General features: G+C 63.1%; 60 protein-coding genes, 1 other RNA gene and 2 pseudogenes (2 of these 63 running past the window's edge). 37 read left to right on the top strand and 26 right to left on the bottom strand.

The window, feature by feature from the left end:
* The 4 genes from AC1D1N_RS01710 to AC1D1N_RS01695 all read left to right on the top strand — a co-directional run.
* A protein-coding gene (locus tag AC1D1N_RS01710; RefSeq protein WP_112559706.1) for a branched-chain amino acid ABC transporter substrate-binding protein crosses the window boundary here: on the top strand, positions 1–305 show its end. Its footprint begins 817 nt before the window's first position; 305 of the gene's 1,122 nt are visible here — the last part of the coding sequence; the start codon falls outside the window, past its left edge; its stop codon occupies positions 303–305.
* A gap of 292 nt (positions 306–597) precedes the next feature.
* Positions 598–4,056, top strand: coding sequence for a pyruvate carboxylase (gene pyc / locus AC1D1N_RS01705; protein WP_477346244.1), 3,459 nt, complete (start codon positions 598–600; stop codon positions 4,054–4,056).
* A 268-nt stretch (positions 4,057–4,324) separates the two neighbouring features.
* Positions 4,325–4,585 (top strand): DUF2312 domain-containing protein, encoded by a 261-nt coding sequence (locus AC1D1N_RS01700; protein WP_023719653.1) that lies wholly within the window; start codon positions 4,325–4,327, stop codon positions 4,583–4,585.
* 52 nt (positions 4,586–4,637) lie between these two features.
* A complete protein-coding gene (locus tag AC1D1N_RS01695; RefSeq protein WP_436261827.1) occupies positions 4,638–5,093 on the top strand; it encodes a hypothetical protein in 456 nt (151 codons plus the stop codon).
* Positions 5,094–5,214: 121 nt separating this feature from the next.
* Here the strand turns inward: AC1D1N_RS01695 and AC1D1N_RS01690 are convergent, their stop codons facing one another.
* A complete protein-coding gene (locus AC1D1N_RS01690; RefSeq protein ID WP_436261826.1) occupies positions 5,215–5,724 on the bottom strand; it encodes an arsenate reductase ArsC in 510 nt (169 codons plus the stop codon).
* Between the two features lie 196 nt (positions 5,725–5,920).
* On the opposite strand from AC1D1N_RS01690, the gene AC1D1N_RS01685 reads away from it, so the two are divergent.
* On the top strand, positions 5,921–6,259 hold the full coding sequence (locus AC1D1N_RS01685) for a hypothetical protein (protein WP_436261825.1): 339 nt from the start codon (positions 5,921–5,923) through the stop codon (positions 6,257–6,259).
* A gap of 69 nt (positions 6,260–6,328) precedes the next feature.
* On the opposite strand, the gene msrB is transcribed toward AC1D1N_RS01685, so the two are convergent.
* The 4 genes from msrB to AC1D1N_RS01665 all read right to left on the bottom strand — a co-directional run bounded on the left by msrB (position 6,329) and on the right by AC1D1N_RS01665 (position 9,402).
* Positions 6,329–6,733 (bottom strand): peptide-methionine (R)-S-oxide reductase MsrB, encoded by a 405-nt coding sequence (msrB, locus tag AC1D1N_RS01680; protein WP_013529102.1) that lies wholly within the window; start codon positions 6,731–6,733, stop codon positions 6,329–6,331.
* 103 nt (positions 6,734–6,836) lie between these two features.
* On the bottom strand, positions 6,837–8,027 hold the full coding sequence (locus AC1D1N_RS01675) for a vWA domain-containing protein (RefSeq protein ID WP_477346243.1): 1,191 nt from the start codon (positions 8,025–8,027) through the stop codon (positions 6,837–6,839).
* A gap of 7 nt (positions 8,028–8,034) precedes the next feature.
* Positions 8,035–8,481, bottom strand: coding sequence for a GNAT family N-acetyltransferase (locus AC1D1N_RS01670; protein ID WP_203280531.1), 447 nt, complete (start codon positions 8,479–8,481; stop codon positions 8,035–8,037).
* A gap of 57 nt (positions 8,482–8,538) precedes the next feature.
* Entirely contained in the window at positions 8,539–9,402 is an 864-nt protein-coding gene (locus AC1D1N_RS01665) for a LysR family transcriptional regulator (RefSeq protein ID WP_477346242.1), read from the bottom strand.
* A gap of 147 nt (positions 9,403–9,549) precedes the next feature.
* Here AC1D1N_RS01665 and AC1D1N_RS01660 point away from each other — a divergent pair, with 147 nt between their 5' ends.
* Positions 9,550–11,094, top strand: a complete 1,545-nt coding sequence (locus tag AC1D1N_RS01660; RefSeq protein ID WP_477346241.1) for an MFS transporter — start codon at positions 9,550–9,552, stop codon at positions 11,092–11,094.
* A gap of 44 nt (positions 11,095–11,138) precedes the next feature.
* Here the strand turns inward: AC1D1N_RS01660 and AC1D1N_RS01655 are convergent, their stop codons facing one another.
* Positions 11,139–11,978, bottom strand: a complete 840-nt coding sequence (locus AC1D1N_RS01655; protein ID WP_192252435.1) for an AAA family ATPase — start codon at positions 11,976–11,978, stop codon at positions 11,139–11,141.
* Positions 11,979–12,128: 150 nt separating this feature from the next.
* Between AC1D1N_RS01655 and ssrS the strand changes: the two genes are divergently transcribed.
* From ssrS to AC1D1N_RS01610, 9 genes are all read left to right on the top strand, one after another.
* Positions 12,129–12,284: non-coding RNA, 6S RNA (gene ssrS / locus AC1D1N_RS01650), on the top strand.
* A gap of 95 nt (positions 12,285–12,379) precedes the next feature.
* Positions 12,380–12,964, top strand: coding sequence for a 5-formyltetrahydrofolate cyclo-ligase (locus AC1D1N_RS01645; RefSeq protein WP_112559697.1), 585 nt, complete (start codon positions 12,380–12,382; stop codon positions 12,962–12,964).
* Positions 12,965–13,044: 80 nt separating this feature from the next.
* Positions 13,045–13,560 (top strand): hypothetical protein, encoded by a 516-nt coding sequence (locus AC1D1N_RS01640; protein ID WP_477346240.1) that lies wholly within the window; start codon positions 13,045–13,047, stop codon positions 13,558–13,560.
* A gap of 82 nt (positions 13,561–13,642) precedes the next feature.
* Positions 13,643–13,921: a BrnT family toxin gene (locus AC1D1N_RS01635; protein ID WP_477346239.1), complete on the top strand. Its 279-nt coding sequence runs from the start codon at positions 13,643–13,645 to the stop codon at positions 13,919–13,921.
* The gene (locus tag AC1D1N_RS01630) at positions 13,887–14,228 is read left to right on the top strand and encodes a helix-turn-helix domain-containing protein (protein WP_477346238.1); all 342 of its coding nucleotides are present in this window, start codon (positions 13,887–13,889) and stop codon (positions 14,226–14,228) included. Before AC1D1N_RS01635 ends, AC1D1N_RS01630 begins: the two co-directional genes overlap by 35 nt.
* Positions 14,225–15,049 (top strand): TIGR00282 family metallophosphoesterase, encoded by an 825-nt coding sequence (locus AC1D1N_RS01625; protein ID WP_352556712.1) that lies wholly within the window; start codon positions 14,225–14,227, stop codon positions 15,047–15,049. The genes AC1D1N_RS01630 and AC1D1N_RS01625 overlap by 4 nt, the downstream gene beginning before the upstream one ends.
* Before the next feature lie 70 nt (positions 15,050–15,119).
* On the top strand, positions 15,120–15,881 hold the full coding sequence (locus AC1D1N_RS01620; RefSeq protein WP_477346237.1) for a TerC family protein: 762 nt from the start codon (positions 15,120–15,122) through the stop codon (positions 15,879–15,881).
* Between the two features lie 200 nt (positions 15,882–16,081).
* Positions 16,082–16,831 (top strand): YebC/PmpR family DNA-binding transcriptional regulator, encoded by a 750-nt coding sequence (locus AC1D1N_RS01615; RefSeq protein WP_112559692.1) that lies wholly within the window; start codon positions 16,082–16,084, stop codon positions 16,829–16,831.
* A 13-nt stretch (positions 16,832–16,844) separates the two neighbouring features.
* Entirely contained in the window at positions 16,845–17,150 is a 306-nt protein-coding gene (locus tag AC1D1N_RS01610) for an Rdx family protein (protein ID WP_352556710.1), read from the top strand.
* A 31-nt stretch (positions 17,151–17,181) separates the two neighbouring features.
* On the opposite strand, the gene AC1D1N_RS01605 is transcribed toward AC1D1N_RS01610, so the two are convergent.
* A complete protein-coding gene (locus tag AC1D1N_RS01605) occupies positions 17,182–17,658 on the bottom strand; it encodes an anthrone oxygenase family protein (protein WP_436261816.1) in 477 nt (158 codons plus the stop codon).
* A 1-nt stretch (position 17,659) separates the two neighbouring features.
* A complete protein-coding gene (locus tag AC1D1N_RS01600; RefSeq protein WP_477346236.1) occupies positions 17,660–18,487 on the bottom strand; it encodes an NAD(P)H-binding protein in 828 nt (275 codons plus the stop codon).
* Positions 18,488–18,604: 117 nt separating this feature from the next.
* On the opposite strand from AC1D1N_RS01600, the gene AC1D1N_RS01595 reads away from it, so the two are divergent.
* The gene (locus AC1D1N_RS01595) at positions 18,605–19,246 is read left to right on the top strand and encodes a TetR/AcrR family transcriptional regulator (RefSeq protein ID WP_477346235.1); all 642 of its coding nucleotides are present in this window, start codon (positions 18,605–18,607) and stop codon (positions 19,244–19,246) included.
* A gap of 341 nt (positions 19,247–19,587) precedes the next feature.
* Here the strand turns inward: AC1D1N_RS01595 and rpmE are convergent, their stop codons facing one another.
* Entirely contained in the window at positions 19,588–19,809 is a 222-nt protein-coding gene (gene rpmE, locus AC1D1N_RS01590; RefSeq protein ID WP_112559687.1) for a 50S ribosomal protein L31, read from the bottom strand.
* Positions 19,810–20,015: 206 nt separating this feature from the next.
* Between rpmE and AC1D1N_RS01585 the strand changes: the two genes are divergently transcribed.
* Complete coding sequence (locus tag AC1D1N_RS01585) at positions 20,016–21,818, top strand: ABC transporter transmembrane domain-containing protein (RefSeq protein ID WP_477346234.1); 1,803 nt, start codon at positions 20,016–20,018, stop codon at positions 21,816–21,818.
* 21 nt (positions 21,819–21,839) lie between these two features.
* Here AC1D1N_RS01585 and AC1D1N_RS01580 read toward each other — a convergent pair whose 3' ends face one another.
* Positions 21,840–22,082, bottom strand: a complete 243-nt coding sequence (locus AC1D1N_RS01580) for a hypothetical protein (protein ID WP_477346233.1) — start codon at positions 22,080–22,082, stop codon at positions 21,840–21,842.
* A complete protein-coding gene (locus AC1D1N_RS01575; protein ID WP_477346232.1) occupies positions 22,036–23,520 on the bottom strand; it encodes a carboxypeptidase M32 in 1,485 nt (494 codons plus the stop codon). Before AC1D1N_RS01575 ends, AC1D1N_RS01580 begins: the two co-directional genes overlap by 47 nt.
* A 164-nt stretch (positions 23,521–23,684) precedes the next feature.
* Here AC1D1N_RS01575 and AC1D1N_RS01570 point away from each other — a divergent pair, with 164 nt between their 5' ends.
* A complete protein-coding gene (locus AC1D1N_RS01570) occupies positions 23,685–24,038 on the top strand; it encodes a DUF1304 domain-containing protein (protein WP_436261811.1) in 354 nt (117 codons plus the stop codon).
* An 84-nt stretch (positions 24,039–24,122) separates the two neighbouring features.
* Here AC1D1N_RS01570 and AC1D1N_RS01565 read toward each other — a convergent pair whose 3' ends face one another.
* From AC1D1N_RS01565 to AC1D1N_RS01525, 9 genes are all read right to left on the bottom strand, one after another.
* On the bottom strand, positions 24,123–24,551 hold the full coding sequence (locus tag AC1D1N_RS01565) for a hypothetical protein (protein ID WP_477341011.1): 429 nt from the start codon (positions 24,549–24,551) through the stop codon (positions 24,123–24,125).
* Between the two features lie 240 nt (positions 24,552–24,791).
* A complete protein-coding gene (locus tag AC1D1N_RS01560; protein WP_112559682.1) occupies positions 24,792–25,823 on the bottom strand; it encodes a peptidoglycan -binding protein in 1,032 nt (343 codons plus the stop codon).
* A 1-nt stretch (position 25,824) separates the two neighbouring features.
* Positions 25,825–26,850 (bottom strand): MotA/TolQ/ExbB proton channel family protein, encoded by a 1,026-nt coding sequence (locus AC1D1N_RS01555; protein WP_112559681.1) that lies wholly within the window; start codon positions 26,848–26,850, stop codon positions 25,825–25,827.
* A gap of 182 nt (positions 26,851–27,032) precedes the next feature.
* Positions 27,033–27,728, bottom strand: a complete 696-nt coding sequence (gene trhA, locus AC1D1N_RS01550) for a PAQR family membrane homeostasis protein TrhA (protein ID WP_477346231.1) — start codon at positions 27,726–27,728, stop codon at positions 27,033–27,035.
* Between the two features lie 83 nt (positions 27,729–27,811).
* The gene (locus tag AC1D1N_RS01545) at positions 27,812–28,612 is read right to left on the bottom strand and encodes an inositol monophosphatase family protein (protein ID WP_436261809.1); all 801 of its coding nucleotides are present in this window, start codon (positions 28,610–28,612) and stop codon (positions 27,812–27,814) included.
* 30 nt (positions 28,613–28,642) lie between these two features.
* On the bottom strand, positions 28,643–29,209 hold the full coding sequence (gene efp, locus AC1D1N_RS01540) for an elongation factor P (RefSeq protein WP_112559678.1): 567 nt from the start codon (positions 29,207–29,209) through the stop codon (positions 28,643–28,645).
* 105 nt (positions 29,210–29,314) lie between these two features.
* Entirely contained in the window at positions 29,315–30,379 is a 1,065-nt protein-coding gene (locus AC1D1N_RS01535) for a tetratricopeptide repeat protein (protein WP_477346230.1), read from the bottom strand.
* A 61-nt stretch (positions 30,380–30,440) separates the two neighbouring features.
* The gene (locus tag AC1D1N_RS01530) at positions 30,441–31,088 is read right to left on the bottom strand and encodes a thiamine phosphate synthase (RefSeq protein ID WP_192258719.1); all 648 of its coding nucleotides are present in this window, start codon (positions 31,086–31,088) and stop codon (positions 30,441–30,443) included.
* A gap of 142 nt (positions 31,089–31,230) precedes the next feature.
* Positions 31,231–32,142, bottom strand: coding sequence for a DMT family transporter (locus tag AC1D1N_RS01525; RefSeq protein ID WP_477346229.1), 912 nt, complete (start codon positions 32,140–32,142; stop codon positions 31,231–31,233).
* Between the two features lie 134 nt (positions 32,143–32,276).
* Here AC1D1N_RS01525 and AC1D1N_RS01520 point away from each other — a divergent pair, with 134 nt between their 5' ends.
* Complete coding sequence (locus AC1D1N_RS01520; RefSeq protein WP_112559821.1) at positions 32,277–32,720, top strand: Lrp/AsnC family transcriptional regulator; 444 nt, start codon at positions 32,277–32,279, stop codon at positions 32,718–32,720.
* Here AC1D1N_RS01520 and AC1D1N_RS01515 read toward each other — a convergent pair.
* Complete coding sequence (locus tag AC1D1N_RS01515) at positions 32,717–33,175, bottom strand: GNAT family N-acetyltransferase (protein WP_112559674.1); 459 nt, start codon at positions 33,173–33,175, stop codon at positions 32,717–32,719. The genes AC1D1N_RS01520 and AC1D1N_RS01515 overlap by 4 nt on opposite strands.
* A gap of 172 nt (positions 33,176–33,347) precedes the next feature.
* On the opposite strand from AC1D1N_RS01515, the gene AC1D1N_RS01510 reads away from it, so the two are divergent.
* Positions 33,348–34,118, top strand: a complete 771-nt coding sequence (locus AC1D1N_RS01510) for a sulfite exporter TauE/SafE family protein (RefSeq protein ID WP_477346228.1) — start codon at positions 33,348–33,350, stop codon at positions 34,116–34,118.
* Between the two features lie 43 nt (positions 34,119–34,161).
* Here AC1D1N_RS01510 and AC1D1N_RS01505 read toward each other — a convergent pair whose 3' ends face one another.
* Complete coding sequence (locus AC1D1N_RS01505) at positions 34,162–34,713, bottom strand: DUF2269 family protein (RefSeq protein ID WP_477346227.1); 552 nt, start codon at positions 34,711–34,713, stop codon at positions 34,162–34,164.
* A gap of 303 nt (positions 34,714–35,016) precedes the next feature.
* Here AC1D1N_RS01505 and AC1D1N_RS01500 point away from each other — a divergent pair, with 303 nt between their 5' ends.
* The 6 genes from AC1D1N_RS01500 to AC1D1N_RS01475 all read left to right on the top strand — a co-directional run bounded on the left by AC1D1N_RS01500 (position 35,017) and on the right by AC1D1N_RS01475 (position 39,656).
* The gene (locus AC1D1N_RS01500) at positions 35,017–35,406 is read left to right on the top strand and encodes a hypothetical protein (RefSeq protein WP_477346226.1); all 390 of its coding nucleotides are present in this window, start codon (positions 35,017–35,019) and stop codon (positions 35,404–35,406) included.
* Positions 35,407–35,784: 378 nt separating this feature from the next.
* Positions 35,785–36,315 carry a protease adaptor protein RcdA gene (gene rcdA / locus AC1D1N_RS01495; protein ID WP_181062223.1) on the top strand — a complete coding sequence of 177 codons (531 nt, stop codon included), beginning with the start codon at positions 35,785–35,787 and terminating at the stop codon, positions 36,313–36,315.
* 68 nt (positions 36,316–36,383) lie between these two features.
* The gene (ruvC, locus tag AC1D1N_RS01490) at positions 36,384–36,896 is read left to right on the top strand and encodes a crossover junction endodeoxyribonuclease RuvC (RefSeq protein WP_112559670.1); all 513 of its coding nucleotides are present in this window, start codon (positions 36,384–36,386) and stop codon (positions 36,894–36,896) included.
* Between the two features lie 13 nt (positions 36,897–36,909).
* Entirely contained in the window at positions 36,910–37,530 is a 621-nt protein-coding gene (gene ruvA, locus AC1D1N_RS01485) for a Holliday junction branch migration protein RuvA (protein ID WP_112559669.1), read from the top strand.
* Between the two features lie 43 nt (positions 37,531–37,573).
* The gene (gene ruvB, locus AC1D1N_RS01480) at positions 37,574–38,611 is read left to right on the top strand and encodes a Holliday junction branch migration DNA helicase RuvB (RefSeq protein ID WP_436261804.1); all 1,038 of its coding nucleotides are present in this window, start codon (positions 37,574–37,576) and stop codon (positions 38,609–38,611) included.
* Positions 38,612–38,747: 136 nt separating this feature from the next.
* Entirely contained in the window at positions 38,748–39,656 is a 909-nt protein-coding gene (locus AC1D1N_RS01475; RefSeq protein WP_436261803.1) for a metallophosphoesterase, read from the top strand.
* Positions 39,657–39,665: 9 nt separating this feature from the next.
* Here the strand turns inward: AC1D1N_RS01475 and AC1D1N_RS01470 are convergent, their stop codons facing one another.
* A complete protein-coding gene (locus AC1D1N_RS01470) occupies positions 39,666–40,916 on the bottom strand; it encodes a glycoside hydrolase family 5 protein (protein WP_477346225.1) in 1,251 nt (416 codons plus the stop codon).
* Between the two features lie 65 nt (positions 40,917–40,981).
* On the opposite strand from AC1D1N_RS01470, the gene ybgC reads away from it, so the two are divergent.
* From ybgC to ftsH, 9 genes are all read left to right on the top strand, one after another.
* The gene (gene ybgC / locus AC1D1N_RS01465; protein WP_436261801.1) at positions 40,982–41,452 is read left to right on the top strand and encodes a tol-pal system-associated acyl-CoA thioesterase; all 471 of its coding nucleotides are present in this window, start codon (positions 40,982–40,984) and stop codon (positions 41,450–41,452) included.
* Between the two features lie 311 nt (positions 41,453–41,763).
* A complete protein-coding gene (tolQ, locus tag AC1D1N_RS01460) occupies positions 41,764–42,474 on the top strand; it encodes a protein TolQ (RefSeq protein ID WP_112559665.1) in 711 nt (236 codons plus the stop codon).
* Between the two features lie 11 nt (positions 42,475–42,485).
* Positions 42,486–42,938 (top strand): protein TolR, encoded by a 453-nt coding sequence (gene tolR, locus AC1D1N_RS01455; protein WP_477346224.1) that lies wholly within the window; start codon positions 42,486–42,488, stop codon positions 42,936–42,938.
* Positions 42,939–42,945: 7 nt separating this feature from the next.
* Positions 42,946–44,103: an energy transducer TonB family protein gene (locus AC1D1N_RS01450; RefSeq protein ID WP_477346223.1), complete on the top strand. Its 1,158-nt coding sequence runs from the start codon at positions 42,946–42,948 to the stop codon at positions 44,101–44,103.
* 40 nt (positions 44,104–44,143) lie between these two features.
* The gene (gene tolB / locus AC1D1N_RS01445; RefSeq protein ID WP_112559662.1) at positions 44,144–45,448 is read left to right on the top strand and encodes a Tol-Pal system beta propeller repeat protein TolB; all 1,305 of its coding nucleotides are present in this window, start codon (positions 44,144–44,146) and stop codon (positions 45,446–45,448) included.
* Positions 45,449–45,711: 263 nt separating this feature from the next.
* Entirely contained in the window at positions 45,712–46,218 is a 507-nt protein-coding gene (pal, locus tag AC1D1N_RS01440) for a peptidoglycan-associated lipoprotein Pal (RefSeq protein WP_112559660.1), read from the top strand.
* A gap of 214 nt (positions 46,219–46,432) precedes the next feature.
* The gene (gene ybgF / locus AC1D1N_RS01435; protein ID WP_477346222.1) at positions 46,433–47,515 is read left to right on the top strand and encodes a tol-pal system protein YbgF; all 1,083 of its coding nucleotides are present in this window, start codon (positions 46,433–46,435) and stop codon (positions 47,513–47,515) included.
* A 49-nt stretch (positions 47,516–47,564) separates the two neighbouring features.
* The gene (gene tilS, locus AC1D1N_RS01430) at positions 47,565–48,947 is read left to right on the top strand and encodes a tRNA lysidine(34) synthetase TilS (protein ID WP_477346221.1); all 1,383 of its coding nucleotides are present in this window, start codon (positions 47,565–47,567) and stop codon (positions 48,945–48,947) included.
* Between the two features lie 121 nt (positions 48,948–49,068).
* Entirely contained in the window at positions 49,069–50,994 is a 1,926-nt protein-coding gene (gene ftsH, locus AC1D1N_RS01425; RefSeq protein ID WP_112559657.1) for an ATP-dependent zinc metalloprotease FtsH, read from the top strand.
* Positions 50,995–51,061: 67 nt separating this feature from the next.
* Here ftsH and AC1D1N_RS01420 read toward each other — a convergent pair whose 3' ends face one another.
* Positions 51,062–51,430 carry a winged helix-turn-helix transcriptional regulator gene (locus tag AC1D1N_RS01420; RefSeq protein ID WP_477346220.1) on the bottom strand — a complete coding sequence of 123 codons (369 nt, stop codon included), beginning with the start codon at positions 51,428–51,430 and terminating at the stop codon, positions 51,062–51,064.
* A gap of 186 nt (positions 51,431–51,616) precedes the next feature.
* On the opposite strand from AC1D1N_RS01420, the pseudogene AC1D1N_RS01415 reads away from it, so the two are divergent.
* Both AC1D1N_RS01415 and AC1D1N_RS01410 read left to right on the top strand, forming a co-directional pair.
* Positions 51,617–52,382, top strand: a pseudogene (locus AC1D1N_RS01415) (SDR family oxidoreductase).
* Positions 52,383–52,403: 21 nt separating this feature from the next.
* Positions 52,404–53,285 (top strand): annotated as a pseudogene (locus AC1D1N_RS01410) (NAD(P)-dependent oxidoreductase); the annotation flags it as partial.
* A gap of 76 nt (positions 53,286–53,361) precedes the next feature.
* Here AC1D1N_RS01410 and AC1D1N_RS01405 read toward each other — a convergent pair.
* Both AC1D1N_RS01405 and AC1D1N_RS01400 read right to left on the bottom strand, forming a co-directional pair.
* Entirely contained in the window at positions 53,362–53,814 is a 453-nt protein-coding gene (locus tag AC1D1N_RS01405; RefSeq protein ID WP_477346219.1) for a hypothetical protein, read from the bottom strand.
* A 243-nt stretch (positions 53,815–54,057) separates the two neighbouring features.
* Positions 54,058–54,075, bottom strand: the end of a protein-coding gene (locus tag AC1D1N_RS01400; RefSeq protein ID WP_477347346.1) for a hypothetical protein. It continues 639 nt past the right edge of the window; 18 of the gene's 657 nt are visible here — the last part of the coding sequence; its start codon lies off the right edge, out of view; it ends in the stop codon at positions 54,058–54,060.

The following is a 54,075-nucleotide window of genomic DNA, read 5'->3' as shown; positions in this document are numbered from 1 at the left end:
CGGATCCGCGCCTGATCCCCGAGAACAAGGCACTGGTCGAGAAGTTCCGCGCCCAGGGCTTTGAGCCGGAAGCCTACACGCTCTACTCCTACGCTGCCATGCAGGTCATTGCTGCGGCCGCTGCCGTGGCCAAGTCGAACGACCCGGTGGAAGTGGCGAAGGCGATGCATGAGAAGGGTCCGTTCAAGACCGTTCTGGGCGACCTCGCCTATGACGAGAAGGGCGATCCGAAGCTCCCGGGCTACATCATGTACGAGTGGAAGAAGGGTCCGGACGGCAAGATCACCTGGCTGCCGAAGACCTGATCGGATAACGCAATCCCTACGAAATGCCCGGCGCTTGCGCCGGGCATTTTTCTTTTAACCTGCCGGAGCGCGTAGCGACGGCATTGGCTAAAAAAGAACCATTGGCCGGGAGCGGATTGTGCGCGGGATGACAATTCGCGTCACTTGGCGACGCCATTCGCACGCAGTCTTTCGCTTTGCAGTGCTAGAATCCATTTAAATCGGTTTAATCGCCTCCCGATTTTGGTTGCACTGCAGCATTTTCGCGTTAATCATTGCTGAGCCCATCCCTCCCTGTCCGGAGCCTTCTTCCTTGGCCATCACGAAGATCCTCGTCGCCAACCGGTCCGAAATTGCCATCCGCGTCTTTCGCGCGGCCAACGAGCTCGGCCTCAAAACCGTGGCGATCTGGGCCGAGGAGGACAAATATTCGCTGCATCGGTTCAAGGCCGATGAAAGCTACCAGGTCGGGCGCGGGCCGCATCTGGCCAAGGACATGGGGCCGATCGAAAGCTATCTGTCGATCGAGGAAGTGATCCGCGTCGCCAAGTTGTCCGGCGCCGACGCCATCCATCCGGGCTATGGCCTTTTGTCGGAAAGCCCTGAATTCGCAGATGCCTGCGCCGAGGCCGGCATCACCTTTATCGGCCCGAAGCCAGACACGATGCGCCGGCTCGGCAACAAGGTCGCCGCGCGCAATCTCGCCATCGAGGTCGGCGTGCCGGTGATCCCGGCAACCGACCCGCTGCCGGACGACATGGACGCGGTCAAGAAATTGGCCAAGGAAATCGGCTATCCGGTGATGCTCAAGGCATCGTGGGGCGGTGGCGGGCGCGGCATGCGCGCCATCCGCGCCGAGGCCGATCTGGTCCGCGAAGTCACCGAAGGCAAACGTGAGGCCAAGGCCGCGTTCGGCAAGGACGAGGTCTATCTCGAAAAGCTGATCGAGCGCGCCCGCCATGTCGAGGTCCAGGTGCTTGGCGACACGCACGGCAATGCCGTGCATCTGTTCGAGCGCGACTGTTCGATCCAGCGCCGCAACCAGAAGGTCGTCGAGCGGGCGCCGGCGCCCTACCTCAGCGAGGCATTGCGCCAGGAGCTTTGCGGCTATGCGCTCAAGATCGCACGCGAGACCAGCTATATCGGCGCCGGCACGGTGGAATTCCTGCAGGACGCCGACACCGGCAAATTCTACTTCATCGAGGTCAATCCGCGCATCCAGGTCGAGCACACCGTCACCGAGCAGGTGACCGGCATCGACATCGTCAAGGCGCAGATCCACATATTGGACGGCTTTGCCATCGGCACGAAGGAGTCGGGCGTGCCGGCGCAGGCCGACATCAGGCTGAACGGCCACGCGCTGCAGTGCCGCATCACCACCGAGGATCCGGAGCATAGTTTCATTCCGGATTACGGCCGCATCACCGCCTATCGCGAAGCCGCCGGTTTCGGTATCCGCCTCGACGGCGGCACCGCCTATTCGGGCGCGGTCATCACCCGCTTCTACGATCCGCTGCTGGAGAAGGTGACGGCCTGGGCGCCGACACCGGCAGAGGCGATCGCCCGCATGAACCGGGCCTTGCGCGAGTTCCGCATCCGCGGCGTGGCGACCAACCTCACCTTCCTCGAGGCGATCATCAATCACCCGCGCTTCGCTGACAATTCCTACACGACCAGGTTCATCGACACGACGCCGGAGCTATTCGCGCAGGTCAAGCGCCAGGACCGCGCCACCAAGCTGCTCAACTATCTGGCCGACGTCAGCGTCAACGGCCATCCCGAAACCCGCGGCCGTCCGATGCCGAAGGCCGATGCGGCAGCGCCCGTCGTGCCCTATCTCAACGGCAATGTGCCGGGCGGCAGCAAGCAGAAACTCGACGCGCTGGGGCCGGAGAAATTTGCTGCCTGGATGCGTGAGCAAAAAGAGGTGCTGGTCACCGACACGACGATGCGCGACGGCCACCAGTCGCTGCTCGCCACCCGCATGCGCACGCATGACATTGCCGGGATTGCCGGCACCTATGCGCGGGCACTGCCGCGGCTGCTGTCGCTGGAATGCTGGGGCGGCGCCACTTTCGACGTCGCCATGCGCTTCCTCACCGAGGATCCGTGGGAGCGGCTGAGCAAAGTGCGCGAGGCCGCTCCCAACCTTTTGCTGCAGATGCTTCTACGCGGCGCCAACGGCGTCGGCTACACCAACTATCCCGACAATGTCGTGCAGCATTTCGTCAAACAGGCAGCGGTTGGCGGCGTCGACCTGTTCCGCGTCTTCGACTGCCTGAACTGGGTCGAGAATATGCGCGTCGCCATGGACGCGGTGGGCGCCGAGGGCAAGCTGGTCGAAGCGGCGATCTGCTACACCGGCGACATCCTCGATCCGGCGCGCGCCAAATACGACCTCAAATACTATGTCGGGCTGGCGAAGGAATTGCAGGCCGCGGGCGCCCACATCATCGCCGTCAAGGACATGGCGGGGCTGTTGAAGCCGGCCGCCGCACGCGTGCTGTTCAAGGCGCTGCGAGAGGCGACCGATTTGCCGATCCACTTCCACACCCACGACACGTCAGGCCTGTCGGCGGCGACGGTGCTGGCGGGCGTGGAAAGCGGCGTCGACGCCATCGATGCGGCGATGGATTCCTTCTCCGGCAACACCTCGCAGCCTTGCCTCGGCTCGATTGTCGAGGCGCTGAAGGGAACCGAGCGCGATCCCGGCCTCGACCCGCAATGGATCCGCAACATCTCGTTCTACTGGGAAGCGGTGCGCAACCAGTACGCCGCCTTTGAAAGCGACCTCAAGGGGCCGGCCTCGGAGGTCTATTTGCACGAGATGCCGGGCGGCCAGTTCACCAACCTCAAGGAACAGGCGCGCTCGCTCGGGCTGGAGACGCGCTGGCACGAGGTGGCCCAAGCCTATCACGACGTCAATCTGATGTTCGGGGACATCGTCAAGGTGACGCCGTCATCCAAGGTGGTCGGCGACATGGCGCTGATGATGGTGAGCCAGGACCTCACCGTCGCCGACGTCGAAAACCCGGCCAAGGACATCGCCTTCCCGGACTCGGTCATCTCGATGCTGCGCGGCGATCTCGGCCAGTCGCCCGGCGGCTGGCCTGCGAAGCTGCAGAAGAAGGCGCTGAAGGACAACAAGCCGATCACCGTGCGGCCGGGCTCGCTGCTCAAGCCGGCCGACCTCAAGGCCAGCCGCAAGGAAATCGAGGAGAAGCTGGAGCGCAAGCTCTCGGAGTACGAATTCGCGTCCTGGCTGATGTATCCGAAGGTGTTCACCGACTTTGCCGCCGCGCAGGAGACCTACGGGCCGGTCAGCGTGTTGCCGACGCCGACCTATTTCTACGGCATGAAATCCGAGGACGAGATCTTCCTGGACATCGAGAAAGGCAAGACGCTTGTGGTGCGCTGCCTTGCCATCGGCGATGTCGATGAGAAGGGCATGGTCACCGTGTTTTTCGAGCTCAACGGCCAGCCACGCCGCGTCCGGGTGCCGGACAGGGCGCACGGCGCCTCGGCGGCCAAGGCACGGCGCAAGGCCGAGCCCGGCAACGAGGCGCATGTCGGCGCGCCGATGCCGGGCGTGGTCTCCGCGCTTGCGGTTGCCGCCGGCCAGGCGGTCAAGGCTGGTGACGTGCTGCTCTCCATCGAAGCCATGAAGATGGAGACGGCGCTGCATGCCGAGCGCGACGGCACGATCGCCGAAGTGCTGGTCAAGGCCGGCGATCAGATCGACGCGAAGGATCTGCTGATCGCCTTTGGCTAAGGCGTACTGATATTCAGGTGAGGCCGGGCCTGCAAACGGCGGCGTCCTGCGCTTCCGGTGCTCACGTACTTTGAGTACGCTCCGCTCCGGTTCTCGGAAGCCACCATTTTCGGCTCGGCCTGACCTGAATCTCAACACGCCTTAAGGCGTGCGGAACTCTTCATGCCGCATCGATAATGGCTTGACCCGCCGCGCCCGCTCGGGCATCGAACCCGCTCCAATTTTGCCGCGCCAGAATCGCGGCGCCTAAAAAGAAGCGGAGAAAAACATGGCCGACGACATCACCGAGACCAGCCAGACTGTTGCCGCCGGCCAGTTGCGCGCCTTCATCGAGCGCATCGAGCGGCTCGAGGAAGAAAAGAAGACCATCGCCGACGACATCAAGGAGGTGTTCGCCGAAGCCAAGGGCACCGGCTTCGACACCAAGGCGATGCGCTCGATCATCCGGCTGCGCAAGAAGGACCAGGCCGAGCGCCAAGAGGAAGAATCCATCCTCGATCTGTACAAGGCCGCGCTCGGCATGGTGTAAGGCCGGGGCAGCCTCCGGGCGTCGATAGCGGCGCCTTTCGACGGGTTGAACCATGAGCGAATTCGACTTTGGCGCCCGCCGCGCCTCTGAATTCCGCCAACGCAACTTCTGGGCGCTGTTCGCCGAACGGCATCCGGAGGAACGCGCATCCATGGCGCGGCGCGGTCCCTGGTTCTGGCAGCGCGGGCTGCCGGACTTCGCCCTGGTCCTGTCCATGTATGTCGCGCCGGCGCAAAACCATGTCGGCGTCTTCTTCGGCCGTAACGAGAAGTTCGGCGCCACTGAAGCCTGGTCGCGGCTGAAGCCTTTCCAGCCGGCGATCGAAGGCAGGCTGAAGCTCAGGCCGGAGCAGAGCTGCGAGGGTCTCGGCATCAATTCGATGTGGCGGGTGAACTGCTTTGCCGAGGACAACTGGCCGGCCATGGCCGACTGGCTGGTGACGGAATGCTCGCGCTTCGAGCGGGCGGTCACCGACGTTCTGGGGCAAGCCGAGGCCACCTGGCGCTAGAGCGTTTCACCGTTTAACGGAAACGGCGAGACGCTCTATCTCTTTGTTTTGACGCAATTCCCAAGGGAAAGCGCTACGCGCTTTTCCCGGGAAAACCGCTCACACTTTTCCTGGAATTGCTCTAATTCGGCTTCGGCGCGTCGCGGCCGATCTCATCCAGATGCTGCTGCAACGCCATGTGGTCCAGCGCGTCCATCGGCAGGTTGGTGAACAGCGATATGCGGTTGTTGAGCATGCGATAGGCATCGGCGAAGGCCAGATGCATTTCGGCGTCGGTGCCTTGTGCCTTGGCCGGATCCGGTATCGCCCACAGTGCGGTCATCGGGTGACCGGGCCAGACCGGGCAGGTCTCGTTGGCGGTGCTATCGCAGACGGTGAAGACGAAATCCATTTCCGGCGCGTCGGGTTTTGCGAACTCGTCCCAGCCTTTTGAGCGGGCGAAGCCGGTGTCGTAGTTGAGGCTCTCAAGCAGCTGCAGCGCGTAGGGATTGACGGTGCCCTTCGGCTGCGACCCGGCGGAGAAGGCCTTGAATTTCTCGGCGCCAACCCGGTTGAGGATGGCTTCGCCCATGATCGAGCGCGCCGCATTGGCGTTGCACAAGAACAGCACATTGTAGCTTTTGTCGCTCATCAAAGACCTCCCTCGCAGGCGACCGGGATGAAGGAACGGCACGTTGTGCAAGGTAGCTTCGCGGCGGATGCCGGCAAGGGGCCATCCGGAAAGATTTCGCGATTGTTTGACGGCGATCGCCAGGCCATATGCTTCTACGCGATCATCATGCGCGCCTGCCGCGCCCGGGATCGTTCCGAATGAAAGAGTTGAGCTGATGCCAGGACCCGCGGAAAGCGAAGACGGCAAGATGGGCGGAACGGCCGGCTTCTTCCGCTCCCGCTGGCACGGTGCCGTGTCGCTCGATCGTCTGTTCTGGCGCGACCTGGTCGTTGTCGGCACCGCGATCAACGTCGCGTCGTCGGTGGTCGCGCTCGTCCTGCTCGGGCTGAAGCTGCCGCTGGCCGTGGTGCTGGCCGTGCATTTCGCGCCGGTGCCCTACAACATATTCCTGACCCTGGCCGTCTGGCGAGTCGCGGAAAAGGCCGGCGGCGCCAAGGCCTCGCTGATGATGCTCGGTTCCGCGCTATGGTTGATCCTGGTGGTCGTTGTTTGAGACGCCGGCAGGGCACGAAAAAGGGCGGCCGGAGCCGCCCTTTCCAAGAGATGATGACCGCGCTGCGGTTTAAGCCGCCGGCTCGAATTTCAGCGCCACGCCGTTGATGCAATAGCGCAGGCCGGTCGGCGGCGGGCCGTCCTCGAAGACATGGCCGAGATGGCTGCCGCAGCGGGCGCAGTGGCATTCGGTGCGGACCATGCCGTAGCTGCGGTCGACGGTGTTTTCGACCGAACCCGGCACCGGGTCGTTGAAGCTCGGCCAGCCGGTGCCGCTCTCGAACTTCAGCTTGGATTCGAACAGCGGCTGGTCGCAGCCGACGCAGGAAAAGGTGCCGGCGCGCTTTTCGTAGAGCAGGGCGCAGCTTCCGGGCCGTTCGGTGCCGTGGCCGCGCATGACGGCATACTGCTCCGGCGTCAGCCGGGCACGCCATTCGGCGTCAGTGCGGGTAACGGGGTAGGTGTGGGTATCCATCCAATCTCCTCAGCCTTGGCGGCTTGTTGTTGGTTGCAGCCAGTATTCGCACCAACATATGCATTTGTTACACGCCTGCCCAGCGCAGAGGCGTGTTTGGGGCTCAATGCTTGCGTGAGAGCTGCTTGGTCGCGGCTTCGAGCCCGGCCAGCGTCAGCGGGAACATGCGGCCGCCGAAGATATCGCGGATCATCGCGATCGAGTGGGTGAAGCCCCAGTTCTTCTGGTTTTCGGGGTTCAGCCAGACCGCGTTCGGCCATTGTTGCAGCAGGCGGCCGAGCCAGACGGCGCCGGCTTCCGGGTTCCAGTGCTCGACCGAACCGCCGGGGTGCGCAATCTCGTAAGGGCTCATCGAGGCGTCGCCGACGACGATCACCTTGTAGTCCGGACCGTATTTGTGAAGCAGGTCGAAGGTCGAAATCACCTCGGCATGGCGGCGGCGGTTGTCCTTCCACACGCCCTCATAGAGGCAGTTGTGGAAGTAAAAATATTCGAGCTGGCGGAACTCGGCGCGGGCGGCCGAAAACAGCTCCTCGACGCTTTTGATGTGGTCGTCCATTGAGCCGCCGACATCGAAGAACATCAGAAGCTTCACAGCATTGCGCCGTTCGGGGCGCGTCTGCACGTCGAGATAGCCGTGCTCGGCGGTGGCATGGATGGTGCCGGGCAGGTCGAACTCTTCCTCCGCGCCCTCGCGCACCCACCGGCGCAGCCGCTTCAGCGCCACCTTGATGTTGCGGGTGCCGAGCTCTACGGCGTCGTCGAAATTCCTGAACTCGCGCATGTCCCACACCTTCACCGCACGGCGGTTGCGGCTTTCGTGCTGGCCGATGCGCACGCCTTCGGGATTGTAGCCATAGGCGCCGAAAGGCGAAGTGCCGCCGGTGCCGATCCATTTCGATCCGCCCTGGTGCCGGCCTCTTTGTTCCTCGAGCCGCTGCTTCAGCGTCTCCATCAACTTGTCGAAACCACCGAGCGCCTCGACCAGTTTTTTCTCTTCCTCTGTCAGGTGCTTTTCGGCGAGACGGCGCAGCCACTCCTCGGGGATGTTGGCGACATCGACCGCATCCGGTCCGCCCAGCGCCTCGATGCCCTTGAAGACATGCGCAAACACCTGATCGAAGCGGTCGATATGACGCTCGTCCTTCACCAAAGCGGCGCGGGCGAGGTAATAAAAACCCTCGACGTCATAATCGACCAGACCGGCTTCCAGCCCCTCCAGCAGCGACAGATATTCCCTGAGCGAAACGGGTACCCGCGCGGCCTTCAGTTCGAGGAAGAAAGGGATGAACATGGGCTATCTACAGCAGATCGTACTCGATGAAGCCAGTCCGCCGGGCAACGCGGTCGTAGAGCTTGCGCGCGGTGGTGTTGGTTTCGTGGGTCATCCAGTAGACGTTCTTGACGCCGATCTTGCCGGCCTCCTGCTTTACCGCTTCGATCAGCGCCGCACCCACGCCCTTGCCGCGCACATCAGGGTCGGCGAACAGGTCCTGCAGGTAGCAGTTGTTTTTTTCGGACCAGCCGGAGCGATGGTAGAGATAGTGGGTCAGGCCGACCGCCTTGCCGTCGAGCGTGGCGATAAAACCCTTCGGCTCGAATTCTCCGTCAGTGAACAGCCGTTTCCAGGTGATGTCATACACCTCGTCCGGCAGCTTGGTTTCGTAGAAGGTGAGGTAGGCGGTCCACAGACGCCGCCAGTCGGCATGGTCGGCCTGCGCCAGCGGGCGGACGGTGATCTCGGTCATTTAGGTTCCTCCAAAGCATGACCCGTTCCGGCGGAATCAGATCAGGTACAGCTTCGCCTATACCACCGGCGAATTGTACTCGCGAAATGCGGTCGCCAGCACATGCAGGGCCTCGCGCGCTCGTGGTGCCAGTGCGTGCGAATGCAGCACCACTTCGGACGGGTCAAGCGGCGGCAGGCCAAGCTTGCGGCCAACCTCGACCAGGCCGGGAGGAACGACCCGGTGGGCCAGCGCCGAAATGGCAAAGCCCGCCGATACAGCAATGTTGACGGCCGCCCCGCCGCCGCCGACGAAGGCCTCTTCCCAGGCTATGCCTGCCTTGTCCAGCGTCTCGACCGCTCGCACACGGTCCGGGCAGCTGCATATCGTGCTTAGAAGCGCCAGGCGTAACGGCGTTCCGCGCTGCCATTCGAAGGAAGGGGTCGCGAACCAGCCATAGTGGTTGCGCGACAAGGTCCGGCCCGGACGGCTGTCGCCTTCGCGGTGTACGATGATCGCATCCAGTTCGCCGCGATCGAACGATTCCTTCAGAATGGTGCTGGTGTCGATCCTCAAACTGAGCGTGAGCGAGGGATCGTGCGCATGGAGCTGGGCAATCAGGACGGAAAGCTCGGGGCCGGCGACATGATCGACAAAGCCGAGCGCGAGCCGGCAAGGTGCTTCGGCAAACTCGGCCATGGCGCGCTCATGCGCGGCCAGGAAATCGCGTGCGGAGGGCAGGAAAACAGCGCCCTTGGCCGACAGGCTGACGCGGCGCGGCGTGCGTTCGATCAGCCGCGCTCCGAGCTTTTCCTCGAGACGGCGCAGCTTGACGCTGATCGTGGCCTGCGTGCTGCCGAGCGCTGCAGCGGCGCGGGTGAAGCTCTGCAGGTCGGCCACCATCACGAAGGTGCGGACGGCATCGACATCAAGGCTGGTCATTTACAACCTTCCATTGGGCAGCATGCCAATTTGTCATTTCTGATATAGCCGACCATAGCCTTTTTTCATGGTCAAGTCTCCTCTATTTCAGCCTGATCGCGGTTTGAAGAGCTTCGCCGCCCCATGTTCCGATGGAGAGAGATCGATATGCCGTTGCCCATTCAACGAAACACCATTGCGCTTACCGGCGTGTGCTTGGCCTCGCTGCTGTTCGGGCTCGAAATCTCCAGCGTGCCGGTCATCCTGCCGAAACTGGAAAGCGTGCTCGCCGCCGACTTCAAGGATTTGCAGTGGATCATGAATGCCTACACCATTGCCTGCACCACGGTGCTGATGGCGACGGGGACGTTGGCCGACCGTTTCGGCCGCAAGAGCGTGATGGTGATCACCACCGTCGCCTTCGGCCTCGCTTCGCTGCTGTGCGGCCTCGCCCCCAGCGCCCCGCTGCTGATCGCCGCCCGCTTCCTGCAAGGTCTTGCCGGCGGCGCGATGCTGACCTGCAGCGTGGCGGTGCTGTCGCACCAGTTCCAGGACGGAAAGGCGCGCGGCAAGGCTTTTGTCGCCTGGAGCGTCGTCGCGGGCATCGGGCTTGGGTTCGGTCCAGCCATCGGCGGTCTGATCGTGGCGCTGTCGAACTGGCAGTGGGTCTTCCTCATCCACGTGCCGCTGGCGATCCTGGCGCTCGCCTTCATCGGCGCCGGCGTCACGCAATCGCGCGATCACAACGCCCAGAAGCTCGACTGGGCCGGCATGCTGACGCTGTCAGCGGCTGTGTTCGGCTTCTCCTATCTGATCACGCAAGGTGCGGATCTCGGAGCTAGCGCTCGTATCGGCGTGATTGCGGCGTCGATGGCGGCTTTCATCGCTTTCCTCGTCGCCGAGAGGGTCAATGCCTATCCGATGTTCGATTTTTCGGTGTTCCGCGTCCGCCAGTTTTCCGGCGCGATCATGGGCGCCATCGGCATGAATTTCAGCTACTGGCCGTTCATCATCTATCTACCGATCTACTATTCGGGCGTACTCGGCTATGACAGCACGACGACCGGCCTTTTGCTGCTCGTCTACACGCTGCCCTTCATGGTGATGCCGCCGATCGCCGAGCGCATTCGCGCGCGCTATCAGGCGCGGATCGCCATCCCGCTCGGCCTTTTGACATTGGGGATCGGCTTCATCGCCATGTGGATCGGCTCCCGGATCGAGGGGGCGACATGGCTGACCATGCTGCCCGGCACGCTGATCGCCGGCATCGGCATCGGCCTCACCAATTCGCCGACCACCAACACCACGACCGGCGCGGTGTCGCCGGATCGCGCCGGCATGGCGTCCGGCATCGATATCAGCGCACGCCTGATCACGCTCGCCATCAACATTGCGGTGCTCGGCCTGTTGCTGACGCAGGGTATCGTCTCTTATCTCAGCAGCGCACTTGGCACAGCTTTGAGCCCAGGCGCGGTGCGCGCGCTGGCGGAAAGGATCGCCACCGGCAATCTCCACGACCTTGCGCAAGGGACGCCTGAGCTCGCAACCCTCGACCCCTCCGGCGCCATCGTGCGCGACGCTCTGGTCAATGGCTTCGGCTGGGTCATGCTCTATTGCGGGATTGGTGTTCTTGCCCTGTCGGTCATCGGCTTTGTCATCTTCGGACCGAAGCGCGTCGCGCCGCAGGAGACAGAGTTTGTTCCCGCCGAGTGAGCGGTGGAAACCGGCTCACAGCTGTCAACTCGGCCGAATGATCCTCATCCCTGCCGCCTGGCCATGAAAGCCAGGCGTTCGAACAGATGCACATCCTGCTCGTTCTTCAACAGCGCGCCGTGCAGCTTGGGCAGCGCGTTCTTGGGGTCGGCGCGCAGATCCTCGGGTGCTATGTCGTCGGCGACCAGCAGGCGGATCCAGTCGAGCGCTTCCGAGGTCGACGGCTTCTTCTTCAGGCCGGGCACCTCGCGGATTTCGTAGAACTGGGTGAGTGCCGCGCGCACCAGATTCTGCTTGATGCCGGGATAGTGCACGTCGACAATTTTGTGCAGCGTGTCGACGTCGGGGAAGCGGATGTAGTGGAAGAAGCAGCGGCGCAGAAAGGCGTCCGGCAGTTCCTTCTCATTGTTGGAGGTGATGATGACGATCGGTCGGACCGCGGCGCGGATCGTTTCGCCGGTCTCGTAGACGAAGAACTCCATCCGGTCGAGTTCCTGCAGCAGGTCGTTCGGAAACTCGATGTCGGCCTTGTCGATCTCGTCGATCAGCAGCACGACCTTCTTGCCGGCCGCGAACGCCTCCCACAGCTTGCCGCGCTTGATGTAGTTCCTGATGTCGTTGAAGCGCTCGTCGCCGAGCTGGCTATCGCGCAGCCGCGAGACCGCGTCATATTCATAGAGTCCTTGCTGCGCGCGCGTCGTCGACTTGACGTGCCATTCGATCAGGTCGAGGCCGAGTGCCGCCGCCACTTGCCTGGCAAGTTCGGTCTTGCCAGTACCGGGCTCGCCCTTGACCAGCAAGGGCCGCTCCAGCGCGATCGCCGCATTGACCGCCACCATCAGATCCTTGTCGGCGACATAGGCCGCCGTGCCTTCAAAACGCATGCTTGCTCCTCGGTTGGTCATCGCGACCGTAAGGACGCCGCCCGGCCTGTGCAAGGGCGAGCCGGTCGCGACGAAAAGGGCGTGCATCCGAAATGGAAACATCGGCTCGTGTCACTGGCGCTGGACCAACCAGCGGCCTATATTGGGGGGGACGGTCTGTGCTTCCCGGCAGGAGAACATTTTCCCCGGGGCCTTAACGATCCTTAGGGAGCTGTCCCTGGGAAGACCCGTGGGTTTTCTCATACGGCGCCCACCTACTTTGTAGGTTCCCGGGATCGCTCTCTCCACCGGTTGTGTGGATCGTCACTTCTTGCCTGCATCCACGCATTTGGTGGATGATGCGGTAGAAAACGTCGCTCCTAAAACGCCGCCAGAAACCGACCTTTTCTATCGTTCAGCGCATGACATCCTTAAAAGACCTGAAGAAACAACTGCGCCGCGAAGCTCTCGGCCGCCGCGATGCGCTCGATCCGATGTGGCGGGTGGAGATAGCGCTTGAGATGGCCGAGACGGCGCGCGATCACCTCGCTATCGAGCCCGGCCAGATCGTTTCAGCCTTCTGGCCGATGCGGTCGGAAGTCGACGTCAGGCCGCTGATGTTTGCCTTGCGCGAGAAGGGAGCCAGGCTTTGCCTGCCGGCCATTCTCGACAAGACCACAATCGTCTTTCGCGAACTGGTGCGAGGCGCGCCGATGGTCGAGATGGGTTTTGGCACGGTCGGTCCGCATGAGGAAGCCGAGGTTCTCGATCCCGCGGTGATGCTGGTGCCGCTCGCTGCTTTCGATGCCCGCGGCCATCGCCTTGGCTACGGCGCCGGCCACTATGACCGGGCGATCGCGCGCCTGCACGCCATGGGGCGCCAACCCCGATTGATCGGCATCGCCTTCGACTGCCAGGAGGTAGCGCGGGTTCCCGACGAGCCACATGACGTCGTCATTCCGGAAATACTCACCGAGAGCGGCTTACGCCGCTTCGATATCGCTTAAGAAGTCGCGATCCGCTTAACGCGTTTCCAAGACATGCCGGGGTAGTATTTTGCTCAATACGACCCGAGTCGATGGCGGCCATGATGTTTGTCTTATCGCGCTTCCTGCTGATGCCGTTCGTCCTCATCGCGGTGACGCTGTTCGCGATGGGCTTGCACATTGTCGGAACCGCCCTGCATCACCAGTTCGCCTGGCATCAGACGGTTGCCACCGTGACGGACGTCAGCTCCTATACCGAAACGCAGAAAAACGGCATGGCCACGAAAGGCATCAATGTCGCCATCGGCTATGTCGCCAACGATGCGCCGATGAGCTGGTCCGGCAAGGGAAAGGACGTTGGTCTCTACACCGCGTCCAAAGGCGACCAGGTGGAACTGTACTACGACCCCACCGATCCATCGTCCCTCGATACCGCCGCAATGAAGGGCTGGCGCGGCGGGTTGCTGCTCTTTGCCGGTACGGGCGGGTTCACCGCTTTCTACGTCTGGTTCTTCTGGCTGCGCGGACGCAACGCGCCGCCGACGATGTCTTCGGCCGGCCGCGTCCCAAGCGCGGGACAGCCGCAACCGCAGCGCGGCACTTTCGGCCGGCGTTAGGACCAGAACGGCGTGTTGCACCGTGTCATCGCTTGACGCGCGTGACCATCCGGCCGATACTACTGAATTCCAGTAGGTCTGCATGCTTGAATTCGAATGGGGCGATGAGAAAGCAGCCGGTAATGTTGCCAAGCATAGTGTGGCATTCTCCGATGCTTGCCGCCTCTTCAATGGCATTTACGCGCTGCACTACATCGACCGCTCCATGATTTATGAGGAAGAGCGGTTCGTCAGCATAGGTATCGTCAATGGCGTAGTGCTGACAGTGGTTTACACCGAGCATAGCGACCGAATAAGACTGATCTCCGCCAGGAAGGCGACACTCCATGAGCAGCAAGCGTATGACGAAGCACGAATCTGAGACCGACTGGGATCGGCTGCGCGCCATGAGCGATGCTGCGGCCGAGGCGGGCGCGTTGGCTGATGCAGACAATCCTCCCGTGAGCGTGGATCGGCTGACGCCTGTTGCGGGCGTCAAAGTCATCCGCCGCGCTCTGCATCTTACGCAGGAAGAGTTTTCGATCCGCTACCTCATTCCGCTCGGGACGCTTCGCGACTGGGAGCAAGGCAGAACCGAGCCGGACCAGGCAGCGCAGGCCTATCTCAGGGTTATCGCCAAGGAGCCGGAAACGGTGTCGCGGGCGCTCGGCACGCGCAGCGCCGCATGAGACTTCTCTTCCTCGGCGACATGGTGGGCAAATCGGGACGTACGGCGGTGTGGGAACAACTGCCCGGCCTGATCTCCGATTTCAAACTCGATTTCGTCATCGTCAATGGTGAGAACGCCGCCGGTGGTTTCGGCATCACCGAAGATATTTTTCGCGACACCATCGCCGCCGGCGCCGATGTCGTCACCACCGGCAACCATGTCTGGGACCAGCGCGACGCGCTGATCTTTGCGCCGCGCGAGGAACGTTTCCTGCGTCCCTCCAATTTTCCCAAGGGCACGCCGGGGCGCGGCTCCGGGGTCTACATCGCCAAAAACGGCGCGCGCGTGCTGGTCGCCAACATTATGGGCCGGGTGTTCATGCATCCCGAACTCGACGATCCGTTCCAGGCCGGTGAACGCGAGCTGGCCGCCTGTCCGCTGGGCGAGCAGGCCGATGCCGTGGTCATCGACTTTCACGCCGAGGCGACTTCGGAGAAAATGTGCTTCGCGCATTTCGTCGACGGCCGCGCCAGCCTTGTCATCGGCACCCACACGCACCAGCCGACGGCCGACCACCAGATCCTCAATGGCGGCACCGGCTACATGTCCGACGCAGGCATGTGCGGCGACTATGATTCCTCGCTCGGCATGGACAAGGAAGAACCGCTCAACCGCTTCCTGTCGAAAGTGCCGAAAGGCCGCTTCGAGGCGGCGACCGGACCGGCGACATTGTGTGGCATCGGCGTCACTATTTCCGACCGCACGGGCCTGACCGAGAAGATCGCGCCGTTTCGTCGCGGGCCTCGGCTTGAAGAAACCGCACCATCCTTCTGGTCGTGACATTGATATGCTGGAATATAGTACCTAACTGGCGACGAAACTGCTCTAGATCGTAGAGGGGACGACCTCCATGCAGCTCGTTGAATTCCTGGCACCGCATTTTCAATTTGTCTCTGACCCCACCGCCTGGGTCGCGTTGCTGACGCTAATCGTGCTCGAGGTCGTGCTCGGCATCGACAATTTGATCTTCATCTCGATCCTGACCAACAAATTACCGGAAGCGCAGCGCGCCCGCGCCCGCCGTCTCGGCATCTCGGCGGCGCTGATCATGCGGCTGGTGCTGCTTGCCACCATTTCCATCATCGTCCAGCTGACGACGCCGGTGTTCACCGCTTTCGGCCACGGCTTTTCCTGGCGCGACCTGATCCTGATCGCCGGCGGCCTGTTCCTGGTGTGGAAGGCGACCAAGGAAATCCATCACACGGTCGACCCGGAAGACCACAAGGACACGATGATGGGCGAGACACTGCAGATCTCGCTTGCCGGCGCCATCTTCCAGATACTGCTGCTCGACCTCGTCTTCTCGATCGATTCCATCATCACCGCCGTCGGCATGACCGACGAGATCGCCATCATGTATATCGCGGTCATTGTGGCGGTGAGCGTGATGATGCTGGCGGCCGGGCCGCTGGCCAATTTCATCGCCAAGAACCCGAGCATTGTCATGCTGGCGCTGGGCTTCCTGCTGATGATCGGCATGACGCTGATCGCCGACGGCATGGGCTACCATGTGCCCAAGGGCTATATTTACGCCGCGATGGGTTTTTCGGCGTTGGTCGAAGGACTCAACATGCTGGCGCGGCGGCGCAGGAAATCAGGTCGCGGGCATTGAAGCTGCTCGCCGGGGCGCTGTGAACGCCGTGTCTGGACGAATTGAGCCGATTTATCTATAAGCCGGCCATTCCGACAGAGAACGCCGTATGCCTTCGCAGGCATGCGAGAGACGTTCTGAATTTAATTCGAGCATTTGCGGGAAGACCGGGTATCGCCGCCTCGCTTCGCGATGCTCTAGCCGAAGACGACAGGGGTGCCATGGCTGGCCATTCACAGTTCAAGAACATCATGCACCGCAAGGGCCGCCAGGACGCGGTGCGGTCGAAAATGTTTTCCAAGCTGGCGCGCGAAATCACCGTCGCCGCCAAGAGCGGGACGCCGGATCCGTCGATGAACCCGCGCCTGCGCCTGGCCATCCAGAACGCCAAGGCGGTGTCGATGCCGAAGGACAACATCCAGCGCGCCATCAACAAGGCGTCGATGGGCGATGCCGAGAATTACGAAGCGGTGCGCTATGAAGGCTACGGGCCGGGCGGCGTGGCGCTGATCGTCGAGGCACTGACCGACAACCGCAACCGTTCGGCATCGAACGTACGCGCCGCCTTCACCAAGGCCGGCGGGGCGCTCGGCGAAACCGGCTCGGTGTCGTTCATGTGGAACCGCGCCGGTGAAATCTACTATCCGGCCTCCGTCGGCAGCGCCGACAAGGTGATGGACGCGGCGATCGAGGCCGGCGCCGATGACGTGGAATCGGACGAGGAAGGCCATACTATCTACTGTGCCTTCGAGAGCATGGGCGAAGTGTCGAAGGCGCTGGAAGCCTCGCTCGGCGAGGCCGAATCGGTGAAGCCGATCTGGCAGCCGCAGAACAATGTTCCGGTCGACGAAGAACGCGCCCAGTCGCTGATGAAGCTGGTCGCGACGCTCGAAGACGATGACGACGTGCAGAGCGTCTACGCCAATTTCGAGGTCGACGACGAGACGATGGCCAAGCTCAGCGCGGCGTGATCGAAACTCGGACATGAGCGAACTCCCCACCATCCGCATCACCTATTGCACGCAGTGCCAGTGGCTGCTGCGCGCCGGATGGATGGCGCAGGAGCTGCTCTCGACCTTCGGTACGGATCTGGGCGAAGTGACGCTGGTGCCGGGCACCGGCGGCATCTTCACCATTTCCTGCAACGAGGTGCTGGTCTGGGACCGCAAGCGCGACGGCGGCTTTCCCGACGCCGCCAAGCTCAAGCAGCTGGTGCGCGACGTCATCGATCCGGACCGCGATCTCGGCCACTCCGACCGCAAGGGTCACACGCAAAAAGACCCCGCCTGAGCGGGGTCTTTTTGCTTTCAGACAACGCCTCCTAGAGCAATGCGAAGATGAAGCAGGCCATCGACACGATGGCGGTGATGGTGCGGACGTGGTTCCACATCACCCATTGGTTCAGATGGTCCGCCCACACGGCGGCGCCATTGGCGCTGGCTGGGTCGACGGCGGCGAGCGCATCGTTGAGCGGCACATTGAAGACCATGGTCACGATCGGGTTGCCGATCAGGTAGATCACCGCGCCGGCAAGCAACCAGTACGAGCCGGACTGGCTCCAGCCCATGATGGCGGCGGCGATAAGCACCAGGCAGAGCAGGCCGGTGCCGAACAGCGCCGTCATGAAGGTCGGGGTGATAACCGTGATGTTGATCGAATTCATCGCCGCAATGCCCTGAGGGACGGGCAGCCGGGCAAGCGCCGCCATGACGAAGTTGGAAAAGGCGAAGAACACGCCGCCGACGACGCCCGAACCGATTGCAGCAATGATGGTGAGGGTGGGAAGAAGCTTGATCATCTCAGTTGCTCCACACGCCGGTTGCGGCGGTTTCATGTGCGTAAGCGGAAAAGTCTTTCGGCGCACGGCCGAGCACACGCTGGACGCCATCGGTCAGCGTCTCGTTGCGGCCGTCAAGCACTTCGGTGAACAGCTCGTTGAGCAGCCAGGTGATTTCGGGCGGCAGTTCATATGTGGCCATCGCGGTGGCGAATTCGTCATGCGAGACCTTGACGTAACGGATGTCGCGCCCGGCAGCCCTGGCGATCTCGGCGACCGCGTCGGCGAAGGTCAGCAGCCGCGGCCCGGTCAGCTCGTAGAGCTGGCAGACATGGCCTTGTTCGGTCAGCGCGACAAAGGCGGCGTCGGCAATGTCGTCGGCATCGATGAAGGGCTCGCCGACAGTGCCGACCGGCAGGGCTACTTCGCCCCCGAGCAAGGACTCGATGAGAAAGCCTTCGCTGAAGTTCTGCGAAAACCAGGCACAGCGCAGGATCGTCCAGTCGGCGCCCGAAGCTTTGACCATCTCCTCGGCGCGCTGGGCCTCCGTCTCGCCGCGGCCGGAGAGCAGCACCAGGCGGGTGATGCCGCTGGCCACTGCAAGCCTGGCGAAGGCGCCGACGGTATCTGCGGCGCCCGGCACGGCGATGTCGGGATAGTAGCTGATGTAGACGGCACGCACGCCTTGCAGGGCCGGCCCCCAGGTCGCCGGAACCTCCCAGTCGAAGCGTGGGCTGCCGGAGCGCGAGCCGATGCGCACGGGAACGGCCTGTGCGGTCAGCCGCTCGGCGAGGCGACGGCCGGTCTTGCCGGTGCCGCCGAGGATCAGGATTGGTTTGGTGTCAGTCATTGTGGTTTTTCCTCTGTTTGAAAATATGAGTAATCCTCACATTTGCAAAACGTGATAAACCCTCGTATTTTGCGAGTCAAGCCGTTGTTGGCAATTTTCTCGAGACCGGAGACAGTCATGGAAGACACAGCAGCGCCCGCATCTGCCCAGGAGCAGGTCGCATCGCCGCGGCGGGCGCCGACGCAGCAGCGCAGCCGCGAGCGGGTCGAACGGATGCTGGCCGCAGCCTCTGCGTTGATTGCCCAACAAGGCAGCGACGCCATGCGCATGGGCGAGGTGGCAGAACGGGCCGGGGTGTCGATCGGTTCGCTCTACCAGTTCTTTCCCGACAAGCGGGCGATCGTCTGGGCACTGGCCGAGCGCTACACCGCGGAAAGCCAAGCCTGCATCTCCTCGGCACTCAAGGATGTCACCGACGCCGAAGGCCTGCGGCAGGCGTTTTCAGAACTGGTCGATATTTACTACCAACTATTCCTGGCCGAGCCGGTGATGCGCGACATCTGGTCGGGCACGCAGGCCGACAAGGCGCTGCGCCAGCTCGAACTCGCCGACAGCCGCGCCAATGCCGAATTCCTGACCGCCGTGCTGAAGCGGCTGCAACCCGGCGCCGATCCGGTGGCGCTGGAGACGACGGCGTTTCTGGTCTGGCAGATGGGCGAGGCCGCGGTGCGGCTGGCGATCTCGGTCGACCGGCAGGAGGGCGACAGGCTGGTGGCCGCCTACAAGCGCATGGCGCTACGGGAGTTATTGGAAGGGTAGTGACGACCCGAGCTTGGGCTTGTACGGCAGCGCTGGCGATTGGCGAAACCATAGGGAGAGCGCCCCTCTCCCCGTCACTATACGGGGAGAGGATGCCGGCAGGCAGGTGAGGGGCAGCGCTGACCTATGATTTGACGTCGCTTCGTCGCAAACCGTCACTGAATTTCTCAGGCCGGCTATTTTTGCTGATGATCAAACTTGCCAATGCTGGCACTGCCCCTCATCCGCCTGCCGGCACCTTCTCCCCGTATAGTGACGGGGAGAAGGGGGCTGTGGCCAATAAATAAAAAACCCGCCTTTGGGGGCGGGTTCTTTAAATTATTCTGCAGGGCTTGTCCGGCTTAGAGGCCGAAACCTTCGAAGCGCTTCTTGAACTTCGACAGGCGGCCGCCGCGGTCGAGCAGGGTCTGCTGGCCGCCGGTCCAGGCCGGGTGCGTGGTCGGGTCGATATCGAGGTTCATCGTATCGCCTTCCTTGCCCCAGGTCGAACGGGTCATGTATTCGGTACCATCGGTCATGACGACCTTGATGGTGTGGTAGTCGGGATGGATATCGGCCTTCATTGTCGTGCTTCCTGGCTTGTGGCGCTGCCGACGGGCCCGTGGCCTGCGTCGATGCGCCCCTTTTTAAAACTCGAAGCCGCAGCTATTGAAAAAGCCACGGCTTCTAAAACGGTCGGCGAGCCTATACATCAGCCGGAATTGAATCACAAGGCCGCGGCGGGCGCATATTGACAGCGCTCACCTGGAAGCGGCCAGAGGAAACGGTCATGGCGGATATCAGCGGCGGACAGGACGAGCGCAGACGCTCGCTCGGACCGCTCAGGCGCCTCTATCCCTATATCGCCCGCTACCGCAAATTGGTCATCGGCGCCGTCATCTCGCTGGCCATCGCGGCGGCGACGACGCTCACCCTGCCGCTCGCCGTGCGGCGCATGATCGACCACGGTTTCAGCGCGTCCAGCACCACCTTCATCGCCGAGTATTTCGCCGCTTTGGTGGCGATGGCAGCCATTCTGGCGGCTGCATCGGCCGGCCGCTATTATTTCGTCATCACGCTCGGTGAACGGGTTGTTGCCGACATCCGCAGCGATGTGTTTTCGCATGTCACGACGCTGTCGCCGTCCTTTTTCGACACGGCGCAGTCGGGTGAGATCGTCTCGCGCCTCGCGGCCGATACGACGCAGGTGAAATCCGCCGTCGGCGCCACCGCCTCGGTGGCGCTGCGCAATGTCATCCTCGGCCTCGGCGCGGTGGCGATGATGGTCGTCACCAGCCCGAAACTGTCCGGCCTGGTCATCGCGGCCATTCCAGTGATCGTGCTGCCGCTGGTCGCCTTCGGTCGTTCGGTCCGGCGCCGGTCGCGGCAGGCGCAGGACACGCTGGCGCAAGCCACCGCCTATGCCAGCGAGCAGATCGGCGCGGTGCGCACGCTGCAGGCCTTCACCAACGAGACGCTGGTCACCGGGCGGTTCTCGGCTGCGGTGGAAGCCGCCTTCCAGGCAGCACGCTCGTCGATTTTCGCCCGCTCTTTCCTCACCTTCTTTGCCATCTTCACGATCTTTTCCTCGGTCGTGGCGGTGCTGTGGTTCGGTTCGCGCGACGTGCTCGCCGGCACGATGTCGCCCGGCACGCTCGGCCAGTTCCTGCTTTATTCGGTGTTTGCCGCCGGCGCGCTCGGCGCGCTGTCGGAAGTATGGGGCGAGCTCTCCCAGGCGGCGGGTGCTGCCGAACGGCTGACCGAGATCTTGGACGAGACGCCGGCGATCCTGGCGCCGGCCAAGCCATTGCCGCTGCCGGCCAAGGCGAAAGGCGCGATCAGTTTCGACGACGTCTCCTTCTCCTATCCGGCGCGGCCCGACCGTGCCGCCGTCCACGGCTTGAGCTTCCAGGTGAAGCCGGGCGAGACGGTGGCGATCGTCGGCCCCTCGGGCGCCGGAAAAAGCACTGTCTTTTCGCTGATCCTGCGTTTTTACGACCCCGAGGCCGGCCGCATCGCCATCGACGGCGTCGACGTGCGCGAGGCCGATCCGGCCGATGTCCGCGAGCGGATCGCCATCGTACCGCAGGATGTCACCATTTTTGCGGCGAGTGCGCGCGACAATATCGGCTTTGGCCGGCCGGGCGCCACGAATGCCGAGATCGAGACGGCCGCCACGGACGCGCTGGCCGACGAATTCATCCTCAAACTCGACAAGGGCTATGACAGCCAGGTCGGCGAGCGCGGCGTGACCTTGTCCGGCGGCCAGCGCCAGCGCGTGGCGATCGCCCGCGCCATCCTGCGCGACGCGCCGATCCTGTTGCTCGACGAGGCGACCTCGGCGCTCGATGCCGAAAGCGAAACACTGGTGCAGACGGCTCTGGAACGGTTGATGCAGGGCCGCACCACCATCGTCATCGCCCACCGTCTTGCGACGGTGCTGAAGGCCGACCGCATCCTGGTCATGGATGGCGGCCGCATCGTCGAGGAAGGCACGCATCAGAGCCTGGTTGCCAAGGGCGGTATCTACTCGCGGCTGGCCAAGCTGCAGTTCGAAACCGGAGCCAGCGCGTTCAAAGGTGCCGCGGAGTAGGTGCTGCGGCGCAGATAGAGTTCAGCCGCGGGCAGGCTGGCGCCGGCCACGCCGGACAGCGATGAATACCGGGACACCGACGAACAAGGTCAACTGGAACATGCTGGCGATGATCTGTCGCTGTTCCGTGTCCGGATCGCTGACCTTCACTTCGACGGGCGGCGGATCGACGTAGGTAAATGCCCTATGTTTTGGATGCCGTGCCAGCCGAAATGGCTCAAGCCCCGTATCGCTGCTGCAGGTGACGGGTGAAATGCGCGGCATTCAGTTTTTCGCCGGTGGCGCGTTCGAGCAGTTCGGGCGTCGACCAGTGTGAGCCCTGCGACCAGATATTGTCGCGGCGCCAGCCGTTGATGGCCTCGAAGTTTCCCTTCGCAAGGTCGTCGTCGGCGGAAGGATGCTTGCTGGTCAGGGCCGCCCACTGCTGCGCTGCCATCATGGCGCCCAGCGTATAGGACGGGAAATAGCCGAAGGCCGCACCTGGCCAATGCACGTCCTGCATCGGTCCGTCGGCCGGGTTGTCGATGGTCGACAGGCCAAGATACTCCCGCATCTTGGCGTCCCACGCCTCGGGCAGGTCGGCAGCCTGCAGCCGCCCCGAGACAAGCTCCTGCTCCAACTCGTAGCGCAGGATGACATGCAGCGGGTAGGTGACCTCGTCGGCGTCGACGCGGATCAGGCCGCGCTCGACCCGGTGTACATGGGGCAGGATGTCGTCGAGCGACCAGGCTTCGCCGAGATGCTTTTCGACCACGGGCAGCGCCCAGCGCCAGAATTCGGGGTTGCGGCCGATCTGCTTCTCGACGAACAGGCTCTGGCTTTCATGCACCGCCATGCCGCGCGCCTTGCCCAGCGGCCAGTGCGCCCAGGCCTTCGGCAGGTTCTGTTCGTATAGCGCGTGGCCGGTCTCGTGCAGCACGCCCATCAATGCCGACAGGAAATCCGAGGTCTTGTAGCGGGTGGTGATGCGCACGTCGCTCGGCACGCCGCCGCAGAAAGGATGATGCGACACCGACAGCGAGCCATGGGTGAGGTCGAAGCCAACCGCCGCCATCATGGCGAGGCCAAGCTCGCGCTGCCGGTCTATCGCATAGCTGCCCGAGAGCGGCTTAAGCGGATGGCTGGCCAGCCGCGCTTCCTGCACGGCCAGCGCCTCAGGCACGAAGCCTTTCAGGAACGTCTTCAACTCAGTGAAGACCGGCGTAATGTCGGCGGCGCGGTTGCCGGGATCGTATTGCTCCATCAGCGCGTCGTAGGGATCAAGGCCGAGCGCATCGGCGCGCAGTGCGGCCTCCTCGCGGACCAGCGCGATGACACCTTCGAGTGCCGGCAGGAAGCCGGCCCAGTCGTTCTTGGCGCGCAGGTCACGCCAGAGCTGCTCGGAGCGCATGCGCGCCACCGTCTGGCGCTCGACGAACTCGACCGGCAGGCAGGTCAGGTTGGTGTATTGCCGGCGCAATTCCCGGACCGCCGCCTGCTGCTCCTCGTTCAGCACCTCCTGTTCGGCGGCAGCGAGCCAGTCGGCGATTTCCGGCGCCGTTGCCCGGGCATGCAGCATGCCGGCCAGGGAAGACATGGCTTCGGCGCGCTTCTCACCGCCACCGACGGCCATGTGGGTCGCCTCGTCGGCGCCGAGGATGGCGAGCGCATGTTCCAGCGCTTCGAGCTTGTGGCCGAGATCATCGAGTTTCTGAAAGGACATGGCAGGTTCCGCGTTTTGGACGGCGGGAAAAGATACCAATGCGCCAGGCTTGGCAACCCTGCACAAGTGTCGGTTAATGGGGGCAAGGCGGCGCAAGCTTGCACGCCGTGGCGGGCGTGCTCAATATGGCCCGACGGCGTGATGCCGCCTGGGGGGAGAACGACATGATCGCCAACATACTGGTCGGGCTGGTGGCGCTGATCCACCTCTACATCGTCTATCTGGAGATGGTGGCATGGGACACGCCGCGCGGGCACAAGGCGTTCAACCTCAAGCCGGACTTCGCCAGTGCCTCGAAAGTGCTTGCCGCCAATCAGGGGCTCTACAACGGCTTCCTTGCCGCCGGGCTGATCTGGGGCCTTTATCTCGGCGCGGACGGATTCCAGATCAAGGTGTTCTTCCTGCTTTGCGTCGCCAGCGCCGGGCTCTATGGCGCGGCGACCGCCAGCAGGAAGATCCTGTATATCCAGACCGTGCCGGCGGTGGTTGCGCTCGTCGCGCTCTTGCTCGGCTGGTAAAAAGACGCCCCCGGACCAGATCCCGCGGGCGTCAGACTGTCCCGTCCTCATTCTTTGGATATCCGAGGATATCGCAGCGGGTTCTCAGCCGTTCGGATAATTGCCGCCGTCGGAACCGTCACCGATCATGAAGCCACTACCGGTATCGGACATCAGAGCTTGATCGACATTGTCGAGCCGGCGCAGCAGGTCGTGATATTGCGCGGCCGGGATCCGGCCATGATCCGAGCCAGCGACCCGTTCGGCGGCCTGGCTGATATGCGCCGCGCGCAGATGCAGCCGATGCGCTTCGGCCGACGTGATCGCGTTGGCCTGCCTGGCATCAGTGATGCCCTGGTCGACGCCCTGTATCTGCTCGATCAGGCCGGTCACGCGCGGACCGGTCATGTCGGTCGGGTCGCTGGCGTCGAGGGCGCCCTTGTGATGATGTCCGGCGGCATAGGCGCCGGCGAGCGGAACGGCGATCAGAAGTGTCGTAAGGGCTGCAGTCCTGAGAGTCTTCAAAGAACGCATGATGTGCGTCTCCTCCTGCTTTGGAAGGGGGTAAGCGCTTTCGCTCCGCCTTCCCGACGCGGACCGTCGGGTTCCGTCGCGTCGCGATGGGAGGCATCGCCGGCGGTTCTCGGCCCTGCGCGGCAAATTAGGAGCCCGGAAACGTGAAGTGTAATTAAAAAAAGATAATGTTTTCAGGCCTTGCCGAGGCTGCCTTGCGCCCTAGAGTTGAGACGTCGAACAAATTCGCGTGACAAAAAATCACCGTTCGGTGAGCTTCAGTTCAATGCGGCGGTTCTTGTTGCGGGCCTCTTCGGTGTCGGCGGGGTCGAGCGGCTGGAATTCACCGAAGCCGGCGGCGACCAGCCGGTTGGCGGGCACGCCATTCTCGATCAGGAACTTGACCACCGAGGTCGAGCGCGCCGTCGACAGCTCCCAATTGTCGCGGTAGCGGCCGGTGCCCGACAGCGGCTTGTTGTCGGTGTGGCCGTCGACGCGCAGCACCCAGTTGATCTCCGGCGGAATTTCCTTTTGCAGTTCGATGATGGCGTCGGCGAGCTTCTTCATCTCGACCTTACCGGCATCGTTGATCACTTCGGAGCCGGTCGGAAACAGCACTTCCGACTGGAAGACGAAGCGGTCGCCGACGATGCGGATGTTCTCGCGGTCGGCGAGGATTTCGCGCAACCGGCCGAAGAAGTCGGAGCGGTAGCGGTTCAGCTCCTGCACGCGCTGCGCCAGCGCGACGTTCAGCCGACGGCCGAGATCGGCGATCTTGGTGTTGGAATCGCGGTCGCGGGTTTCAGAGACGTTGAGGGCGTCCTCGAGCGCGCCGATCTGCTTGCGCAACGCCGCGATCTGCTGGTTGAGGATCTCGACCTGGCTCAGCGCCTGCTGGCTGATCTGGCGCTGGTTGTCGAGTTCGCCGCCCAGTTGAGCCGCACGCTGGTTGGCGGCGTCGCCGGCACCTGCACCTTGCGCCAGCAATTGCTCCAGCCGGCTCTTCTCGGCTTCCGCCGCCGACAGCGAGGCTTGCAGATTGGCCAGCGAATCATCCTTGTCCTGCGCCGTCGATCGCTCCAGCGCCAGCAACTGCGTCAGTTCGTTGATCTGCGAGTTGAGGCGCGAGAGCACGGTGTCCTTGCCGGAGAGTTCGCGGCCGAGCAGGAACTGCGCCAGCACGAAGACGGTGAGCAGGAACATGATGGCGAGCAACAGCGTCGACAGTGCGTCGACGAAGCCCGGCCAATAGTCGATGCGGCGGTCGGTGCGACGGCCCCTGGCGAGCGCCATGCTAGTGCACCCCGGGCTTCTTCAGGGCGTCGGCGATCTTTTCCAGCGTGTTGCGCATCGCCTTCTGCTCGTCCGACTGCGCCTCGACCCAGTCGCGCATGATCTGCTGTTCCGAGCGCATGTTCTTGACCAGGCCGGAAATGCCGTCGGCGAGATTGGCCATGGCGGTGGCGACGCGCGGATTGGAGCCGCCGCCGTTTTCCTGCATGCTGCGCAGCCGCTCCGACAAAAGGCGGATCTCGTCGGAAGGCTCGTTCTTGGCCGGATCGGCAACGACGATGTCGGAGGAGAGATCGGTGACCGAGGACAGCCAGTTTTCAAGCTCGGTGTAGAAGCGGGTCTGGGCGCGGCCAGCCTGCAGGTCGAGGAAGCCGAGCACCAGCGAACCGGAAAGGCCGAACAGCGAGGACGAGAAGGCCGTGCCCATGCCGGCCAGCGGCGCCGACAGGCCCTGTTTCAACGATTCGAGCACGGCGGCGGCGTCGCCGGTGCCGGGATCGAGCGATTCGATGGTCTCGCGGATCGAGCCGATGGTGTTCAAAAGACCCCAGAAGGTGCCGAGCAGGCCGAGGAATACCAGCAGGCCGACGAGGTAGCGCGAGGTGTCGCGGCTTTCGTCGAGGCGGGTGGCGATCGAATCCAGCATGGTGCGCATCGAGGAGGTCGAGAAGGCGACCGTCGAGGAACGGCCGATCATCGCCTTCATCGGCGCCAGCAGCACCGGTTCGGTGGTTTCGGAGCCGGCGCGGAAGGAATTGACCCAGCGCACTTCGCGAAACAGCCGTCCGACCTGGGCGAAGGCCAGCAGGATGCCGACCGCCAGCACACCGATGATAAGGCCGTTGAGGCCCGGATTGGTGGTGAAGGCGCTGGAGATCTGGCGTGTGAGGATGGCGGCGATGAAGGCGACGATGACCAGGAAGATGACCATGGTCAGGAGGAAGACCTGTGGGCTCGACAGCTTGTGCGGATCGTACATCAGGACATCAGAGCGCCTGCCCACGCCGAAAGATCTGAGAAAAGCCATCCGTGCCCCGTTTCCGATGCTCTTTATTTGCCTTGACGCAATTCCGAACGGGAAACCGCTCACACTTTCCCGGAATTACTCCAGTGCCGCCGATCACGTAATTCGCGACTCTAAACGGAATTGTGACCAAATTGAATGGCGCTTGGCAATATTGCCCGACAGATCGGGCCGCGCTCCGCCTTTCAGAGGCGGTTGATAACCAGGCAGTCGACCATGGCGGCAAGATGCAGTCCGGCACCGGTGATGACGAAGCCATGCCAGACGGCATTTTGGAAGCGCAGCCCCTTCCAGGCGAAGAAGATGACGCCGCAGGAATAGACGATGCCGCCGGCGACGATCAGCGCGATCGACGTTGTCGGCAATGTCGCGACCAGCGGCTTGACCAGAACGATGCCGCTCCAGCCGATGGCGAGATAGAAGACTATGGCCAGGCGGTCGAAGCGGCCGGGCAGAAATACTTTTATGGCGATACCGGTCACAGCCGCGGTCCAGACTAGGACAATCATCGGCAGCGCCAACGGCGAGCCGTCGAGCTGGGCCAGAAAGGGCGTGTAGGTACCGGCGATCAGAAGGTAGATCGCTGCATGGTCGAAGCGCCGCAAGATCCATTTTGCCGGCGATGTCACCGGCCACAGATTGTAGGTGAGCGACACCGACAGCACGGTCAGCAGCGATACCACATAGAAGGCGACGGCGATGTATTCGCCCGGACCGGCATGGAAAGCGGCTAGCGCCAGCAAGGTCGAGCCTGCCGCTATCGCCAGCACGATGCCGACCGCATGGACGATTCCGTCGGCGATCATCTCCGCACGCGAATAGTGCCAACGCCCGACAAAGGGGATATCGATTGGCGTTTCTGGCGGGGATAGTGGCGGCATGCGCGAAGGTCCTTCGTCCCCCTATCTGGGCGGTCGCCGGGCAGTATTTCAAGCTTTGGTTGCGGTTTTGCGACTGCGGCGCTTCAGCGCGCCGAGATCGGCTTCTTCACCGCCTTGAGCAGCGCGCGCTGGATGACCTCGTTGCCGGCAACGACCGAGCCGGCGTTGAGCATGTCCTGGCCGCCATCCGTGTCGGAGACGAAGCCGCCGGCTTCGCGGACCAAGAGCAGCCCGGCGGCGATGTCCCAGGCCGACAGGCCGGTTTCCCAGAAGCCGTCCATGCGGCCGGCGGCGACATAGGCGAGATCGAGCGCGGCCGAACCCAGGCGGCGCACGCCGGAGACCTCGGCCATCACATTGCGCAGCTCGACCAGGAAATTGCCGTGCTGGCCGCGGCCGAGATGCGGGATGCCGCAGCCGATCACGCAGTCGGTGAGCTTGATACGGCCGGCAACGCGCAGCCGGCGATCGTTCATGAAAGCGCCGCCGCCGCGCTCGGCGGTGTAGAGCTCGTCCATCGCCGGATTGTAGATGACGGCGGCGACGAGCTGACCCTGGCGCTCGAGCGCGATCGAGATGGAAAAGATCGGAATGCCATGCAGGAAATTGGTGGTGCCGTCGAGCGGGTCGACGATCCAGCGGTGCTGGTCGTCGTCGCCTTCGACCGCGCCGCGCTCTTCCATCAGGAAGGCATAGCCCGGCCGCGCCTTCGACAGTTCGGCAAACAGGATGTCCTCGGCTTTGCGGTCGGCCTGGCTGACATAGTCGCCTGGCCCCTTCATCGACACCTGCAGGTTCTGCACCTCGCCGAAGTCGCGCGACAGCGAGCGGCCGGCCTTCATGGCGGCCTGGACCATGACGTTGAGAAGTGCTGAGCGTGCCATCGTATTTCTTCCTGCTGCTGCGCCTTAAGATCAGTCTGCGCGGCGCATGTAGGTGAGTTCGTTGGTGTCGACGACGATGCGTTCGCCGGCGCCGATGAATGGCGGCACCAGCACGCGGATGCCGTTTTCCAGCACCGCCGGCTTGTAGGAAGACGCCGCCGTCTGGCCCTTCACCACCGGGTCGGCCTCGGTGATGGTCAGCGTCACCTGGTCGGGCAGCGAGATGCCGATCGGCCTGTCCTCATAGAGCTGGACGGTCACCATCATGCCGTCCTGCAGGAAAGCGGCGCGATCGCCGACGAAATCCTTCGCCAGTTCGAGCTGCTCGTAGCTCTGGGTGTCCATGAACACCAGCGCGTCGTCCTGTGCGTAGAGGAAGGAAAAATCCTTCAGATCGAGCCGGATCTGCTCGACGGTCTCAGCCGAACGGAAGCGTTCGTTGAGCTTGGTGCCGTTGATCAGGTTCTTCAGTTCGACCTGGTTGTAGGCGCCGCCCTTGCCGGGCTTGACGGTGTTGGTCTTGACCGCCACCCAGAGGCCGCCATCGTGCTCGATGACATAGCCGGGACGGATTTCGTTGCCATTGATCTTGGCCATGATGATGTTGATCCGGGAATGAGATGGTCGCTGGACAAGCGATTTCGGGCTCCCAAGACCACAAAACACCCGAAGAGGCAAGGGAGCGGGGGATGCAAGGCACGCTCAGGGCAGGCGGTTGGCCTTCTGCAATGCCTGCTTGGTCTGGTCGTCGGTCAGCCCTTGCAGGAAATCGTCCATCTCCGGATCGATAAGGCCGGCGCGGCGGGCGACCACGTACCAGGCCCCGGCCAGGATCAGGTCGGGATCGGTGCCGATGCCGCCCATATAGAGCTTTGCCAGACGGTTCTGGGCGGCGACGTTGCCGCCTTCCGCTGCCTGCTTCATCCAGTTGAAGCCGGATTTCAGGTCGCGAAAACCACCGCGGCCCTCGATCATCCAGGCGGCAAGATCGATCTGCGCGGTGTCGTAGTTCTGCCTTGCGGCCTGCGCCAGCAGGCGGCGTGCCTGGGCATCGTCGTGCGGCTTGCCGCCGACGCCATTGGCATAGACCTGCGCCATCGCATACTGGGCGTCGGCAAGGCCGGTCTCCGCGGCGCGCTCATAATAGGGCACGGCCCTGGCGATGCCGGCATCGCCCGGATCCTGCTGCACAAGCAGCTGCGCGAAGTTGAACTGCGCCAGGCGATTGCCGGCTTCGGCGGCGGCCTGCATCAGGGCGTAGGCTCCCTTCTCGTCCTTCTTGACGTAGCGTCCGTCGAGCAGCATCAGCGCGTACTGGAACTGCGATTCCGGGATGCCCTGTTCGGCGGCCTGCGCATACCATTTGGCGGCCTCCGCCGGGTTGAGCGGCACACCCAGCCCGCGCGACAGGATCTCGGCCACCAGCGTTTGTGCCGCCGGGTCGCCATTCTGGGCCCGTACCAACGCCAGATTGTAGGCGGTCTTGTAGAGGCCGCGCTGGAAAGCGCCATAGGCCGGGTCCGCCGGCTTGGCGCCGAAACGCTCGGGATTGATGGCGTCGGCCGAGGGCAGCGGCGCGGTCGTCGCGGGCTGCGGCAGCGGGGTGTCGATCGGCTTGTCGACATGAACGCCAGAACCCGTGGCGCCGGTGTTTGGGGCGCCGGCCTTTGCGGCAGCCGCATCGGCGGGCTTCGCATCCGGTGCGCTGATGTCGGGTGCGCTGGTATCGGGCCTGGGCTGCGGCAGCGGAATGGGTTCCGCCGCCATCGCCGCCCCGCTCATCAAGGCCGCAACGAAAACCGCGATAGCAAGTCCTGGTCGGCGCACGTCAGTCCTCGAAGCGCGGCGCGGTTTCGTCGAGCAGCGCATTGGCGGCAGCAATCGCCGCTTTCGGATCGGCGCCGTCGGCGAAGACAGCGCTGGACAATGCCACGAATTCGGCGCCGGTGTCCGCCACTGCCTCAACCGAGGCCAGGTCCGACCCGGCCATGACGATGCAAGGGATCTGGATCATGTCGGCCCACCAGCGGCCGAGTGACAGATTGCGCGGATGCGGCTCCGGCTTGTTGTCGTAACCGAAGCGGCCGAAGAAGATGTAGTCGGGCCTGGTTTCGCCGAGTTCCAGCGCGTCGTCGCGGGTCTTGGCGCCGCCGGCGCCGACCATCATCTTTCCCTCGAAGTGCTCGATGGTCTCGGCGAGTGCGTCCTTGGAGACCTCGACATGAATGCCGTCGGCCTGGACGCGGCCGGCAATGCGGGTGTCGCCGGCGATGATGACGGCGATACCGGCCGCCTGCGCCACAGGCACGATCTGTTCGGCAAAGGCCTGGAAGGCAGCCTCGTCCATGCCGTTTTCAGGCAGGATCAGCGAAGCGACGTCGCCGCCCTCAAAGGCCGCCGCAATGCGCTCGGCCGGTGCGTCCTTGGGCGCGATCAGCACGATGCGGCAGCGGTTGGGGGGTGTTGCGTCGTTCATTGGCTTTCGATCCGGGATTTCGCCTATGCCGGGCGAAGATGGTTGCAATGCGGCATAGAGCAAAGCTCCCGCCTTGAACAGGCGGGCGAGGATCGATGCGATGGCTTGGTTTACGATCGCCGGCGAGCGGCCGGTCTGCGTCTCATTTGACGGCTTGCGGGCTTTCGACCGGCGGTTTGGCTTTCCACAATGTCCAGCCGAGGTTCATGCCGGCTGCCGCGATCAGGATGGCGGCGGCGCCGACGAGCTGGGCCGGATGCAGCCGGTGGCCGAACGCAATGACATCGACCAGGATCGCCACGACAGGATAGATGAAGGACAGCGATCCCTGCAGGTGTGTCGGCAGTTTCTGGATGGCGCCATACATCAATATGTACACCAGGCCGGTGTGGACGACGCCGAGCGTGACCAGCATGGCCCAGCTCCAACTGTCGGCGGGCAAATGGGAGAGGTTGGCAAAGGGCGTCAGCATGACGACGCCGACGCAGACCTGGATCAGCGCGATAAGATGCGGTGGGGTCCCCTTCAGCTTCTTGGCGACGATGGCCGCGACCGCCCAGAAGAAGGCTGCGCCAAGCGCCATGACGATGCCGGTGACATAATCGGTGCCGACGATGCCGGAACCGGCATCGGGCCCTGTCTGCACGATCAACAGCATGCCGGCGAAGGCGATGCCGAGCCAGGTCAGCTTGGTCAGGGTCAGCCGCTCGCCGAAGAACAGCGCGCCGAAACCGACCAGCATGAATGGCTGGGTGTTGTAGACTGCCGTGGCGATCGAGATCGAGGCGCGGGAAAACGCGCTGAACAGCAACAGCCAATTGATGACGATGGCCGCGCCGCCGAGCGCGGCGATGGCAAGAATGCGCAATGTCAGCCTGCCGCGCAGCAGCCCAAGTGCTGAACAGGTGATGAGCAGCGCCACCGCACCGAAGGCGCAGCGCCAGAACACCACGTCCATGACGGGCTGGCCCGACATGACGACGAACCAGCCGATCGTGCCGATGATTGTCATCGCCGCCGTCATCTCGATCGTGCCGCGCACCGTGCTGTCCATGACAATACCTCTGATATCTGTTTGAGGCTGGATAATCTCATGCGATCCTGAGGGTTTATATGCCTTATGAAAGGTGATATGCGGGCATGGCCTAATTTAATAAGGCGATCTTTGCCTTTTGCGAGAGAATGAAAATGCTGGACGATCTGGACAGAAAGCTTCTCGACATCCTGGTCAAGGATTCCCGGACATCATTGAAGGAACTGGCGCAGCAGGTCGGGCTGTCGTCGCCCAGCGTGTCCGAGCGGCTGCGGCGGCTCGAGGAGCGCGGGGTCATCCGCGCCTTCACTGTCGAGATCGACCCGGAGGCGCTGGGCTATCCGCTGCAGGCGATCGTGCGTATCCGGCCATTGCCGGGCAAGTTGCATATCGTGCAGCAGCTGATCGAAGAGATCCCCGAGTTCGGCGAATGCGACAAGGTCACCGGCGACGATTGTTTCGTGGCGCGACTTTATGTGCGTTCGATGAGCGAGCTCGACAAGCTGCTCGACCGCATCGCCGACAAGGCCGAAACCAGCACCGCCATCATCAAGGCGCAGCCGATCCGGCGCCGCCCGCCGCCGATGGGGAATGCTTAGAGTTCCAGCTTGTAGCCGATGTGACTGGCCTTGAAGCCGAGCCGGTCATAGAAGCGGTGCGCGTCGTGGCGGCTCTTGTTGGTGGTCAGCTGGACAATTTTGCAGCCGCGTGCGCGGCATTGTTCGACCGCCCATTCCAGCAGGCGCTGTCCCAGCCTTTCACCGCGCCGGTCGGCGGCGACGCGGACAGCCTCGATCTGGCCGCGCCAGGCGCCCTGCAGCGACAGGCCGGCAAGATAGCTGATCTGCAGCGTGCCGATGACGCGGCCGCCGTCCGTCATCACGGCCAGAAACAGGTTGGGGTCGGCGTTCACAGCCGCAAAGGCGTCACGATAGGCTTTGGCCAGCGGTTCGCTTGCGTCTTCGCGGCTGCGGCCGAGCGGATCGTCCGCAAGCATGGCGACGATGGCCGGCAGGTCAATTTCCTCGGCGCGGCGGATCTGGACTTCGCTCATTTTCGAAACCTCATGCGGGGACGGCGCCTTATGCATCGACGGCAATCGTGCCGCAAATCCGACGCCGGTGCCTTACGCCCAATTGATCGCCACAGCCGGCATTTTCATGGTCGCGGTGCACGGGTTTCTGGGCTATTGCAGGGCCAGTCTTCCCTCCAGCCTCCCTCACTTCATGTCAGGTCTGCTCGCCGATCCGTGGTTCTATGCCGCCGCCATTCCGGCGGTGATCCTTGTCGGTCTGTCGAAAGGTGGCTTCGGCGGCGCTGTCGGCTTTGTCGGCGTGCCTTTGATGGCGCTGGCCATGCCGCCGGTGCAGGCGGCCGCCATCCTGCTGCCGATCCTGTGCCTGATGGACATCGTTTCGGTGTGGACGTGGTGGGGCGTCCATGACCGCAAGATGCTGGTCGACATGATGCCGGGTGCGGTGATCGGCATAGGGTTGGGCTGGCTGACGGCAGCGCTCGTCACCGAAGAGATGGTGCGGCTGATCGTTGGTGCCGTCGCGCTCATCTTCGTGCTGCGCTGGCTCTATCTGCAGTTCCGCCATGGTTCCGACCATGCGGCGGCGCCAAACCGCATCGCCGCCGCCTTCTGGGGCACCGTCGCCGGCTTCACCAGCTTCGTCGCCCATGTCGGCGGCCCGCCCTTTCAGGTCTATGCGCTGCCGATCCGGCTCGATCCGAAAGTGCTGTCGGGGACATCGGCGATTTTCTTTGCGGCCACGAACGCGCTGAAGCTGATCCCTTATTTCGCGCTCGGCCAGTTCGACACCGCCAATCTGACGGCGTGCGCCGTGCTGATGCCGCTGGCACCGCTGGCCACCATTGCCGGCGCCTGGCTGGTACGGCGCATGCGGCCGGAGATCTTTTATCCCTTCACCTACGCGACCGTGGCCGTGGTCGCGGTCAAGCTGCTGTGGGACGGGATCGCCGGCCTGCTGTAAAGCAGCGCGAGGCGGCCGTACGGTCGCCTACATATTCTCGGTGTTAGACAGCGCTCGGCACGAGACGGCGACTGCCGCCAAAGGCCAGTGCGGCGCCGGCGATGACGACCAAAATCATGCCGGCGAGAATGCCGATGTCGTGCTCGGTCGGTTTGAGCACCATGTCCGCGACCACGACCAGCATCACTGCATAGTCGAAGCGTGCCACGCTCATCATGCGCTGGCCCATGGCAAGGACAGCAGGTGACATTCCCTCCTTGGCGACCACCGCTCCCATGCGCTCGCCGATTGGTTTGAAGACGAACATGCCGATCGAAAAGGTCGTGGCATAGCCGACGAGACCGATGAAAATCCACAAATCTGCGAATCCCACCCAGAAGCTGCACATGATCAGGCCGAAGATCAGCGTCAGCATCGACATCGGTGCGAAAAACCTGCCGCCCAGTTGTCCGCTGGCACGGATCGCCTGCAGCTTTTCCTCGATGTTGCCGGCGCGCTCGGCAAGCATGCCGAGCAGGAACAGCACGAACCCACCTCCGACCCACAAAATGGCTGTGACGACGTGGAGGAATTTGACGATCGAATACCAGTCCATAGGTTACTCCTGGGCAGTTCCGGTGGGTTGCGGCGGCACGGATTTGTGCGCGACGGTGTGAGGAGCGGGCGTTTAGCGCAACGCGTGTTTCGGAACGATGTCGCGTCGGCGCGCCAGTCTGTTACCGCGGTTTGATCATTCATTTTGGTCGCAAGCCGCGGCGACGGGCGGCTGTCATGGCAAAAGAGGACAGGTTCTGCGGCATGATCCTGAAACGTCCCGAGATTAAGCCGCTCGCGACCGACGTTCCATTCTGGCCGCGCGCGATCGGACCAAGTCTGCGGCAATCAACCAGGGCATCCCATGCAAGGCGTAGCACGAAATTTCTTCACCCTGGCCGTCATCTACGCGCTGTGCGGCATGGCTTTGGGCCTGCATATGGCGATCACCAATGACCATGGGCAGATGCCGACCCACGCACACACCATGGTGACGGGCTGGCTGATGTCGGCGGTGTTCGCTTTCTTCTATCATTTGTTCCCGGCCATCGGGCAAAAGACGATTGCTGTCATCCATTTCTGGCTGACGGCAGTCAGCGGCATCGCGCTGATGATCGGGCTCTATTTTGAACTTGCGGGCCATCCGGAGATCGAGCCGGTACTGACCTCTTCCTCGATCGGTTTTTATGCGGGAATGCTGTTGTTCGCCTTCATTTCCTTGCCGGCGATCTGGAAGAAGGCTGGAGCAAGCTGACGATCAGGTTCTGAGGGCCGTTGTGCTGATACGGCACAGAACGGCAGCGGTCGATCAAGAAATATCCGCTCCGTTAAGGATTCATTAAGCTTTACAGGTGTTTACTATGCCCGTCCAGTTATCTGGATTCTTACCGAGTGGTTGGAGCCACTTCGTTTGACGCCTCCCTGTTAAACTCCTGAGAGCCGCCTTATCCGCGGCTCTTTTTTTATCCGCATTTTGGGCTGCCTCGCGCCCATCCGCCGGCGTTAACCGTTTGTTAAACATGTGCTTGCCTTCAACGGCGGCGAAGCGCATTTTCAAGCTTCAGTCATCTAGGGTGCCGGCGTGACGGCGAAGAAGCCGAATCAGCCGACGGGGTAGTGCAGGGGCGTATCGATGAACGAGCCTTCGAAGGGCATCGCGAAAACCATCAAACTGGCGGAACGCCGGGTTTTCTCCCAATCCTTCAAACCGCTTTACCAGGAAGGCATGGGCCTGGTTGAGCAAGCAGCCGAATATCTCGACGGCAAGGGCCGGGCCGAGGCCAAAAAGTTGTCCCGGCTGGCGGCGACGCTCTATGCGGCCGAATCGATGCGGCTGACCACCAGGCTGATGCAGGTTGCCTCCTGGCTGCTTTTGCAGCGGGCGGCAAACTCCGGTGAGATGACCCGCGACCAGGTTGCTTCGGAAAAATCCAAGGTTCGCCTCGACACCGCGTCGGCGCATGACGAGGCGGTCGGCTGGAACGAACTGCCGAAGGATTTCCTCGATCTCGTGACACGCTCGCTGCGCCTCCAGGCTCTGGTGCGCCGCATGGACGAGGAGATCTATGGCGGCGCGTTTACCGAGACGCCGTCCGCCGTCCGCCGCGTCAATCCGGTTTCCGACCAGATCACGCTGCTCAACACGGCTTTCGCCCGGGGTTAAAACGCCTCCCGTTTCCGGTTTGTTCACATTTCGCTGGCATCGCTGTCCGCCGGAGGTAAACTTGGCGGATGGGGGAAGCGATTCGCATCATCGGTATCGACCCGGGGCTGAGGCGCACCGGCTGGGGCATCGTCGAAAGCCTCGGCAATTCGCTGCGCTTCGTCGGCTCCGGCACCGTGCGATCCGACGACAAGGCGGCGCTTGCGACACGGCTTTGTCAGTTGCATGACGGGCTGGCCGAGATCCTGCACGCTGCCATGCCGCAGGAGGCGGCCGTCGAGCAAACCTTTGTCAACAAGGATGCGGTAGCGACGCTGAAGCTCGGTCAGGCGCGCGGCATCGCCATGCTGGTGCCGGCGCGCGCCGGCCTTGTCGTCGCCGAATATGCCCCCAATGCCGTCAAAAAGGCGGTGATCGGCGTTGGCCATGGCGACAAGAAGCAGATCCACATGATGGTGAAGGTGCTGTTGCCGAAAGCCACTTTCGACACCGAACATGCCGCCGACGCACTGGCCATCGCCATCTGCCACGCGCATCACCGGCAAAGCGTCGCCTACAGGATGGCGGCGTTGGCATCATGAAAGGCTATTGAGCATGATAGGCAAGCTCAAGGGCACGCTGGACGAGATCGACGAGGATTTCTGCCTCGTCGACGTGCATGGCGTCGGCTATGTCGCTTATTGCTCGGCGCGCACTCTGGCCTCGCTGCCTTCGCCGGGCGAAGCGGTGGTGCTGTTCATCGAGACCTATGTGCGCGAGGACATGATCCGGCTTTACGGCTTTCAGTCGATACTGGAGCGTGAATGGTTCCGGCTCTTGATGACCAATGTACAGGGCGTCGGCGCCAAGGTGGCGCTGGCGATCCTGTCGACATTGGCGCCGGCCGACCTCGCCAACGCGATCGCACTGCGCGACATCGCCATGGTCAGCCGCGCGCCCGGGGTTGGCAAGAAGGTGGCCGAGCGCATCGTCACCGAATTGAAGAACAAGGCGCCGGCCTATGCCGGAACCGCCTCCGGCACGATCGGCCTGAAGCAGGAACTCGGCGAGGGTGTCGCACCGGCGCCGATCACCGACGCCGTCTCGGCCCTGGTCAATCTCGGCTATTCGCGCGACACGGCAGCCAATGCGGTGGCGGCGGCGCTGAAGACGGCGGGCGAGGATGCAGATGCCTCGAAGCTCATTCGCTTCGGGCTGAAGGAACTGGCGCGGTGAGCGGTTGCTTGCCCCCTCCTTTACCCTGTGCGAGGAAGGCGGCATGAGCCTTTCCCCTCGCCTCATTGCCCCGGAAAAGCGCGGCGAGGATGCCGAGCAGACTTTGCGGCCGCAGACGCTCGCCGATTTCGTCGGCCAGGCGGCGGTCAGGGCCAATCTCAAAGTCTTCATCGAGGCAGCCAAGGGCCGCAGCGAGGCGCTCGACCATGTGCTGTTCGTCGGGCCGCCGGGGCTTGGCAAGACGACGCTGGCGCAGATCATGGCGCGCGAGCTCGGGGTCAATTTCCGTTCGACCTCGGGGCCGGTGATCGCCAAGGCCGGTGACCTCGCGGCGCTGCTCACCAATCTCGAAGACCGCGATGTGCTGTTCATTGACGAGATCCACCGGCTCAATCCGGCGGTGGAGGAAATCCTCTATCCGGCGATGGAGGATTTCCAGCTCGACCTGATCATCGGCGAAGGCCCGGCGGCGCGCTCGGTCAAGATCGACCTTGCCCGCTTCACCCTGGTTGCCGCCACCACCCGGCTCGGCCTTTTGACCAATCCGCTGCGCGACCGTTTCGGCATTCCGGTCAGGCTCAATTTCTATTCCGTCGAGGAACTGGAGCAGATCGTGCGCCGCGGCGCCCGCATCCTGCAAATGCCGCTCGGCGACGACGGTGCGCTGGAGATCGCGCGCCGCGCCCGCGGCACGCCGCGCATCGCCGGCCGGCTGCTGCGCCGGGTGCGCGATTTCGCCTCCGTTGCTGGTGACGGCCATGTCGACAGGCAGATTGCCGATGAAGCCCTCACCCGCCTGGAGGTCGACGCGCTCGGCCTTGACGCGCTCGACCGCCGCTATCTCTCGATGATTGCCCGCAATTTCGGCGGCGGACCGGTCGGCATCGAGACCATCGCCGCCGGCCTGTCCGAGCCGCGCGACGCCATCGAGGACATTATCGAGCCCTATCTGATCCAGCAGGGTTTCATCCAGCGCACGCCGCGCGGCCGCGTGCTGACCGGCAATGCCTGGCGCCATCTCGGCCTCGACGCGCCGAAGGATCTGGCCCAGCAGCAGATCAACCTGTTCCAGGAAGAGTAACGGAGATTTGTCCTCCGGAACGGATCGTCTGCGCAGAATCTCCTCAAGACTGCCAGCGTGAAGGCGCATTCCTCGATTTTATCGTGCGTCTTAATGTCGGCGCGGAACCGCTCCGATCAGGGTCGGAGCGGGGAAAGTGATCACCAGACGCGGGTTCCTGAAATTCGTCGGGGGTTCGTTCCTCTCGCTGGCTTCGCTCAGTGCCTATGCGGTCGGCATCGAGCCGATGCTGTTGACGCATGTGAAGCGCTATCAGCTGACGCCGCCGCATTGGCCAGCAGGGCTGAAGCTGCGCGCCGTCGTGCTTTCCGACATCCATGCCTGCCACCCCTGGATGACGCCGGAGCGGATCGCTTCGCTCGCCGCCGAGGCGAATGCGCTCAAGCCGGATGTGATCCTCATGCTTGGCGACTATCCGGCTGGCACTCGAATAGTGACGGGCTGGGTGGATGCCTCGGAATGGGCGCCGGCACTTTCCGGCCTCAAGGCGCCACTGGGCGTCTGGTCGATCCTCGGCAACCATGACTGGTGGGAAGATCGTACCGCCCAAAGGGTTGGCGCCGGACCGACGATTTCACGCAAAGCGCTGGAGACCGTCGGCATTCCGGTGCTGGAAAACGATGTCGTACGCCTGGAAAAGGACGGGCACGGCTTCTGGCTCGCCGGTCTTGCCGATCAGTTGGCGTTGCTCCCCGGCCGGGCCTGGGACCGCAGTCACTTCAAGGGCCTGGACGATCTCGACGGCACGCTGGCCAAAGTCAGCGACCAGGCGCCCATCATCCTGCTCGCCCACGAGCCCGACATTTTTCCGAAAGTGCCGGGGCGGGTTTCGCTGACGCTGTCAGGCCACACCCATGGCGGGCAGGTCCGGCTGTTCGGCTATTCGCCGGTGGTGCCGTCCCGCTTCGGCAATCGTTTCGCTTATGGGCATGTCGTCGAGAATGACCGCAACCTGATTGTGTCGGGTGGACTCGGCTTCAGCATCGCACCGGTGCGGTTCGGCATGCGCCCGGAGATCCTGCAGATCGATCTTGGTTCCACATAGACCTCGCCTTCAGTGAAGCGACCGGATTGCATCCATCACAGCAGGTTCGGCCTTTTCGCCGTTGAAAGCGTCGACGATGCCGAAGGCGCCACCAAAACTCCACACCGACCATGAGAAGCCATGCGCCTCGGCGCGCGCGATCATGTCCTTGACATAGGCGGCGCGGTATTGCGGCGGCATGACATAGGGGTTGCCATACTCCTGGCGGATCATGCCGAACTCGCCCAGCGTGATGTTTTCCGGCTTTATGCTGTTGGCCTTGGCCCAGGCCTCGACCTTTTCGAACGGCGCATCCATGACGCCGAGCAGCTTTTCGTCCGTGTCCATGCTGGCCACCTGCTCGTCGAGATAGGCGAGCAGGCCGCTTCGCCTGGTCCATGGCGCCTCAGCCTTCATCTTGGCGCGGATCGCGTCCAGTTTTGCATCGAACTCGGCGCGCGGCACCGCGGTCAGCGGGTAGGGCAGGCCGGTGACATAGGGAATGAAATCGCCGGCCCAGGTCGCGCCCTGATGTGTCAGCAGGAAAGGGTCGTAGGAGTGGAAGGTCCAGATGATGTTGTCGTCGGGGATCGTCTTCGGGTCTATCCTGACCAGCGTGGCCGCATTGGAATAGCAGGCGCCGGTCAGGATCAGTGTCAGCCTGGTGGCGGAGGCGCGCGCGGCCGCGAACAATTTCTGCTGGCGCTCGGGCCACAGGCTGGTGCCGTCGCTGTCGCAATCGATGATCGGCTCGTTCATCGGCTCGAAAGCGACCTGCGTCGGGTCCTCAGTGGCAAGCGTGCGCGCCATTTTGCGGATGACCTCGACATAGGCGTCGAAAATGGCGGGATCGTCCATCACCTGGCCCATGCCGATCTCGCGGCCGCCACCGGCGGGGGTGAGGTGCATGTCGACGATCACTTTCAGGCCGGCGCGGTTGATCATGCGGGCCGAGTCCCGCACGCTGGCATAAAGGTCGTCGCGCAGCGCCAGCGTCTGGTCCGATATAAACGGTGAAGGATCGACCGGCATGCGCAGGAAGTCGAAACCGGCGGCCTTCAGCGCCTTGAGGTCATCCTCGTTGAGGAACTTGCGCCATTCCGGATAGGGCAGGATCGCCTTCGGGTCGTTCCATTTGTCTTCGCCGACCCAGGTCGTCCATTGGTCGAGGTTGAGGCCGCGCTTCATCGAAAAGCTCGCGGCGTGGCCGGGCAGAACGGACGCCGCCAGCACAAGCAGCGCCGCCATCAAGGTCTTGATCATCGCCTTCAACAGTGCCATCCGGTTTGCTGCGCTGGTGATTTTGGCAGGACAGGTGCCCCGCCAGGGGCAAAAAGGAAAGCGCGATGGACGATCATGGTGAATCGGCGGCACTCACTGCCGGGCTTTCCGGCGCGCTGACGGAATTCGGCCATCGGCTGATGGCACGGGTCTATTATGCCGACACCGATTTCTCCGGCGTTGTCTATCATGCGCGCTATCTCGAATTCTTCGAGCGCGGCCGCTCGGACTATCTAAGGCTCGCCGGCGTCCATCACACCGAACTTCACCAAGGCAAGCACGGTGAAAGGATCGTCTGGGTGGTGCGGCGCATGGAGATCGATTTTCGTTCGCCCGCCCGCATGGACGATATCCTGACCATCGACACTCGCACCGAAGACATTTCCGGCGCCCGCATTGTCATGGCGCAGCAATTGAAACGCGGGACAGAGGTTTTGGTCGAGGCAAAAGTCCAGGCGGCGATCATCGGCGAGAACGGCAGGCCGAAACGCTTTCCGAAAGAATGGATCGCTGCCTTTCTACCAAGAGCAGGCTGATATCCAGCCGGCCGGCCCGCAACGAACGGCTGATAGGCGGCGCATTTTGATGGGACAACATGCCTGCCGGCGCGTCGGGGCGCGGCAATGCGCCGCGTCTTATTTCCTAACCCATCCTTAACCATAACGGTTCATGAAGAGATTGGTGAAGATTGGAAGAATCCGAGCGCCTTCCTTTCACCAATATTTGCCCTGAAAAGGCCGCTAACGGTGCATTTTGGGGTAATCCGCAAGCCTTGCGCGAACGGACCACAAGGGATGCCCATGGGCCAGCCGCCAGCGATGCCCGGAAAATCTTAAGGACTTGAACGATGGAAAATATCGCACTCGCCGACCCGGCAGCGCATTTGTCGATTTGGGCGCTGTTCATGCAGGCCGGCTGGGTGGTCAAGCTGGTCATGATCGGTCTGCTCTGCGCTTCGATCTGGACCTGGGCGATCATCGTCGACAAGCTGGTCAGCTATGCCCGCATGCGGCTGTCGCTCAACCGCTTCGAACAGGTGTTCTGGTCGGGACAGTCGCTGGAGGAGCTTTACCGCACCCTCGCCGATCGCAAGACCACCGGCATGGGCGCGATCTTTGTCGCCGCCATGCGCGAATGGAAGAAGAGCTTCGAGAAGGGCGCCAAATCGCCGCTCGGCCTGCAGACCCGCATCGACAAGGCGATGGATCTGGCGCTGACGCGCGAGATGGAGCGGCTGGAGGGACGGCTCGGCTTCCTCGCCACCACCGGTTCGGCGGCCCCCTTCATCGGCCTGTTCGGCACCGTCATCGGCATCATGACCTCGTTCCAGTCCATTGCCGCGTCCAAGAACACCAGCTTGTCGGTGGTCGCGCCCGGCATCGCCGAGGCGCTGCTGGCGACGGCCATCGGCCTGCTCGCCGCCATTCCGGCCGTTATCGCCTACAACAAGCTGTCATCGGACGCGAACAAGATCGCGGTGCGCATGGAAGGGTTCTCGGATGAGTTCTCCGCCATACTCTCGCGCCAAATCGATGAAAAAGTAGCGCCGAAGGCCTGAGGAGCAGCAAGATGGGTATGTCGGTAGGCATCTCGGGACGCGGCGGGCGCGGCCACAGGCGGCGCGGCCGTCATCACGCGCTGATGTCGGAAATTAACGTCACGCCGATGGTCGACGTGATGCTGGTGCTGTTGATCATCTTCATGGTCGCGGCGCCGATGCTGACGGTCGGCGTGCCGGTCGACCTGCCGGAGACGAAGGCCAAGGAGATGAACGCCGACACCCAGCCGATCATGGTTACGCTCGACGCCACCGGCAAGGTTTTCCTGCAGGAGACCGAAATCCCGCGGGAGGAACTGGTCGCCAAGCTGCAGGCGATTTCCAAGACCGGTTACGAAGAGCGCATCTTCATCCGCGGCGACAAGGCTACGAACTATGGCGCTGCGATGGAGGTGATGGCCCTCATCCAGGCAGCCGGCTACAAGAACATCGGCCTGATTTCACTGCAGCAACAGGATCAGTAGCGCTAAGATGCGGACCGGCCTCACCACATCGGTGATCTTGCATACGGTAGCGTTGGCCTTCGGGCTGTTCACGCTGTCGTCGCCGCCTGCCATGCCCGCGTCCGATGCTGAATCGGTCTCGGTCGCTATCGTCCCCATGGAGGCCGTCGCACAGACGCTGCAGGGCGACAAGAAAGCGGTGATGCGCGAAAAGCCGGCGCCGAAGCCGACCAAGCGTCCCGATATCGTGCCCGAGGCACAGAAGATCGGTGAGAACAGCGTCGATACCGATAAGCCGGTGACGGACGAGGCCAAGCCGAAGCCGGTGGACCTGGCGTCTGCTCCGCCGCCAGCGCCGACGCCGACCGAGAAGCCGAAGACCGAGGACGCGCCGAAGCCGAAGGATGAGCCGAAGCCGACCCCAGCGACGGAAGTGGCGCCGGTGCCGCAGCCGAAGGAAGAGGTCAAGCCCGAGCCGGTCAAGCAGACGGAACCGAAACCGACGCCGGCCAAGCAGCCTGCGCCAGCGCCACAACCGGACACGACCGCCGCCATCGAGCCGAAGCCCGAGGTCAAGCCCGACGCGGTCGCCGAGGCCATATCGGAACAGCAGCCTCCGGAGGAGGCGCAGCTGCCGAATTCCGCACCCGCGCCCGAAGCGCGGCCGAAGCCGCAGCCGGCGCAGGCTGAAAGCGCCAAAGCGCCGGATCGCAAGGATGCCGACAAGCCGGTCAAGGAAGCCTCGTCCAAGCCGAAGTCCGAGGACAAGCAGTTCAACGCTGACGAGATTTCAGCTCTCCTCGACAAGCAGAAGCCATCCGGCGGCGGCGCCAAGCGCTCGACGCAGCAGGCGTCGCTCGGCGCCGACAAGACCCAGGGCCAGAAGCTGTCGCAAAGCGAAATGGGCGCTTTGTCGGATCAGCTCGGCGGTTGCTGGACCCTTCCCGTGGGGCTCGAGGGTTCGGAAAACTTCGTCGCCGTGGTTCTGTTCAACCTCGACGCCTCCGGCAAGCTCGATGGCCGGCCGACCGTCGAGAAATCGAGCGGAAACCAGCAGTTCGACGAGAGTGCGGTGCGTGCCGTCCAGAAATGCAACATGGCCGGCCTGCAGGTTCCTGCCGGCAAGCAGGATATCTGGGCCCAGGTTCGAGTCACTTTCGATCCCAGAGAGATGCTTGGGCTTTAAGTCTGGCGTCCACAAAATCAGTTAAGAGAAGCGAGACGACATGAAATCCATCCTCAAGCCGCTCCTGACGATTGCAGCCATGGCGCTGGGCATGACTGCCGTTGCCACCTTGCCGGCGCGAGCACTCGTCGAGATCAACGTCAACAAGGGCAATGTCGAGCCGTTGCCGATCGCGATCACCGATTTTCAAGGTGAGATTGGCGCCCAGATCTCCGATATCGTCAGCGCCGATCTGAAACGCTCCGGTCTGTTCGCACCGATCGACAAGAGCGCCTTCATCGAGAAGATCGCCAATCCGGATGCGCAGCCGCGCTTCGACGACTGGAAGGTGATCAACGCGCAGGCGCTGGTAACCGGCAGCGTTGGCAAGGAGGCGGACGGCCGCATCCGCGCCCAGTACCGGTTGTGGGACACTTTTGCCGGCCAGCAGATGTCCGGCGAGCAGTTCTTCGCCAACGACGCCAACACCAGGCGCGTCGCCCACATAATCGCCGACGCGATCTATGAGAGGCTGACCGGAGAGAAAGGCTATTTCGATACCCGCGTCGTCTTCATCGACGAATCCGGCGCCAAGAATGCGCGCAAGAAGCGGCTCGCCATCATGGACCAGGACGGCGCCAACGTCCGCTATCTCTCGGACGGCAAGTCGATCGTGCTGACGCCGCGTTTCTCGCCGAACCGGCAGGAAATCACCTATATGTCGTACGAAAGCGGCCAGCCGCGGGTCTATCTGCTGCAGATCGAGACCGGGCAGCGCGAGCTGGTCGGCAACTTTCCCGGCATGACCTTTGCGCCGCGCTTTTCGCCCGATGGCCAGAAGGTGATCATGAGCCTGCTGCGCGATGACGGCAATTCCAACATCTTCGCCATGGATCTGCGCAGCCGCTCGACCACCAGGCTGACCAACTCGACCGCCATCGACACCTCGCCGTCCTATTCGCCCGACGGCAGCAAGGTGGTGTTCACCTCCGACCGTGGCGGCCGCGCGCAGATCTATGTGATGGGCGCCGACGGTTCGGGCCAGACCCGCATCTCGTTTGGTGACGGCGTCTATTCGACGCCTGTGTGGTCGCCGCGCGGCGACCTCGTCGCCTTCACCAAGCAGACCGGCGGCGAATTCCAGATCGGCGTCATGAAGACCGACGGCTCTGGCGAGCGCATCCTGTCTTCCGGCTTCCAGCAGGAAGGGCCGACCTGGGCGCCCAACGGCCGCGTGCTGATGTTCTTCCGTGACTCCGCCGGTGGCCCAAAACTGGTTTCCGTCGATCTCACCGGCCGCAACGAACAGTCGATCCCGACCGCGAACTTCGCTTCCGATCCGGCCTGGTCGCCGCTGCTCGAATAAACCAAGTTTTGGCCCAGCCTTCGCTTGCCACGTTGCAACTTGGCAACAGTGCCCTAAAAGCCCCGTTTTGGGGCTTTTTTCACGCCGAAGTCGCCTTTTGGCCGCATTTCCGCCTACGGTCCGCGACCATTGTGGCACGAGGTTGTTCGGCTGCGGACGGGCGGCTGAAACCAAATTTTAACCGTGTTTCTTGAATGCCGGTTAACCCAAACGTGGTTACTGGGTGATCAACGAAATCACTCGAAATACGAAGGAGAGGCGGCATGGGCCGTATCGCAGCACTTACCAGAAACCCGGCGATGATTGCGCTGATCGCGATGCTCGCCATCACCGGTTGCGCCTCGAAGAAGACCCCGAACAGCGCCGCCGACCTCGGTCTCAATGGCGCGGGTGCCGCAACGCCCGGCTCGGCGCAGGACTTCACGGTCAACATTGGCGACCGCATCTTCTTCGATACGGATTCGTCCTCGATCCGCGCCGATGCACAGACGACGCTGTCGCGCCAGGCGCAGTGGCTCAACCAGTACAAGCAGTATGCCATCGTCGTCGAAGGCCACGCCGATGAGCGCGGCACGCGCGAATACAATCTGGCGCTTGGCGCCCGCCGCGCCGCCGCCACCCGCGACTTCCTGGTCGCCAGGGGTGTTTCGGCAAGCCGCCTGAAGACGATTTCCTACGGCAAGGAACGTCCGGTCGCGGTTTGCGACGACATCTCCTGCTGGTCGCAGAATCGCCGCGCCGTCACCACGCTCTCCGGCGCCGGCTCCTGATAGGCAAGATGGCGGCACCTTTAGTCGCATAATTGCAACACCTCCATGCGAAAGGCGGCCATTGGCCGCCTTTTTCAGTTCCAGTCCCGGAAACAAAATTGGGAAACAAAATTTGGCCGAAGTCTCGCCTCCTGCTAAGAGCCGAGGGCGCCTGGCTGGTTCCACTGTGATTGGAAGGCGCGAACAGACTCACGAATTACACGGCGAGAGGCACATGCATTTCAGATCGGTCTTGAGCGGCACGCTTGCGCTGCTGCTCGTATCAGGCTTCGCGGCTACTGCGAGCGGCACCGGACAACCCGCGGATAGCGGCTTTTCCTTCCATCTGCCGACGCTCGGCATTTTCGGCAAGAAAGAGAAGCCGGAGCAGCAACAGATCGCACAGCAGCAGGACGGCACCACCGCCGCCAGCCTCGAAGAACAGCTGCGGCAGATGAACGGCAAGATCGAGGAACTCAATTTCCAGGTCCTGCAGATGCAGGAACAGATGCGCAAGCAGCAGGAAGACAACGAGTTCCGCTTCCAGCAGCTGGAAGGCGGCTCCAGCGGGCAGCCGCCGGCGCAGAAGAAATCAGAGGCGGCGCCGCAGGATGGCGATACCGGCAACAGCGTCGCCGAGGCCCCGGGAAGCCAAGCGCCGGCCGAGTCGGGTGCACAACCGGATGGCGGCCAGAGCGTCGGCGAAGTCATCGTCGAATCGCAGACCGGCGATCCCGGCAAGGTGATCACCGGCACTCCGCCGAAGACGTTCGGCACCATCACTGTCGACAAGAACGGCAATGTGGTCGACGCCGGCGGCAATACGCAGGCGACCGCGCCGGCGGAAAGTGCGGCTCCCGCAGCCGAGGCGCCGGCGACCGGTCTCAAGACCGGCAAATCCGACGGCACGGTGGTGGCGGCGCTGCCTGCCACGAACAACCCGGAAGAGATCTACCGCAACTCCTACCAGTTCATCCTGTCGGGCGATTACAGCACCGCCGAGCAGGGTTTTCGCGACCATATCGCCCGCTTCCCCAAGGACGCCAAGGCGGCGGACGCGCACTACTGGCTGGGCGAGTCCCTGCTTGGCCAGCAGAAATACCACGACGCGGCCGAGGTTTTCCTCTCCGCCAGCAAGGACTATCCAAAGGCCAAGAAGGCGCCCGACATGCTTTTGAAGCTCGGCGTGTCGCTGGTCGGCCTCAAGCAGAAGGATGTCGCCTGCGCCACCTTCGGCGAGATCGGCAAGCGTTATCCCGATATTTCGGCCGCGCTCAAGGAACGCGTCAAACAGGAAAGGGCGCTGGCGGCGTGCTAGTCCCCTTGCATGTTGGCGTCCGGGGACCAGTTTTGGGCGACATGCATTGATGCTCGATACCGAGCCTGACCTTTCGGATTTTTCAACGATCAACTTTTCCAACGGCGCTGTTGCAGCCGTGTCCGGCGGCAGCGACTCGACCGCCCTCCTTCTTCTCCTTAAAGCTCACCTCGACCGCAGCGCCCCGACAGCCAGGCTGCTGGCGGTGACGATCGACCACGGTTTGCGTCCGGAAGCGGCGGCGGAAGCACGCGCCGTTGCCAAGCTCTGTGCCGAGCGCGGTATCGCGCACCGCATACTTAGCTGGTCCGGCGACAAGCCGTCGACCGGCCTGCCCGCGGCGGCGCGCGAGGCACGCTACCGGCTGCTGGCCGAGGCCGCGCAGGCGCAGGGCATCGGTGTGATCGCGACCGGCCACACCGCTGACGACCAGGCCGAGACCGTGCTGATGCGAGCCGCGCGGAATGATGGCCACGAGCTTGGTGAAACGGCAGGCCGCGGGCTCGCCGGCATGGCGCCGGCCACCCTCTATGACTGGCGGATCTGGATCACGCGGCCGCTGCTCGGCGTACGGCGCGCGGCATTGCGGGCCTTCCTGCGGCGCGAAAATGTCGGCTGGACGGAGGACCCGACCAACACGGATGCGCATTTCGAACGGCCGCGCATTCGCGCCGTGCTCGGCGAAGACCGGGGCGGCCGGCGTTTTGCCGAGGCGATCGGCCTGGCCAGGCGTGCCGCTGCCGAGCGCGAGCAACTCGGCCGCCGCGCCGCCGTGCTGATCCGGGAATTTGCCAGCCAGCCAGCACCGGGTCTCATCCGCCTCGAACCCGGTTTCGCCAACGCAGACGACACGCAAGCCGCGGTCTATGGGCTGCGTGTCCTGCTGGCGGCGACGGGCGGTGTCGCCCTGTTGCCGGACCAGGCGCGTAGTGAAGCGCTGTTCGAGCAAATGCAGGCCGGGCCGCTTTGCGCCACATTGTCGCGGACGGTCGTCGATACCAGGCGCACCGGCATCTTCCTGTACCGTGAATCGCGCGACCTGCCTGCTGCCGCACCGTTGGCGGTCGGACTCTGGGACGGTCGCAGGCGGATCACCGACGCAGAGGCGATCACATTGGGCGACAGTTCTGGTGCATTGTTGATCGCGCCGCTCGGCGCGGCCGCCGCGGCCAAACGGAGTGCCGGGAATGGCGCGCCAGCAAGCCTTGTCCGTGCCGCTTTGGCTGCGGAACCGGCGCTGTGGCGCGGCGGCGAATGCCTTGGTTTTGCAGGCGATGTAACAACGGCACCGGCAATCGCCCTCAGCCCGGCCGTCGCGCCTTTTGCACGCTTCCTGCCCAGCTTCGATCTGGCGCTGGCCGGGGCCGTCGCCGAACTGACCGGCGCGCCGCCGGTCCCGACCTTGCCTTCCAGCCGCCACAGTGCCGGTTGATGGTGGCGCGAAAGCTTAACCCAGACGTGCTGTTATGCTTGGCAAGGGGAGGCGCTCTCCCTATGTTAGGCCCAAGTTTCCTCTCATACGCGTGCCCCACAGGGTACCCACGGGACAATTGATGAATCCGAATTATCGCAACCTCGCGCTCTGGGCGATCATAGCGGTCCTGCTTATCGCTCTCTTCAATCTGTTCCAGACGCCGCAGACGCGCGGAGCCTCGCAAGACGTTCCCTACTCGCAATTCCTGCAAGAGGTTGCGGCCGGCCGGGTCAAGACGGTGACCATCGCCGGCGACCGCATCATGGGCACCTACACCGACAACGCGAATGGCTTTCAGACCTATTCGCCCGGCGATCCGCAGTTGGTCTCGCGGCTTCAGGACAAGAACGTCGTCATCAATGCGCGTCCTGAATCGGACGGTTCCACCTCGCTGTTCAGCTATCTCATCTCTTACCTGCCGATGATCCTGATCCTCGGCGTGTGGATATTCTTCATGCGCCAGATGCAGTCCGGCTCCGGGCGCGCCATGGGCTTCGGCAAGTCGAAGGCCAAGCTTCTGACCGAGGCGCATGGCCGTGTCACCTTCCAGGATGTCGCCGGCGTCGACGAGGCCAAGGAAGATCTGGAAGAGATCGTCGAGTTCCTGCGCGATCCGCAGAAGTTCCAGCGCCTGGGCGGCAAGATTCCGCGCGGCGTGCTGCTCGTCGGTCCTCCCGGCACCGGCAAGACGCTGCTCGCCCGTTCGGTTGCCGGTGAAGCCAATGTGCCCTTCTTCACCATTTCGGGTTCGGACTTCGTCGAGATGTTCGTCGGCGTCGGCGCGTCCCGTGTCCGCGATATGTTCGACCAGGCCAAGAAGAACGCGCCCTGCATCATCTTCATCGACGAAATCGACGCCGTCGGCCGCCATCGCGGCGCCGGCCTTGGCGGCGGCAATGACGAGCGCGAGCAGACGCTGAACCAGCTGCTGGTCGAGATGGACGGTTTCGAGTCCAACGAGAGCATCATCCTGATCGCCGCCACCAACAGGCCCGACGTGCTCGATCCGGCGCTGTTGCGTCCGGGCCGCTTCGACCGCCAGGTGGTGGTGCCGAACCCCGACATCGTCGGCCGCGAGAAGATCCTCAAGGTGCATGTGCGCAACGTGCCGTTGGCGCCCAATGTCGACCTCAAGGTGGTCGCGCGTGGCACGCCGGGCTTTTCCGGCGCCGATCTGATGAACCTGGTCAACGAATCCGCTCTGATGGCGGCGCGCCGCAACAAGCGCCTCGTCACCATGGCCGAATTCGAGGACGCCAAGGACAAGATCATGATGGGCGCCGAGCGCCGCTCGTCGGCCATGACCCAGGCCGAGAAGGAGCTCACCGCTTACCACGAGGCCGGCCACGCCATACTGGCGCTCAACGTGCCGTCCGCCGATCCGCTGCACAAGGCGACCATCATCCCGCGCGGCCGTGCGCTCGGCATGGTCATGCAGCTGCCGGAAGGCGACCGCTATTCGATGAGCTACAAGTACATGGTCTCGCGGCTTGCCATTATGATGGGTGGCCGCGTCGCCGAGGAGTTCAAGTTCGGCAAGGAGAACATCACTTCGGGCGCTTCCTCCGACATCGAGCAGGCGACCAAGCTGGCGCGCGCCATGGTTACGCGCTGGGGCTTCTCGGACAAGCTCGGCCATGTCGCCTATGGCGACAACCAGGAAGAGGTTTTCCTCGGCCATTCGGTAGCGCGCACGCAGAACATCTCGGAAGAGACCGCGCAGATCATCGACGCCGAAGTGCGCCGGCTGATCGACGAGGCCTATGTCTCGGCCAAGTCCATCCTGACCAAGAAGAAGAAGGAATGGATTGCGCTGGCACAGGGCCTGCTCGAATACGAGACGCTTTCGGGCGAGGAGATCAAGCAGTTGATCGCCGGGCAGAAGCCCGCACGCGACCTCGGCGACGACACACCGCCAAGCCGTGGTTCAGCGGTGCCGAAGTCCGGCCGCCGCAAGAAGGGCCCAGAGCCCGAAGGCGGCATGGAGCCTCAGCCGTCTAGCTGAGCTGAAATCACTCGATTCAAGAAAACGCCGCGGCTTCAATCCGCGGCGTTTTGCTATTCAGGGTTGGTCAAAGAGCGTGCGGTGCGATTGCACTGGCTCTGCCGGGGCGCACACCGTCAGACCGGCCAGCATGTTGCTTGCCCCATCTGGCCAGCGGGATCAGGGCATTGTCCAGCTCGATGCCGAATTCGGTGATCGAGTATTCGACCCGGGGCGGCACTTCGGGGAAGACTTCGCGGTGAACGATGCCGTCAGCCTCCATCTCGCGCAGCTGTTGGATCAGCATCTTTTCGCTGATGTCAGGCACCAGCCGCTTCAACTCACCGAATCGGGCCGGCGCCTTGTGAATCTGCCAGAGCAGTAACGCCTTCCATTTGCCGCTGATGACCTCCAGCGCCGGCCCCAATCCGCAACTATCTGGCTGTTTCTTTCCCATGTTTCATCCAATTCTGAGCAATCGGTGGGTAGCTTACATTTTTGTCGGTACTTGAGAAAAACCAAGCCGGTCCATAGCTTCAAACCAGCTCGCCGGCATCGGCGAACACCACAACATCATATCGGTACCTGGCTTCGACCTGCAAAGGCCGTCGGTGGCCGGATTTTGTCAAAAAAGGGATGGATCATGACACGATACGCAAACAAGAAGGCCGTTGTCATCGGCGGGACGCACGGCATGGGGCTCGCCGTCGCCGAAGCTCTGATCGAAGGCGGCGCCGAGGTCCTGGTCACCGGCCGCGACCAGCGCAACATCGAGGCCGCCCGCGGAGAGCTGTTTTCGCGAGCTCATGTCGTGCGGTCCGATATCAGCGACATGGCCGATATCGTCACGCTCGGTGCCGAAGTGGGGCAGAAGCTCGGCCAGATCGACTTCCTTCACATCAATGCCGGGGTGGCCAATCTCGAACCCGTGGGAGCGGGTCACCGAGGACAGCTACGACCGCGCCTTCAACATCAATACCAAGGGCGCCTTTTTCACCGTGCAGCGCCTGCTGCCGCTCATCAGGGATGGCGGCGCCATCGTCTTCACCTCGTCGATCGCTGACGAATCCGGCACTGGCGGCATGAGCGTCTATTCCGGCTCGAAGGCGGCACTTCGCGCCTTCGCCAAGGTGCTCGCCGCGGAGCTCCTGCCGCGCCTGATCCGGGTGAATGTCGTCAGTCCCGGTTTCATCGATACGCCGACCATGGGAGTGGCCGGCGCATCCGCGGAAGAACGGGCAGCCTTCATGAGCATAGGCGATGCGGTCACCCCCATGAAGCGTCATGGCACGGTCGAGGAGGTGGCGCGTGCAGTACTGTTCCTGGCGTTCGACGCGACCTTCACCACGGGCGCGCGGCTGACCGTCGACGGTGGCCTCGGCCAGGACCTGAGCCCGTTGCCGGCATAACCGCGCAACCAAACGAAGGAGAGCCAAATGAGCGAAATAACTGTAATCGGCCTTGGCGCCATGGGTACGGCGCTTGCCGAAGCCTTTCTGAACCGGGGTTATTCGGTGACGGTGTGGAACCGTTCTCCGGCAAAGGCTGAGGCTTTGGCAGCCAAGGGTGCCATCGCGGCCGTGAGTGTCGAGGAAGCCGTCAGGTCGAGTCCGCTGATCGTGACGTGCCTGCTTGTCTATGACACTGTTCGTGAGGCGCTCGGCCCCGTAGCGGCTGCTTTGTCGGGTCGCACAGTGGTCAACCTCACCAACGGCACGCCCGAGCAGGCGCGCGAGATGTCCGACTGGGCGGTAAGCCACGGCGCCGACTATATCGATGGCGGCATCATGGCGGTGCCGCCGATGATCGGCGGGCCGCACGCCTTGATCCTCTACAGCGGCTCGAGCCAGGCGTTCGACGCCTGTTCAGGGCAGCTCGGAGCGCTCGGCACCAGCAAATATCTCGGTGAGGATGCTGGCCTCGCGCCGCTCTACGATATCTCGCTTCTGACCGGCATGTACGGAATGTTCGCGGGCACTTTGCAAGCGTTGGCATTGACGGGCGCGGCCGGGATCCCTGCCGGCGCGTTCATGCCACTGCTGGCCTCCTGGCTCCAGGCGATGCAAGGCCTGCTGCCGAAATGGGCGGAACAGATCGACAGTGGCGATCACACCAGCGATGTCGTTTCCAATCTGGGCATGCAGGCTGATGCCTATGTCAATCTGATCGACGCCAGCAGGTCCGCTGATGTCAGCACGGAACTCGTCCTGCCGATGCAAAGCCTGATGAAGCGCGGGGTGGCTGCCGGCCAGGCCAATGCCGATCTTTCAAGCCTGGTCGCGCTCCTGCGGCTCTCGAAACAAGGCGCTTGAGGCTGGCAAGACCTCAACAAAAGCCCGCCAACCATGAGGTTGGCGGGCTTTTCGATCTTCAAACGCTGCTGGCCGATCAGCTCTTCAGCTTGGCATTGCAGAGGCTGTAATAGCCGCCGCCCTTCTGGATCCAGCGAAGGCCGTTCAACGTACCTGCGTCCTTGTTGCCGTGGTAACCCTGCAGGCAGGTCTTCATCCGTGCCTTCGCGGGCTTTTCGGTCTTGAACTCGGCGGCGAGGGTGGTCGGGAATGTCACGCCCGCCGGCGCTAAAGCGGGGGCGACCGCCGCGCTGGTTTCCGTCTTCGGCTGCGGCTCGGTTTTGACCGTATCCGCGCTGGCACTCTCCGCAGCTGACGTCGCGCACTTCTCCGTGCGGAAAGCGGTCCAATCCATGCCGTTCAGAGTGCCGCCTTCCTTGGCTGTGCGATAGGCCTCGCCGCATTCCTTCATCGTCAGTGCGCTTGCAGGGGCGACGCTCCAAGCAACCCATGCCGTCACAGCCAATGCCGCCAATTTCAATCTGGACATAAGACCCTCCTGGTTGACAAAAAGTTCGACGTCCTTTTGTATACTGTTTGTTCCGTATATGTTCAATTGGAATCTTTGCGTACCAACCGATAAGTCTGGCGGTGGGCAGTGTGGGCGAATAGATGATGCCGACAGCTTTCGCGATATGTAGACGCGAGCAAAGCCGGGCGTCTTCGAGCGCAACAAAAAGGCCCGCGCATGCTGCGATGCGCGGGCCTTTGTCTGGAGAATATGGCTACGCGATCAGCTCTTCAGCTTGGC

The sequence above is a fragment of the Mesorhizobium sp. P2_B5 genome (assembly GCF_056404775.1).
The sequence above is the reverse complement of the archived record's forward strand: the minus strand, read 5'-3'. Positions and strand labels throughout refer to the sequence as shown.

Bases quoted from the DNA above. Each gene is read 5' to 3' on its own strand.
- AC1D1N_RS01470 (WP_477346225.1), bottom strand. From the start codon at position 40,916: ATGGCACTGTTGAAGGCGATGATCAAGACCTTGATGGCGGCGCTGCTT.
- AC1D1N_RS01605 (WP_436261816.1), bottom strand. From the start codon at position 17,658: ATGATCAAGCTTCTTCCCACCCTCACCATCATTGCTGCAATCGGTTCG.
- AC1D1N_RS01665 (WP_477346242.1), bottom strand. From the start codon at position 9,402: ATGACCAGCCTTGATGTCGATGCCGTCCGCACCTTCGTGATGGTGGCC.
- tolB (WP_112559662.1), top strand. From the start codon at position 44,144: ATGAAATCCATCCTCAAGCCGCTCCTGACGATTGCAGCCATGGCGCTG.
- AC1D1N_RS01510 (WP_477346228.1), top strand. From the start codon at position 33,348: ATGTCAGGTCTGCTCGCCGATCCGTGGTTCTATGCCGCCGCCATTCCG.
- AC1D1N_RS01685 (WP_436261825.1), top strand. From the start codon at position 5,921: ATGCCAGGACCCGCGGAAAGCGAAGACGGCAAGATGGGCGGAACGGCC.
- efp (WP_112559678.1), bottom strand. From the start codon at position 29,209: ATGGCCAAGATCAATGGCAACGAAATCCGTCCCGGCTATGTCATCGAG.
- rcdA (WP_181062223.1), top strand. From the start codon at position 35,785: ATGAACGAGCCTTCGAAGGGCATCGCGAAAACCATCAAACTGGCGGAA.
- AC1D1N_RS01630 (WP_477346238.1), top strand. From the start codon at position 13,887: ATGAGCAGCAAGCGTATGACGAAGCACGAATCTGAGACCGACTGGGAT.
- AC1D1N_RS01545 (WP_436261809.1), bottom strand. From the start codon at position 28,612: ATGGCACGCTCAGCACTTCTCAACGTCATGGTCCAGGCCGCCATGAAG.
- tilS (WP_477346221.1), top strand. From the start codon at position 47,565: ATGCTCGATACCGAGCCTGACCTTTCGGATTTTTCAACGATCAACTTT.
- trhA (WP_477346231.1), bottom strand. From the start codon at position 27,728: ATGCCGCCACTATCCCCGCCAGAAACGCCAATCGATATCCCCTTTGTC.
- AC1D1N_RS01700 (WP_023719653.1), top strand. From the start codon at position 4,325: ATGGCCGACGACATCACCGAGACCAGCCAGACTGTTGCCGCCGGCCAG.
- AC1D1N_RS01505 (WP_477346227.1), bottom strand. From the start codon at position 34,713: ATGGACTGGTATTCGATCGTCAAATTCCTCCACGTCGTCACAGCCATT.
- AC1D1N_RS01420 (WP_477346220.1), bottom strand. From the start codon at position 51,430: ATGGGAAAGAAACAGCCAGATAGTTGCGGATTGGGGCCGGCGCTGGAG.
- AC1D1N_RS01530 (WP_192258719.1), bottom strand. From the start codon at position 31,088: ATGAACGACGCAACACCCCCCAACCGCTGCCGCATCGTGCTGATCGCG.
- tolR (WP_477346224.1), top strand. From the start codon at position 42,486: ATGGGTATGTCGGTAGGCATCTCGGGACGCGGCGGGCGCGGCCACAGG.
- AC1D1N_RS01615 (WP_112559692.1), top strand. From the start codon at position 16,082: ATGGCTGGCCATTCACAGTTCAAGAACATCATGCACCGCAAGGGCCGC.
- ftsH (WP_112559657.1), top strand. From the start codon at position 49,069: ATGAATCCGAATTATCGCAACCTCGCGCTCTGGGCGATCATAGCGGTC.
- AC1D1N_RS01595 (WP_477346235.1), top strand. From the start codon at position 18,605: ATGGAAGACACAGCAGCGCCCGCATCTGCCCAGGAGCAGGTCGCATCG.
- ybgF (WP_477346222.1), top strand. From the start codon at position 46,433: ATGCATTTCAGATCGGTCTTGAGCGGCACGCTTGCGCTGCTGCTCGTA.
- AC1D1N_RS01655 (WP_192252435.1), bottom strand. From the start codon at position 11,978: ATGCGTTTTGAAGGCACGGCGGCCTATGTCGCCGACAAGGATCTGATG.
- AC1D1N_RS01405 (WP_477346219.1), bottom strand. From the start codon at position 53,814: ATGTCCAGATTGAAATTGGCGGCATTGGCTGTGACGGCATGGGTTGCT.
- AC1D1N_RS01625 (WP_352556712.1), top strand. From the start codon at position 14,225: ATGAGACTTCTCTTCCTCGGCGACATGGTGGGCAAATCGGGACGTACG.
- AC1D1N_RS01640 (WP_477346240.1), top strand. From the start codon at position 13,045: ATGATGTTTGTCTTATCGCGCTTCCTGCTGATGCCGTTCGTCCTCATC.
- AC1D1N_RS01620 (WP_477346237.1), top strand. From the start codon at position 15,120: ATGCAGCTCGTTGAATTCCTGGCACCGCATTTTCAATTTGTCTCTGAC.
- AC1D1N_RS01645 (WP_112559697.1), top strand. From the start codon at position 12,380: ATGACATCCTTAAAAGACCTGAAGAAACAACTGCGCCGCGAAGCTCTC.
- AC1D1N_RS01570 (WP_436261811.1), top strand. From the start codon at position 23,685: ATGATCGCCAACATACTGGTCGGGCTGGTGGCGCTGATCCACCTCTAC.
- AC1D1N_RS01450 (WP_477346223.1), top strand. From the start codon at position 42,946: ATGCGGACCGGCCTCACCACATCGGTGATCTTGCATACGGTAGCGTTG.
- tolQ (WP_112559665.1), top strand. From the start codon at position 41,764: ATGGAAAATATCGCACTCGCCGACCCGGCAGCGCATTTGTCGATTTGG.
- ruvA (WP_112559669.1), top strand. From the start codon at position 36,910: ATGATAGGCAAGCTCAAGGGCACGCTGGACGAGATCGACGAGGATTTC.
- AC1D1N_RS01525 (WP_477346229.1), bottom strand. From the start codon at position 32,142: ATGGACAGCACGGTGCGCGGCACGATCGAGATGACGGCGGCGATGACA.
- AC1D1N_RS01555 (WP_112559681.1), bottom strand. From the start codon at position 26,850: ATGGCTTTTCTCAGATCTTTCGGCGTGGGCAGGCGCTCTGATGTCCTG.
- AC1D1N_RS01670 (WP_203280531.1), bottom strand. From the start codon at position 8,481: ATGACCGAGATCACCGTCCGCCCGCTGGCGCAGGCCGACCATGCCGAC.
- AC1D1N_RS01565 (WP_477341011.1), bottom strand. From the start codon at position 24,551: ATGCGTTCTTTGAAGACTCTCAGGACTGCAGCCCTTACGACACTTCTG.
- msrB (WP_013529102.1), bottom strand. From the start codon at position 6,733: ATGGATACCCACACCTACCCCGTTACCCGCACTGACGCCGAATGGCGT.
- AC1D1N_RS01675 (WP_477346243.1), bottom strand. From the start codon at position 8,027: ATGTTCATCCCTTTCTTCCTCGAACTGAAGGCCGCGCGGGTACCCGTT.
- AC1D1N_RS01690 (WP_436261826.1), bottom strand. From the start codon at position 5,724: ATGAGCGACAAAAGCTACAATGTGCTGTTCTTGTGCAACGCCAATGCG.
- AC1D1N_RS01610 (WP_352556710.1), top strand. From the start codon at position 16,845: ATGAGCGAACTCCCCACCATCCGCATCACCTATTGCACGCAGTGCCAG.
- ybgC (WP_436261801.1), top strand. From the start codon at position 40,982: ATGGACGATCATGGTGAATCGGCGGCACTCACTGCCGGGCTTTCCGGC.
- AC1D1N_RS01535 (WP_477346230.1), bottom strand. From the start codon at position 30,379: ATGGCGGCGGAACCCATTCCGCTGCCGCAGCCCAGGCCCGATACCAGC.
- AC1D1N_RS01515 (WP_112559674.1), bottom strand. From the start codon at position 33,175: ATGAGCGAAGTCCAGATCCGCCGCGCCGAGGAAATTGACCTGCCGGCC.
- AC1D1N_RS01560 (WP_112559682.1), bottom strand. From the start codon at position 25,823: ATGGCGCTCGCCAGGGGCCGTCGCACCGACCGCCGCATCGACTATTGG.
- AC1D1N_RS01695 (WP_436261827.1), top strand. From the start codon at position 4,638: ATGAGCGAATTCGACTTTGGCGCCCGCCGCGCCTCTGAATTCCGCCAA.
- pal (WP_112559660.1), top strand. From the start codon at position 45,712: ATGGGCCGTATCGCAGCACTTACCAGAAACCCGGCGATGATTGCGCTG.
- AC1D1N_RS01500 (WP_477346226.1), top strand. From the start codon at position 35,017: ATGCAAGGCGTAGCACGAAATTTCTTCACCCTGGCCGTCATCTACGCG.
- AC1D1N_RS01580 (WP_477346233.1), bottom strand. From the start codon at position 22,082: ATGCCGCGCATTTCACCCGTCACCTGCAGCAGCGATACGGGGCTTGAG.
- AC1D1N_RS01575 (WP_477346232.1), bottom strand. From the start codon at position 23,520: ATGTCCTTTCAGAAACTCGATGATCTCGGCCACAAGCTCGAAGCGCTG.
- AC1D1N_RS01585 (WP_477346234.1), top strand. From the start codon at position 20,016: ATGGCGGATATCAGCGGCGGACAGGACGAGCGCAGACGCTCGCTCGGA.
- AC1D1N_RS01520 (WP_112559821.1), top strand. From the start codon at position 32,277: ATGCTGGACGATCTGGACAGAAAGCTTCTCGACATCCTGGTCAAGGAT.
- ruvB (WP_436261804.1), top strand. From the start codon at position 37,574: ATGAGCCTTTCCCCTCGCCTCATTGCCCCGGAAAAGCGCGGCGAGGAT.
- AC1D1N_RS01600 (WP_477346236.1), bottom strand. From the start codon at position 18,487: ATGACTGACACCAAACCAATCCTGATCCTCGGCGGCACCGGCAAGACC.
- ruvC (WP_112559670.1), top strand. From the start codon at position 36,384: ATGGGGGAAGCGATTCGCATCATCGGTATCGACCCGGGGCTGAGGCGC.
- rpmE (WP_112559687.1), bottom strand. From the start codon at position 19,809: ATGAAGGCCGATATCCATCCCGACTACCACACCATCAAGGTCGTCATG.
- AC1D1N_RS01660 (WP_477346241.1), top strand. From the start codon at position 9,550: ATGCCGTTGCCCATTCAACGAAACACCATTGCGCTTACCGGCGTGTGC.
- AC1D1N_RS01635 (WP_477346239.1), top strand. From the start codon at position 13,643: ATGCTTGAATTCGAATGGGGCGATGAGAAAGCAGCCGGTAATGTTGCC.